The sequence below is a fragment of the Desulfallas sp. Bu1-1 genome (assembly GCF_015594625.1).
In the GTDB taxonomy this organism is placed as follows: domain Bacteria; phylum Bacillota; class Desulfotomaculia; order Desulfotomaculales; family Desulfallaceae; genus JADNRQ01.
The window spans coordinates 57,672-115,342 of sequence record NZ_JADNRQ010000008.1; the positions used below are offsets into that span (position 1 = coordinate 57,672).

Below are 57,671 nucleotides of genomic sequence, written 5' to 3' on the forward strand. Positions count from 1 at the left end.
TTATCATTAATCGCTTTGAAGAAAACTGGGCTGTAGTGGAATACGGCCACTTGACCTTCAATCTTCCCAGAGAACTCCTGCCCCGGGAAGCCAGGGAAGGAGACGTGTTGAACATCGTTATTTCCGTGGATAACCAGACGATGCCGGAATACGATGAAGACATAGACACTTTAATCAACGAAGACTTTAAAAAGGATTGAACGCATACATATAATCAGCTCTTGGGTAAAAAGGCCAGGGGCTTTATATTTAATTTTGATTTCGCTGCAAAAACTGGTACTTGTAGTTGGCGCTCCGGCGGTATCAATCGTTCGTTTCGCAATTTTACCTTTATGGCTGGAGCAACTTTTAGTTAACGCTTGCAACTTACTGCCCAACTACTTCTTCACGCCCTAAGGGGTCATGGCTCTTGGGATATGACGGGCTAGGGACCGCATCCAGTTAGCACTGAACCTCCGGCCATGATCCCAATTTTAGACGATAATGGACATGTTTTTTGTTATTGAATGTACCACTAACAATCAATACAGCCGCTATTACCACCAGATATCCGGAAGAACTGAAAGCTGCTTTGACAAAATTCAATAAAGTCATTGCTAAAGATTACCTGGTTAAATCCGAGGAATAAAATGTATAGCCCAAGACCAGAGATTGAAAAGATAATCATAGCATTCAAAAAAGCCCTTGCAAAGCAAGGTATAAAAATAGAAAAGATTTTCTTATTTGGTTCACAGGCCAAGGGTACAGCCGGGGAACACAGTGATATCGACCTTGTTGTTATCTCCAATAGCTTCAAAGGTTTGGATTTTATGCAGCGTTGTGAGTTACTGGGTCGTGCTATCGCGGAAATTATGGAACCTATTGAGCCTTTAGCCTATACTCCCGAGGAATTCGATGCGCAAAAACAAAAAGCTAGCTTCCTTTATGAAGTGGTTACTGAACCACAAACCATAGAGTATCTGCCGGGCGAACACATAAAGAGCGATCGGAATAAATCCAATCGCTCTTTCCCTTGCCGGTTAATTATTTAGTTTATGATTATTCCACCGGTACCTCAAGATCCAAAAGCGGTGGATATTGCTGGCAACCGAAGATATCCCCCTCACCGGGACTGCCGCTGGGCCGGTCACGGTAGATGGTAAATTTGATCGCGTAGGCCGGATCAAACTCCACGAAATCGGAAATCCTGTCTTCACTGATGCCGTAAATTTTACAGACTGTTTCTTTGGTCAGCGTTCCGCTTTTTTTGACCAGTTCGTAATTTTCCTTCTCCCGGAAGATAATATCAAAGGTAATCTTATCGGTTCCGGCGTTTTTACTTCTAATGGTTTTAGCCAGTTCAGCCAGTTTTTTGGTCTTCATTTCAGTCCCCCCGCTACTTGACCTCAACTAAATGGGTTTCAAACAATTCCATCGGATCATCCACGGGCACGGTGTGGTTCATGGTCCAGGTGTAAGCCGGGCTGGCCGGCAATACTTCATCCAGAACAAAAGCCACCCCGCCGGCGGTTCCCTTCACTTCGGGCAAACGGGCGTAGAACATCTGCCTGGTTCCGGTCATGCACACTTCGTGGGCCATTTCCTTGGTCGGGGCAATACCTTCCACGATCACGCACAGTTCATGGGACCGGATTTCCTTGACCGGTTCCAGATCGCCCATCACGCCGTTTTTGCCAAACACCCGGTAATGCAGTTCATAACCCGTGTCACCAAACCTCTCCACCGCTTGCTGTCGTGCCCAGTCAATAACTTTGTCGATGTGCTGAATGGTATAAGGGTCGCGGATACCGGCAATACCGATGTATCTTTCGCCCACTTTGCCGGCCCCCTCAATCTTGACCCTTAATTCACCCGCCGGCACGAATTTCGGCCCGGTAATGCGGCAGGTTTTTTCGTCATATTGTTCGTACTTGCAGTTGCTCATGTCCAGCATGCCGCCGGCCACATACTCGTAAAAGGGATTCGACCTTTCATACATGGCATGCCCGGCCACGGAGGCCACGGTGCAGCGCTGTTCGGGATGCATGGCGGTTACCTTGACGTCTTCTTCGGTAATAGTTCCGATGATGGTTTCTTTGCCCCCATAAGGTTCACAGCAGAAAGACGCGCACTCCATCACTTTGCCCAGGTAATAACATAAAGCTTCGGGGAAACCTGCCCGCAGCGCGGGGGCGGCAAATATCGCGCAGTCGCTGGAGCGCCCGCCGATAATTACATCGGCGCCCATGTCCAAAAGTTTAATATAAGGATGAACACCGGCCACGGCCACCACCCGGTCGGTTTTTTCGATATCCTCCACCCTCAGATCCGGCCTGCCGTCCAGTCCCTGGATCACTTTTCCACTGTTTATCTTTTGCAGCAGGTAGTCCTTGTTGAGCTCCGAGTAAAAGTAGCCCAGTTTAAACGGTGGGATTTGGTGTTTGGCCGCCAGTTCCCTGACGATTTCCACGTACATGTCCACCCGGCTATTGGTGCCCGTATCGCCGGCGGAACCGATGATCATTGGCACCCCCAGCTTGCGCGCCTCCACCAGCATTAACTCCAGGTCATGCTTTTGCCACTCCCGCGGGCTGGCGCAGATATCGGCGCCCAGGGGAACCGGACCGATGTCATCGCTGCCCGAGTCCGCCAGGATAAAGTCCGGCTTTTGGGCCACGCCACGGTAAAAACTGCCGGTTTTAATCGGTGCAAAGCCCAGGTGCCCGTTTGGACATAGAAAAGTTAGAGATTTAGAGCTCATACATTGTCCCTTCCTTCATGGTAATTATAACATGTTATAACCTCTTTATTGACACTTCGGCATTTATTTTTTTATTCCTGCTTTCTCATTCACTTTGATCACTATTTTTTAAAGTAAGTTCATGATTGCCGCAGGTGTAAAAATTAATCAAACCACAGAGCACACCCACGGCGGCAATTTTAATCCCATATCCCAGGAATTTTTGAGCGTTCAGGGCCAGTTTAGCCCCCGCCGGCTCACCGACAATAAATCCGATGACAAAAATAAACGCCGCCACGGCTCCAATACAGATCGCTATGATCATAAAAATGCCGAACAGGTTGTTTAACAGCTTTTCCAATTGTGTTCTCATCATCAACACCTCACCAAGGGAATTATCTAAATATAGGCAAGATCCCCGTTAACAACAGCAAGGTCACAATGAAATGGCTGAATATCCATACATAGGCAAGTTTTGCGGTCTCCCAGAATTTCGATTTGGCAATGCCCATCGCGGTGTACATGGCCAGGGCCAGCGGCGGCGTCATTCCTTCCATTACACCGGTAAGTGCCGGGAGAACCACCGCAACTAAAAACGGGTCAATGCCAACCGCCGCTCCAGTGGAGATAATGGCACCTCCGAGGATGGCCACCTGGGAGGAACCGGGCAAAATCATCCCCAGGAAGGCGGTAAATGCCACAACCATTAAAGCCCACCCGAATTTGCCCAGGCCGAAGGCGAGAAACCAGCTCTTGATTACCTCATCCATTTGCACTTCCTTGAACACAAGGGCGATGGCATAGGCCAGGTAAATGGTGGCGGATACCGGCACCACACCTTTCAGGCTGTCCCGGAACATGGTAAAAATGCCGGAAAGATTGAAACCGCCGGGAATGAAATTTCTTCCGATAATGATGACATACACGGTGCAAAGTCCCACAGTAAAAAGCAGTACCGAACCTGAAAACGCCTTGGCCCCTTCTTCGCCGAAGCGGGCAATCAACGTATTTTTAAACACTGAGTCAATCACGATCGGTCCAAGGATTAACACCGGAATCAACAGCGCTTTCCAACCCTGCTTGAGGGAATCAAGCAATTTCGGGCGTTCTTCTTTTGGGATGGGTTTAACTTTGTAGTATTTGCAAAAGCCGATCAGGGTCAACCAGCGCTGGACTATGAGCCAGCCGAACACAGCGTAAAGGCCGAGCCAAAAGGTGGATAACGAGTACTGATCGGGGTAAAGGGCGCTTAATATAGCGAAACAAACCAGGTTCAAACCGGGCCCCACCTGGTTGCCCATCATACTGGCCGACATCTCCACCGTCGCAGCCAGGGGGCGGGGGAAACCGCTTTTAATCATGGCCGGAATGGTAAAAACGCCCGTAGCGGCCACGTTTCCCGGGCCGGTTCCGGTCATGGTGGCCAGGGCCGAACTGCCAAACAGGGAAACATATCCGGCACCGCCGGGCAGACCGCCCACGGCGGCTAAAATTACATTGATCAATTTATCAACAACCCTGGTTTGCCCCAAAATATAAGCAAACACCAAAAAACCCACAATGATGTAAAAAAGGCCGCTTGTGGACGGGGCTAACAGTTTGGACCAAAAGAGGTCATAACGACCGGTCATCACAATGGTAAAAGCGAAGGCAATGGCCATAGCCTCGTAAATGGGTCGTTTAAATGCGATAAAGATCACCGCGATTACGAGCAGCAGTTCAATCAACCAGAAAACTTCCAGCGGAAACGGCCCAATCATTTGGACTCCTCCCATATGTATCCCTCCTTAAAATATTTATTTGTTTCCTTATATCTTTTTCCGGCCGCAATCAAACCATCGAACAGTTTACCCCAAACGGGGTCCGGCAGCACTTCCGGGTGGAACTGAACACCAATCACGAAATCGTGCCGGCTACTTGCGATACCCTCAATAATACCGTCGTTGGCACGGGCAATAACCTCGAAACCCGGGGGCGGTTCTTTTACCGCCTGGCGGTGGAAACTGTTGACCCGGGCCTCGCTTTGACCCGTCAGGCCCGCCAGCGCGCCGCCGGGTACAAACTTTACCTCGTGCACGGTTTCCGACGGGGGTTTGTTTCCCTGCTGGTGCTGAACATTGCCCCTACCCGGCATGAGGTGAATGTCATCCAGGTACATGGACCCGCCGCAAACAGTATTCAACACCTGTAAACCGCGGCAGATTCCCAATAGAGGCATGTTCCGTTCCAGCGCGCCCAGGATGTAATCACTTTCATTAGCAAACCGGAGCGGGTTTTGCGCGGATAAATCTTTTGGATTACCGCCTTGCAATACATTACGCCTGACACTGAGTACTTCTCCGCTCACAATCAGCGCGTCCACGCTCGCCAGGGCATCTTCCCGGGTTGCCTTATTTTTCGCCACGGGTAAAAGCAAAGGCACCCCCCCGGCCTTTTCCACCGCTTCCAGGCACCCCCTGATGGTATAAATCAAAGACCACCCGGGTACAAGCATATTTTCCTCCCAACCGGTTGTTATACCAACTTTAATAAGCTTACCGCCGATTTTCCACCCCTCCTTTCCCTCGACTGGCGTTTATTAACCAGCCCAATTTGGTTTTTCACTGTTTTAACAAGCAAAACCACCAACAATTCCTTTCAATACCACCACCTTACATACTACCGTTTAGTTGGATACATGCTTATAACATGTTATAATAAGGTTAATTCGCTAATATATTTTATTCTCCTGCTTATTTTCGAAAAATTTTTTATAAAAAATCACTGAATAATTTAACTTCCTATAAAACAAATAAAAAACAATATATTTTGTTTTCCCCATGTTGTTAAAAAATAATGAACATGTTATATTCTTGATATAAATACCTCAATAAAACTGGTTATAATTGTGTGCAGAAAAAAGGAGAACAAAAATGCTTGTACACGAAAAATCCGTGCCCCTTTATCTACAGCTCAAAGATATGATCAAACAGGAAATTAAAAAAGGGGTTTTAAAGCCAAATGACCGGCTGCCCTCGGAAAAAGAACTGTGCAACATCTATAAAGTCAGCCGTATCACCGTGAGGCAGGCGCTGGCGGAACTGGTCAATGAAGGGCTTATTTACCGGAGTCACGGCAAAGGTACTTTTGTGGCCAGTCCCGGGGTGGACCAGGAACTAATCACCGTCACCCCTTTCGAGGAAACCCTGCGCAGGAAAGGAATCAAGCCTTCAACGAAGTGCCTGTCATGCACCACTATCCCCGCGGACTTCAATCTCGCCACACTGCTGGCAATACCCCTGGAAACGGCTATTGTCCATATCCGCCTGCTGGGTCTTGGCGATGACGAGCCGCTGGTTATTTACAATTCCTATTTTCCAGAATCAATTGGCAAAGAAATGATGGAGCTGGTCCATGAAAAGATCCAAAAAGGTCATTCGTTTTCCACTTATGACTTGTATAAGGATATCCCGACCGTAAATCCTTCCATGCTGACCCAGTCCTTTGAAGCAATCGTGGCAGATAAAAGCATGGCCAAAATGTTGAACATCAAGCCCGGTCATCCTTTGTTACGGGTCACCACCGTTGTTTATACCGCGGACGGGCGCCCCACCGAATACAGAATTGCGGCTTATCGAGGGGAAAAATACCGTTTCCATATTACCCGACCTGCGTACCATTTCAATAATAAATAAACAGGTTACAAGTGATAATCACCGGCAACTACCGCAGCCTATAATCGACATCTATCTTTACGTGAGTCCCTTTTTGAAATAAAAAAGCGCATAGCACATTATAAATGGCGTATCAACTGGCTATGACCCGCGATAGCATCACATATTAAGAATATTTTAGTTAACATATTAACTTTTTTATGCTATAATAGCCGTAACGAATATAAAGAAATAGTGCTCGAAACCTCGGGGTAGCCGGTTTAAGCTCGAGTAAGATAATTTAATCAATTACCGGCACGCGCTTGACAACTGTTTGTGCGGAAAATTTCTAAGAAAGGAAGTGGACCAGTTGGAAAAAGGAGAACAGATGCTGGCGCAAATTGAACAAGGGAAAAAGTTCCTGCAGGGAGCCATGCCTGCGGTGATGGAAAAATTCAATGATCTTCATGACGCGGTATTTCAGGACGGTGCTCTCTCCACCAAGGAAAAGAGGTTCATTGGCCTGGGTATGGCCCTGGCTTTGAAATGCGACTTTTGCATTGCAGTGCACCTGAAAGCGCTGAAAGCCCTGGGCGCCAGCCTGGAGGAAGTGCTTGAAGTGTGCAGTGTGGCTATGATGATGCATGGAGGGCCGGGCATGGCTTACAGCACTCTGGTCGTTAAATTGTGGGACGAAATTTAAGAGGGGGGCGAGCCAAAAATGATCTGCGCCAAATGCGGGGATAAAATTCCAGCGGGTGAAGAGATGCATCTACATGGTCAAACTTTATGTGAAGATTGTTTCATTATCGCCGTGCAGCCGCCAAAAACCTGCGACGTAGCGGCGGTGCACAGCGCCGTCACCCACAGGAAATTGGCCGGCCAAACCGGCACGGAGGGTTTAACGGAGCTGCAGAAAAAAATTTACAATTTTGTGAAAGAAAAGGGCAAAGTTACACGACCGGAAATTGCCAGGCATTTTGATTTGAAAGATTGGGAACTGGAAAGAAATTTTTCTGTGTTGCGACACTGTGAGCTTCTTAAAGGAACTAAAGAGGGTAATACCATTTATATCACCATCATGAATTAAATTAAAACACCGGTCCAAGGTCTGACAAATATATTTCATCAATGGATCAACACCCCAAATATTATTAATCACGCCACTGTTTTACAAATTCCTCGGCCTGGTTCACTGTTTTCACCAAACCCTCCACCTGGGCTTCGGCCAGCGCGTCCAGCACGCGGCGGACCCGCGGTGAAGGTTTGATGCCCAGCAGGCGGCAGACATCGTTTCCGTCCAACAGCCCGGGAGGGTGAAGATAATTACTCCCTTCAGCGGTATATTTGCCCAGGATATCCAGGATAAATTTCCTGTAAGCCGAGGCATCGTCAACAAACCCGGAGGCAAGGCGGGTTGCCGTGATATCCGCCAGAGAGAGCAGCAGCACACCCGGGGTTTCCCGGCCGGCTCTTTTAAAGAAGCGGTGCAGCGCTCTGATGGTAGGCGGCGCCGTCTTGAACAGGAAAAGCGGCGCACGCAGTGACAGGCAGGCGCTCTACCACAACCCCTTCCGTTGCCATACCCGGTTTTTACAAAAAGCTATCTTTATCATTTATATTGTAAGCGAAATTTATAATTACCGAACTAGGCCGGGACAGTATTTATGTAATCTAAAAAAGAGCACAGGGGAGGTTTACTTTTTCCTGATTAACCCTTTCCATTTCAATATCCAAGATTAATACCTGCTACATACCTCCTTTTGTTCAAATAATTATCCATCCCGGTGTATTCCCTTGTTGCGTTATTATTTCTATTTTTCGGATATAATTCCCTTGAATAATCCCATTGCCTCGATCAAAACCAAATCCAGGGGAGTTACGCCCGACTCAATTTGTTGCCGCACCAGCGCAAGAACCTTTTCCTCTTCAGCTTGGATAATGAAGGTTCCTTGAGTTCGCTTTCACAGGATTTACTGAAACGCTCCACCAAAAAAATGCCCCTTACGGGGCGACTATTGTTATATCATCCGGAGCCGGGGCGGTTATTCCGGAGAAGCGGTGGGTGTGTGGTACTTTTCCATTCACGGTTGTCACACCTTGATACCTGTGGACATGAACCCCGGGGAACACGGGTATGGCGGGCCCGGTCACAGTGGCATACTTGTGCGTGTGCCCGTCATAGAAAGTAGTGGTTCCGGCCATCCGGTGAACATGTCCGGGCCCGGAACCGATGGTCGGGCCCGTGACTCCGCCCATTCTATGCAAATGCCGGACATTCACCGAGGTTATGTTTCGGTAAACGTGGACATGTGACGTTCGCCGCGGCGCCAAGGCGGACAATAAACCAAAACCCAAAACAACCCCCTCCTTGCCTCGCATTTTTTTTATAATATGCAAAACCCGTGGCAAATGTTACCAATGAGGAGTCGAACTCTTTTCCAAGGAGCGGCATGATCAATTTTCCGCAAATGTTTTGAGGTTTTGGTTGGAAAATAAAAAGGTTGTCAAAGAGGTAATCTATATATATTCTTTATTACATAGCTTATCTATATGAAAAATATTGGTAAACAGGGATGATCTAAATGCAAGGGACTCGCGAGCCGGGCTACCGTAAAATTTTAGCCAGCGGCATATTAAAGGATAAAGTCGAAAAAGCTCAAAAACATTTGACGAATTGCAACCTTTGCCCGCATAACTGCAGTATTAATCGCAAAGAAAGGGTGGGCTTTTGCCGGGCCGCGGATAAAGTGGTGCTCTCCAGTTATGGGCCGCATATGGGTGAAGAACCCCCCTTGGTGGGTAGAAATGGATCAGGTACGATCTTTTTCGGCTATTGTAATATGCGCTGTGTTTTTTGCCAAAATTGTGAGCTGAGTTTTGGGGGAGAAGGGGAGCTTATTTCCAACGAGGAGCTCGCTGAAATTATGCTTGAGCTGCAAAATTTTTATAAGTGCCATAATATTAATTTTGTCACGCCAACACATTTTGTGCCCAATATTTTGGAAGCGGTGCTGCTGGCAGCGGATAGAGGATTGATGTTGCCGCTGGTATATAACTGCGGCGGCTATGAAAAAATTGAAACCTTATTCTTATTGGAAGATGTAATTGATATTTACATGCCGGATTTTAAATATCACCTGGCTGAACGGGGCCAAAAATACTCCGGGGTAAAAAATTACCCTGAAATGGTGAAAAAAGCGCTTAAAGAAATGGACCGCCAGGTGGGGGGCTTAAAAACAGACGAGCGTGGAATAGCATATAGAGGGTTGATTATCAGGCATCTGATGATGCCGGGGGGATTGGAGGATACAAAACAAATTTTAAAATTTATTAAGGATGAATTATCACCGGATTGCATGGTAAACTTGATGGACCAGTATTACCCGGCCCACCGGGCATATAAATATGAAGAAATAGCAAGAAGACTGAGCGATAACGAATATAAGAAAGCATTGGAATATGCCAAGACGTTGGGATTGAACCTGGCCGGATGATCCGGCCAGGCACATCACCAAACAACAACCCCTTTGCCGGGCAACACCGGAAAGGGGCTTTTTATTTTTAATAAAGCTGTTACATCCTTATGTGTACTTGCGCTATATGACGCGTAATGACCGCTTCCGAAGGACGACGGGGTAAATCACAATTATAATTTATGCCTTAAACGGGAACATTTTAACTGTTTCCGGTTCTCAGCACCGTTTGGGAATTAATCCCAAACCACTATTCAGATCCCAGGTTTCTTCGGGAGGAACTATGATTTTAAATACTGAACAACTCCGGCAAAAAGCTCACGAACTTGCGTTAACACATGACCCTTACGTGAGACGCAGGCCATCAAATCGCCTGTGGCGGGAGTTTTATAAGGACGTCGAGAATTTACGCGCGTTTATACGCTCCCTGCAGGATAGTGACACAAGCTGTTCGCAGCCCGCAGAAGAATGGCTGCTCGATCATGCTGAATTCATCGAAGAACAGGTGTTGATCGTCCGGCACCAGCTTTCCGAAGCATTCTTGCGTGATTTGCCGCGCCTGCGCAAGACAGGCAAGACAAGAATACTGTCTATCTGTGCTGATTATCTCGAGCATGTGGACGGGAATCTGGACGAGGACTCGCTTGTTTCATATATCAATTTTTACCAGGAAATATCCGTTTTAACTATTGCCGAAGCGTGGGCGTTCCCGCTTATCCTGCGCATCGCCTTGATCCGGCGCCTGGCCGAGGTCATGGAACTGGTTCGCCAGCGGCGAGAGGTGTGTACATTAGTCGAACGGTTGCTGTCACGAATAGAGTCATCCAATTTAAACCCGGATACCCTGAATGCGGTGCTTGAAGAAGCGGGCCAAAATATACCGCTCTCCGGCCCGCTGATCGTCCACCTGGTCAGGCACCTGCGCGAGCGGGCGGACAATTCGGCAACCGTGCGCGAATGGCTGGTATGTAAACTGGAAAACGGCCCCGAGAGCATTGATCGGATCGTCTCCTACGAGTACCAGCTTCAGGCTGCCTATCAAGTGACAACAGGCAACCTCATCGAAAGCCTGCGTAAAATATCTCGCTTGGACTGGCGCGATCCTTTCGAGAAGATTTGCATGGTTGAGCACACTCTGCGCCAAGAAAGCGCAGGCGACTACCCGCTTCTTGATTTTTCAAGCCGCGACATCTTGAGAAAGCGCGTTGAGAAATTGGCCCGCCGCTTGCGCGTGCCGGAAAATCTGGTCGCGCAGCAGGCCGTCGAGCTTGCGGCCAAGGAATACGAAAAAGCGCGCGCGGAGCTCGCGGAAGCGGAGGAGGCTGCCGGCAACCCGGCAGATTTAGATGAACTGCCGCGCCAGGCATTTACCGCTTACTACCTGCTCGAACCGGATGGCGTCAAGGAACTGTGGCGCGCGCTGAAAATGTGCGGCACACCCCGGTATTTACCGGAAATAGGAATTTTGCGTCGTGCCACCGGCGCATATTTCACAATCCTCACAGGCTTGTTCGCAATCGCCCTGCTTGGATTCAGCGTGTGGATCAGAGAAGGCGCAAGCTTCACCACTACCCGGTGGGTGATGACTCTGGTTGCGCTGTTGTTGCCCGCGAGCGAGTGGGCCGTCACGGCGGCACACCGGCTTATAGAGTGCGCCAGGCGGCCGCGGCCGCTGTTGAGATACGACTTCTCCCGCGGTATCCCGCCTGAAGCAACCACTATGGTTGTTATTCCGGTAATCTGGTCCACAGTAAAAGAGGTGCATGAATTGGCGGCCCGGCTGGAACTGCATTACCTGGCCAACCGCGATCCGAATATCCACTTCGCCATCCTAGGCGATTTTGCCGACGCAAAAGCGGAAAAACTCCCGGAAGATGCTGCCATCCTTGAAGCCGCGCGCGCAAGCATTGAGGAGTTAAACCGCAAGTATTCTCACCCGGGCGGCAGTACCTTTCACCTCTTTCAGCGCCGCAGGTTGTGGAACCCGTCCGAAGGGGTATGGATGGGTTGGGAGCGCAAGCGGGGCAAATTGGTGGAATTTGTCGAGCTGCTGAAGGGGCGGGCGGATACTACTTACGACTTCATAGCCGGGGACAGGTCCATTTTGCCGCGCATCCGTTACGTCATCACCCTTGACGCGGATACGCAACTGCCGATGGGAAGCGCCCACCGGATGATCGGCACCCTGCACCTGCCCTACAACCGGCCGCGGTTAAACCGCACGGGAACACGGGTCGTCGAGGGATACGGCGTACTACAGCCGCGTATCGCCATTAGCCACGGGGCGTCCTTGCGTTCACGGTTTGCTCATTTATGGTCGGCGGATCCGGGTATCGATCCGTACGCCTTTGCCGCCTCCGATCCATACCAGGACGGGTTGGGGCAGGGCATTTTTACGGGGAAGGGTATATTCGATGTTGATGCCTTTACCCGGGTATTGTGTGAACGTATTCCGGAAAACCGGGTGCTCAGCCACGACTTGTTGGAAGGAGGATTTTTACGGACCGGCCTGCTGTCGGACATCGAATTAATCGATGACCAGCCCGCTACCTTCAGCGCTTATCAGAAGAGAATGCATCGCTGGGTGCGCGGCGATTGGCAATTGCTGCCCTGGTTGTTTCCCCGCGTTGCCAACCGAAGGGGAACCCTTGAGCCGGTTGATTTACCGGCCCTTACTCGCTGGCAGATGATCGATAACCTGCGGCGCAGTCTACTGCCGCCGGTGTTGTTGGCAATACTGCTGCTTGGCCCGATCGTCTTACCCGGCTCCCCCCGGCACTGGCTTGCCCTGGTGACGGCAACAATGTTTTTACCGGTAATCCGCCAATTGGCAGCGCTTCGCCAGGTAATTCGGCGCCCACAAAGCTTTTTGGCTACGGCCGCTCAAGTTCTGGTAACTATCCTGACATTGCCGTTTCAAAGCGCGCTGTTAATTGACGCAATCGCCAGGGCACTATACCGCTTATTCATATCCAAACGTCATTTGCTAGAATGGGTCAGCGCCGCGGAAGTTGAACGCCGCAACCGGGCCGGGCGCCACCCCGCACTGCTGGGTATGTGCGGAGGTTACGCGCTGGTCTTCCTCTTTGCGCTGGCAGCGGCGTCGAGTACCGTTCCGGCGCTTAAGTGGACAGGTTTGGCCCTTTGCGCTGTATGGGCTTTTGCTCCACTTGCCATCCGCTGGTTGGACCGGCCCGTAGAGCGTCCCGAGCGGCCGCTTTCAGCGGCTGAGGAGGAAGAACTGCGAAAGTTATCGGGGCAGATATGGGCGTTTTTCGAGGACTTCGTTACCGCCAAAGATAACTGGTTGCCGCCTGATAATGTGCAAATCGACCCGCCCAAAGGGATCGCGCACCGCACTTCGCCCACCAACATCGGGCTTTATCTCGCCTGCGCGCTGGCGGCGCGGGATTTCGGGTTCATCGATACGCCCGGATTGATTGAGCGTCTGGAACGCACACTCAAGACGGTTGAGCGCCTGGACAAATGGAACGGCCATCTTTACAACTGGTACGACACGGTCACTCTCAAACCACTGCCTCCGCTGTATGTGTCAACGGTGGACTCCGGCAACTTCGCCGGCTGTTTGATAACGGTCAAAGAGGGATTGGCGGAGTGGCTTAAGCCGGACTTGGAAGGGGGCGAGCAGCCGGGTTTTGATCAGGACTGGCCGGCCCGCGGGCAAAATCTGATCGCCCGCATAGAAGCGCTGATTAACGGAACAGACTTTCGACCGCTTTACAACCACAAGGCCAAATTGTTCACCCTGGGCTATCACGCCGCGCTGCATGAACCTGACAAGATCCTGTATGACCTGATGGCATCCGAGGCAAGGCAGGCCAGTTTTATTGCCATCGCTCTCGGTCACGTGCCTGTGGCGCACTGGCATGCGCTGGGACGAACAATGACCAGGGTTGGGCGGCATGTTACACTGCTTTCATGGTCCGGGACGATGTTTGAATATTTGATGCCCCGGCTCTTTATGCGTACCTACAGGAACACCGTCTGGGACAGCACCTACCGTGCGGTGGTCAAGCGGCAAATCGAGTACGCGCATCAACGGGGAGTCCCCTTCGGCATCTCCGAATCCGGCTACTACGCATTTGATTACCAGATGAACTACCAGTACCGGGCCTTTGGTGTTCCCGGTCTCGGATTCAAGCGCGGCCTCGAACAAGATTTGGTTGTGGCGCCCTACGCGACAATCCTTGCTTTACCCTTTGCAAAGCGTCAAGGGCTGGAGGATTTGCGCAAGCTGGAGGAACTCGGCGCCCGTGGAAAATACGGCTACTTTGAAGCCATCGATTTCACGACCGAGCGGCTGCCGCAAGATAGGACTTCCATGGTCATCCGCAGTTTTATGGCCCATCACCAGGGAATGAGCCTGCTCGCCCTTGCCAACTTGCTGTTGCCGAGAAAAATGTACGAGCGCTTTCACCGCGACAAGCGCGTGCAGGCGGCGGAACTGCTGCTGCAGGAACGTATTCCCGCGCGGCCTAAAATCATTAAACATCCTGCAATGACACATGTCCATGCGCCATTTACCAGACCGGCGGTGACCGCCGGCCAGCGCGAATACCTCTCCGCGGACACGCGGACGCCCGAGGTGTGTGTCCTTTCCAACGGGACATTGATGACCATAGTGACGGTAAGCGGCAGCGGGTTCAGCCGATACGCAGGCCTGGCGGTTTCACGCTGGCGGGAGGATCCTGTGCTGGACAATTGGGGGAGCTACATGTATATCCGTGACGTCACCCGCGACATGGTCTGGTCGCCGGCCTTTCAGCCGTGCCGTGTCCCGTCTGATGAACAACGGGTGCAGTTCTCGCTGGACCGGGCCACCTTTATGCGCGTGGACGGAGACATACAAACGAGCCTGGAAATCTGCGTATCCCCGGAATGGAATGCGGAAGTGCGCCGGTTGACGCTCGCCAACGCGGGAAGTGAAGCTCGGATCATCGAAGTCACGACGTTCCTTGAACTGGCCCTGGCACCTCCCATCGCCGACGATGCGCACCCGGCCTTCAGCAAATTGTTCATTGAAACGGAATTTGCGGAGGATGCCGGGTGCCTGCTGGCCCGGCGCAGGCCTCGCCGGGAAGACGAGAAACCGTTGTGGGCGGCACACGCGCTGGTATCCACGGGTCGAACACTGGGACCGGTGGAATACGAGACCGACCGGGCCGGTTTTATCGGCCGGGGCCATACCCTCGCCCGGCCGCAGGGAATCCGTTCCCGCCTGCGTGGATCGGTGGGCTCAGTGGCCGACCCCGTCTTGATCATGCGGAGGCGGTTAAGCATCGAGCCCGGCGAACAGGTGCAGTTGTTTGCTATCACTGCCGTCGCAGATACGAAGGAGGAGGCCGTCGACATTGCCGGCCGTTTCTCCGGTGACCTGGTGGTTGAGCGGACATTCCAACTGGCCTGGAATCGCAGTCAAATCGAACTTCGGCATTTGCATATAACGGCAGCCGAGGCGATGGCTTTTCAAACTTTTGCAGGCCGGGTGTTGTATACTCCACCGCTAAAGCAGGAGCGAAAGCTTTGTATAGCTGCCAACTTAAAAGGGCAATCCGGCCTCTGGGCCTACGGGATTTCCGGAGACCTGCCCATAATACTTGTGCGGATCGAGAACCGGGCCAATCTGCCCTTTGTCGCTAAAATACTGATCGGGTACGACTATTTACGCCGCCTGGGGTTACATTTCGACCTGGTCATTCTGAACGAATCGGCGGGTGGATACCAAGAGGACCTACGGGAAGCGCTGCGGCGGGCGGTGGAACATGGCGTTGACCGGTATGGTGCGGGACCCGGCAGAGTTTCCATCGTCAATGCCAACCATCTGCCGGAGCAGGACAGGATACTGCTCATCGCCGCAGCCCGTGTTGTGCTGCGGGCGGACGGGCCGAGTCTTTTGGCGCAAACCAGACCGCCCAAGCCGGATACCGGCTTCCCGGCACCCCTGACGCCGGTGGCGCCGTTAAACAGGTTCGGTAACCCTCCGCCGGAGGACGCGGGCGAGTTGATGTTCTTCAACGGTTGGGGAGGATTTTCGCCGGATGGCCGGGAGTATCAGATTATGCTCAAAAACGGCAATCACCTGCCGGCGCCCTGGATCAATGTAATCGCCAACCCGCGCTTCGGCTGCCTTGTCTCGGAGCTGGGCACGGGTTACACCTGGTGGCGCAACAGCCGTGAATGCAAACTGACCCAGTGGTCCAACGATCCTGTGCTCGACCCGCCCGGTGAAGTGTGTTACCTGCGGGATGAAGAGAGCGGTGAAGTATGGTCTGCCACGCCGTCCACCGCACGGGCGGACCAGCCTTACACCGTTACCCACGGCCGGGGGTTCACGCGTTTCCGCCATGCAAGACACGGTATCAGGCAGGAAATGACCGTTTTTGTGCCACTTGATGATCCGGTCAAGGTGGTCAAATTACGGTTACAAAACAGGAGTGCCGTGCAGCGGCGCCTTTCCGTCACATACTACGCGGAATGGGTGCTGGGAGTACTGCGCCGGGCAAATGCCTCTTTCATCATCACGGAGTGGGATGAGTCCGCCCAGATCATGCTGGCACGCAACGTGTATCAGGAGGCATTTCGCGATGCAACAGCCTTTTTAGGCGTGTACCCGCAACCGGAAACGCCTGTCGAGCCACCGGCTGCTGCGGAAGTCGAAACGAAACGGAAAACCGCCGGGGTGCATGACCTGTCCTGGACGGCAGACCGCAACGAATTTCTCGGCCGCAACGGCACACTGGAAAATCCCGCCGCGCTGGGCCGGGAACGCCTGTCAGGTAAAACAGGACCTCTTTATGACACCTGCGGTGCAGTGCAGGTCAAGCTCACGCTGGAGCCCGGAGCCGAGCGGACAGTCTTCATCCTGCTTGGATGCGGAAATTCCCGGGACGCTGCCGTGAAACTGGCGCAAAAATACAGCCAGGCCCGTGCCTGCGACCAGGCTTTTGAACTGGTACGGGAGTTCTGGGATGGCGTGTTGGACCAGCTCTCGGTTTCCACGCCCTCCCCGGAGATGAATGTCCTGCTGAACGGCTGGTTGATTTACCAGGCCCTTGGCTGCAGAATGTGGGCGCGTTCCGCTTTTTACCAGGCGGGAGGCGCGTACGGTTTTCGCGATCAACTGCAGGATTCCCTGGCGCTCCTGCACACCCGTCCCGACCTTACGCGGGAGCAAATTTTGCTGCACGCCGCGCATCAATATGAAGAGGGCGACGTGCAGCACTGGTGGCATGAAGAGACACAGCACGGCATCCGCACGCGTTTTTCCGACGATTTGCTGTGGCTGCCGTATGCCGTCGCACGGTATGTCGAGCATACGGCGGACGACAGTATACTTGACGAGGAGGCGCCTTATCTTCATAGTGAACCTTTGCCCGAAGGTGAACATGAACGATACGAGCCCATCCAAATCTCCAACCGGAGCGGAACCGTTTTCGAGCACTGCTTGCGTGCCATCGACAGGGCTTTACAGCGCTTCGGTGAACACGGGCTGCCTTTGATGGGAACCGGCGACTGGAACGACGGCATGAGCCGTGTCGGTGCTGAAGGACGCGGTGAGAGCGTGTGGCTGGGCTGGTTTCTCTGCGAAGTGCTGAACCGGTTTGCGGATTTGTGCCGGAAACGCGGCTATGTCGAGCGAGCCGGCCGCTACCGGGAAGTACGGGAACAACTGGCCTCCGCTCTCGACAAGCACGCCTGGGACGGGCAGTGGTACCGGCGGGCCTTTACCGACGCCGGACAATGGCTGGGCTCTATTTACAATGAGGAATGCCGCATTGACGCCATCGCCCAGTCGTGGTCAGTCATCTCCGGAGCGGCGCCGAAAGAGAAGGCACTGCAGGCGATGCAGTCATTCGACCGTGAACTTGTGGACCGGGATCTTTCCGTCGCGCGACTGTTGACACCGCCTTTTGACCGCACCGATCCAAGTCCCGGCTATATTCAGGGCTATCCGCCCGGAATTCGCGAGAACGGGGCCCAGTATACCCACGGTGTCATCTGGAGCATTATCGCCTGGTGCCGGCTTGGCAATGGAGATAAGGCCTTTGAATTGTTTGACCTGCTAAATCCTCTCAATCACACGCGCACGCCCAATGAAGTGCGGCAGTACGCGGGAGAGCCTTATGTCATGGCGGCAGACGTTTACACGGCGGACCCGCACAAAGGACGTGCCGGCTGGACGTGGTACACCGGCGCTGCGGGATGGATGTACCAGGCGGGAATTGAGTGGATCCTCGGCCTTCGCCGGCGTGGCAAGCGGCTGTACATTCAACCGTGCATTCCTTGCGAGTGGCCGGAGTTTTTCGCCAGCTACCGCTTTGGCCGCGCGCGCTACCTGATAACTGTCAAAAACCCGTCGCGCAAGTCCGGCGGAGCGACCGCTTTACAAATTGACGGGCGGGAAGTTGCTCTTACGGAACAAGACGTGAAAGAAGGTCCTTACATTGAATTGTACGATGACGGGCAGGTCCACCATGTTGTTCTGACATTGTAGGTACAGAATAGATAACTGCACGGTCGCCGGGGCGAACAGCAAACACAGCACGTTCGCACCGGAAGACCGCGCCCATCTTGGAGAAGAGCGGCGCTTGCTCCCATTTTTCATTTTTTGCTCCCAATATGCTCCCAAAATGCTGCCAAAGAGAAAACCGGTTACGCATACAGCCATGCGCCTTTCATGGCTTGCTGCTTCCAAAAGTGGTTGGGAGCGGGTTAACCAGAAAAGCCACTTTCACCCCGCCTTATGTCTGCGTAAAAACCACCTGCAAGGGCATAAAAATGCCGGGCTAACGTTATCCTTGCCCGGCCAGAAAACCCCGCTCCTGGGCCGTTCTACAACCGCGCCAGTGGAACACAGTGCAATAGCTGCCATGCAAGTTTAAGCTGTCACGTAATCGCTTTCCGCCTTAGGTTCCGGCACGGGCAAACCGTCTTCTGCCAGCCCCTCAAGGTGCATCTTCAAGGCTTCGGCTATATTTGCTTTGGCTTCTTCTACCGTTCTGCCAGTAGCCACGCATCCCGGCACATCCGGGATGTATGCCGAATAATTGCCGTTGGCTTTCTCAATGATCACAAGGTAACGATTCACTTTTCACGCCTCCCTTTCAATCCGGCCTGTTTAAGGATACTGTTTAACGTACCCGGCGCCAGGTCATCTCCGGGGTGCCCGGCAATGGTAACTCGCCCGGGTTTTGTGGGGTGCTTGAATTGGCGGTGGCTGCCTTTCTGCGCCACCAGATACCAACCGTCGTCCTGGAGCATTTTAATAACGTCCCTAACCTTCAGCTTTATCCTCTCCCTTCTCCACGCCTCCTTCTATAAACTCCCGCAAAGCGGATTCGGGGATACGCCAAACGTCTCCCACTTTCACTGCCTTTAACTTCCCTTCCCTAATCCATTTATAAAGCGTCCTAACGTTTAGTTTTAGTTTGCCTACCACTTCCTGCGGTATATAGTAATTTTCCATTATTGTGCCCTCCCCTTGTTATATTCACTATGTTACCATGTATTACATTTGGATTCATTAAAATCCTTGACTTGCTTTATTGGGGAGGCGGCAATTCCTTCTACATTCTTAACAATAAATTTCGCGCTTGTCCCCCATAACACCAAAAAAGAGTCCACATTAATTGTGCACTCGAATAATCCTTGCCCCAAGGGCGTTGTATTTATTTTCCAACCGCTCGTAGCCGCGGTCGATATGCTCTACGTGTTCAACCACCGTGCCGTTTTCCGCCGCCATTCCCGCCAGCACCAGTGCCGCGCCCGCTCTCAGGTCGCTGGCCTCCACGCAGGCGCCGGACAGCCTGGGCCCGCCCCTGACCACCGCCGTCTGTCCTTCCAGGCGGATATCCGCGCCCATGCGGCGCAGCTCCATCACGTGTTTATACCTGTTCTCAAATATTGTTTCGGTGATTATACCGGTCCCCTCGGCCATGGTCAAGAGGGCCATGAATTGCGGCTGCATGTCGGTGGGGAAACCCGGATAAGGCATTGTTTTTATGTCTACCGCCTTGAGTTTTTTATCCACCGCCACCCGGACCTGGTTATCTTTCACCTCCACATAAGCTCCAGCTTCCCGCAATTTGTTGATCACCGGCTCCAGGTGTTCGGGGATTACGTCGGCCACCACCACGTCTCCCCCGGTTATGGCGGCCGCCACCATGTGCGTGCCCGCCTCAATCCGGTCTGGTATTACGGTATGCTCCACTCCGTGCAGGGAATCAACACCGGTGATTTTGATGGTGTCCGTCCCCGCTCCGCTGATCTTGGCGCCCATAAGGTTTAAGAAGTTCCGCAGGTCGATGATTTCGGGCTCCCTGGCCGCATTGCGGATCACGGTGGTTCCTTTGGCCAAAACCGCGGCCATCATCAGGTTTTCCGTCGCCCCCACGCTGGGCAAATCCAGGTAAATTTCACTGCCCGCAAGTTTACCGGTCCGGGCGGTAATGTAACCGAATCGCTCCGTAATTCCCACTCCCAGCGCCTGTAACCCTTTCAGGTGCAGGTTCATTGGCCTGCTCCCGATATTGCAGCCACCGGGGTAGGAGATTTTGGCCTGCCTGAACCGGCCGATCAGGGGGCCCAGCACCAGGTTGGACGCCCGCATGCGTCTCATCAGGTCCTCCGAGACCTCCTGGCAACTGACATTGCGGGCATCGATGCGCATAACGTCCTTTTCCCAGACCACGTTGGCCCCCAGGTAAACCAGCACGTCGCGCATCACCGCCACGTCCCGCAGGCGGGGAATGCCCCTGATGGTGCACTGGCCGTCCAGAAGCAGGCTGGCCGCCATAATGGGCAGAGTGGCGTTTTTGGACCCGCTTACCCGCACCGTTCCCACCAGGCGGTTACCGCCCATGATCATGAACTTTTGCAATTCTGTCACCTCCGCTAAAACTCTCCCAGCTTCTGCACCTCCAGTACAAGTTTGCAGCCGTATTTTTCTTCCACCCGCCGCCGTACCTGCTCCACCAGCTTAAGCACGTCCCGGGCGGTGCCGCCGCCCAGGTTGACGAAAAAGTTGGCATGACGCGGTGAAACCTCGATGGCACCCACCCGCATCCCCTTGCAGCCTGCCTGCTCAATCAGCCTGCCGGCCGAATCGCCGGGCGGGTTTTTAAAAACGCTGCCCGCGTTGGGGTGTTCCAGGGGCTGGGTCTGCCGCCGCCGTATCAGGTAACTTTCCATTCTCTGTTTAATTTCCTCCGGTCGGCCGGGGACTCCCTCAAAAACCACTTCCGCTATAATCAATCTTTTTTGGGCCAGGCAGCTGTGGCGGTAGGAAAATCCCAGCTCCCGCCGGTCAAAGTGCAACTCGTTTCCCCCGTAGTCAACGGCGGTAACCCGTTTCACCCGTTCCCCCACGGAACAGCCGTTGGCCCCGGCGTTCATCACCAGCGCCCCGCCCACCGTGCCCGGTATGCCGGCTAGAAACTCGAACCCGGCCAGGCCGGACTCCAGTGCCCGGGCCGCCAGGCGGGGCAGCGGCGCTCCGGCGCCGGCGGTGATTGTATTGTCCCGCACCTCAATACCGGCCAGACCAGGCCCAATTTTAATCACCATGCCCCGAACGCCCAGGTCGGATACCAGCAAGTTGGTTCCGTTGCCGACCACGCTCACGGGTATTGTATACCGGCGGGCATACATTAGAGCCTCGCGCAAGTCGTCGATATCGCGGGGTACCACAAACAGGTCGGCGGGCCCGCCGATACGCCAGCTGGTATGCCTGCTCATCGGCTCACCCACCAGAACCTCGCCCTTGATCACATCTTTCAGTTCATAATATGTTGACGGTTCTGCCAACGTTAACTCTCCTTTAACCGGTCCAGCAGCGCCGGGCCGGTTTTCCATACATCGCCGGCGCCCATGGTCAATACCAGATCGCCCGCCCTTAAATTTTTCACCAGGTAATTGACGGTTTGTTCGGCATCCGGTAAAAACAGTAAATCGTCACCTTTAAATTCACGAACGGCGTCAACGATTAGCTGGGCTGAAACACCTTCAATGGGTTTTTCCCCGGCGCTGTAAATATTGTTGATAATCACCAGGTCGGCGTCCCCGAAACAGGGCCCGAAACGCCGGTGCAAAAGTGATGTCCTGGTATAGCGATGCGGCTGAAAGACGGCGATAACCCGCCCGGAATGCGCCTGCCGGGCCGCCCGCAGCGTGGCGGCGATCTCGGTGGGGTGATGGGCGTAATCATCGACCACGGTAACACCCCTGGCCCGCCCCGTCAGTTGAAACCTCCTGCCCGCACCCTGGAAATCTTTAAGCGCCTCCGCCACCTGCTCAAAAGCCAGCCCCAGGTAGCGGCACGCCGCGATTACCGCCAGGGCGTTGGACAGGTTGTGCCGCCCGGGCACCACCAGTTCCAGCAATCCCAGGTGCTCCCCCCGAAAATAAACCTCGCCCGATGAGCCGGTGGGAGTAAGCCTGATATTTCGCAGAACGTAATCCGCCTGCGGGTAGTCAAGGGCGTAACTGATCACCTCACCCCGGCAGCCCCCGGCCACCTCCCTGACATTGGCGTCATCGAAACAAAGCACGGCCGCACCGCTTTCCGGCACTTTCCGCAGAAATTGCCGGAAAGCGGTGATGATTTCATTCACCGAGCCGTAATGGTCCAGGTGATCGTCTTCAATATTGGTTACGATCGCCAGATAAGGACGCAGCTTTAAAAATGACCGGTCGCTTTCATCGGCCTCCGCCACCAGGTATTTTCCCCGCCCCAACTTGGCATTGCCGCCAATATCAGTCAATTCACCTCCGATCAATATGGTGGGGTCCAGGTGGCATTTTTCCAGGACCAGCGCCAGCATGGAAGTGGTGGTGGTCTTGCCGTGCGCGCCGGCCACCGCCAATCCCTTTTGTCTTTCCATCAACAGGCCCAGCATATCCGCCCGGTGGATCACCGGAATGCCGTTTTCCCTGGCTTCCTGTAGTTCGGGATTGGTGGAATCTATGGCCGTGGAAATAACCACCAATTCAGCGTCTTTAATGTTGGCTTTCGCGTGGCCCTTGTAAACGGTGGCCCCAAGCGATGCCAGCCGCCCGGTAACCTGGCCGCTGTTGAGGTCCGAGCCTCTGACGTCGTAGCCCAGGTCCAGCAACACCCTGGCCAGGCCGCTCATTCCGGCGCCGCCGATGCCGATGAAATGAACCTTGTCCGGAATATCGTACACCTGCTTAATCAGCTCCTTCCTGCACCGGTGGGTGCAAGTGCGACAAGCCGGGAGAAAAGATATCTTATATTATGCATTTTGCAAACAAGGTGTTACTTGACATGTCCAAGATTGCCCCGGGCTTGTCCGATATGGTTGGATACTCTTATCTATTGGGCCTCTCCGGGACCATGACGGGCCAGGGACCGCATCCAATACTTCGCTTAACTCCGGAAAACCGCCGGATCGCCCCGACCCGGAATTACCCTTTACCACGAATTATCTCCTCCAGCAAATCGAGAATATCATCCAGGGCGCGGGGTTTTCCCAGCCGGCGGCTGGCTTCGGCCATCTTCCCCAGCCGGTCCCTGTCGCCCAGCAGTTTGTCCAGCATTTTTACCAGCACCGCACCGGAAAGCTCCGCGTCTTTAATCATCTCCGCGGCGCCCCTGGATACCAGTGCCCTGGCGTTGTGCTCTTGGTGGTTGCCGGTGGCATACGGAAACGGCACCAGGATGGAGGGCAGTCCCCGCACCGTAATTTCGGCCAGGGTGGCGGCCCCCGCCCTGCTGATCACCAGGTCCGCTGCCGCAAGGGCCTCGGGCATTTCGTACATATAGGGCACAACGGTAATATTTCCCGGAAGACCGGTGCTGAAAACCTGACTTTGGATCATCTGCATAAACTCGGCATGCTGCCCGCTGCCGGTTACGTGCAATAGTTTCAGGCCCTGCCGGCCCGCCAGGGATCCGAGGGCCTCCGCCACGGCGCGGTTCAAGCTGCGGGCCCCCTGGCTGCCGCCAAAGGAGAGCACCAGCAGTTCGTTTTCCTGCACGCAGAATTTTTCCCTGGCCCGCTCCCGGCTGGCGGACAGCACTTCCGGGCGCACCGGAAGTCCAGTAAGCCGGACCCCGGCCCGCCGGGGAAAATATTTCAACGAATCTTCGAAAGTGACTGCCACCCGGTCCACCATCCGGGACAAAATCCGGTTGGTGATGCCCGGCAACGCGTTTTGTTCGTGGATCAGGGTGGCGATTTTAAGCCTGGCCGCGGCCAGCATCACCGGGCCGCAAACATAGCCGCCGGTGCCCACCACCGCGCGGGGCACAAAGTGGCGAATCAGTTTACGCGCTTCCCGGTAGCCAGCCAGCGCTTCCCAGGGCACTTTCAGGTTGTGCAACGAGAGGCTGCGCTTGATTCCCACCGCCCGGACGGCGTGGAATTCCAGCCCGGCCTTGGGGACGATGTCCGCCTCCAGGCCCCGGTTGGTGCCGAGATACATGATGGCGCAGCCGGGAAAACGCTGCTGCAGCCCGCGGGCAATGGCCAGCGCCGGGTAAATATGCCCCCCGGTGCCGCCTCCGGTCACAACAAAACGCAAATAATTCACCTCACTGAATGGTCGCCGGGCATCACCACGGCCAGATAAATTTAGTTCTACAAGAGCAACTATCTGGGAGTGCAGTACCTGGATATGTTAAGAAGAATACCCACGCCCGCCAGTGAAAAAATGAGTGAAGTTGAACCGAAGCTGACAAAGGGCAGGGTAATCCCCGTCACGGGCAGTGTGCCCGTAACCACCCCGATATTGACAAATGCCTGCAACGCAATGCCGGAAACCAGCCCGGCGGCCAGCAGGCTGCCGAAAGCATCCGGGCAGGTGATGGCGATGCGAAAACCCCGCCACACCAGTAAAATAAACAGTAAAATAATCAGGCATCCGCCGATGAAGCCCAGCTCCTCGCCGATGGCGGCAAAAATAAAATCGGTATGCCGCTCGGGCAGGAATAAAAACTTGGAGTGCCGCCCCTGGCCCAGCCCGGTGCCCAAAAGCCCGCCCGAGGCCAGCGACATCAAGGCGTTGAGGATGTTCCAGCCCGCCCCGGTGGGGTCGGCCTCCGGATCAAGAAAGGCCATAAACCGTCGCATCCGGTAAGGTTCCAGAAAGATGGCCGCAACTACCCCGGCCACGCCCACGGTGGCCAGTCCCGCCAAGTGCCCGCCACGGGCTCCCGCGGCGAAAAACATGATAAAAATCGTGCCCATAAGCGTGGCCGCGGTGCCCAGGTCGGGCTGGGCCAGAATCAACAGGGCCGCCGCTCCCGCCACCATGAGAAACGGCAGCAGCCCGGTGGTGAAATTTTGCACCCGCTCCTTTTTCCGGGCCAGGCCATAAGCGGTAAAGGTGATAATACATATTTTAACCAGTTCCGAGGGTTGGAAACTGAAAAAGCCCAGGTTGATCCAGCGCCTGGCGCCGAGAAACTCCATCCCGATGCCGGGAATCAACACCAGCACCAGAAGTACAAACGAGGTAATCAGCATCACGCCGACCCAGCGCTTGAGCCGCCAGTAATCATAATTCATCATGAAAAACATGGCGCCAATGCCCAGCATCGCGCCAAACAACTGGCGTTTAAAAAAATGGAAGGGGTCCTTGAAAGGGCCTTCGGGATCGCCGGCAAAATACGCGCTGGCGCTGAACACCATGACCAGGCCGATGCTGAGCAGCGTCAGAACGGTTAAAAACAGCACAAAATCGGTCGCTCTTCTGCGCATACGCATAGCCACAACACCCCTTCTACGCCGGATGACGCGCTTAAAAACAGCTATAACGCAATAATTATTTCAAGCTGTTTACAATTTCCCGGAACAGGTCGCCGCGTTCCTCATAGCTCTTGAACATATCCCAGCTGGCGCAGGCCGGTGACAGCAGCACCACGTCGCCGGAGCGCGCGCACCGGTGCGCCATCAGCACGGCCTCGCGGAAATCCGGCGCCCGCAATATTTCAGTGCAGCCGGCCCGCCGGGCGGCCTGTTCGATTTCCCCGGCGCTTTCGCCCAGCACAACCAAAACCCGTACTTTTTCCCGGACCAGGCGGGCGAATTCGGTAAAATCGCTGCCCTTGTTCCTGCCCCCGGCCAGTAAAATAATGGGCTGGTCAAAGGCTTCCAGCGCCTTCATGCTGGCCTCGGGGTTGGTGCCCTTGGAATCGTTGACGTACTTGACACCGTTGATCTCCGCCACCGTTTCCAGCCGGTGCGCTACCCCGGCAAACGTTTTCAGCGTACGGGCAATTACGGCTGGTTCCACCCCCATCACGCGGGCGGCCGCCGTCGCGGCCAGGGCGTTTTCCAGGTTGTGCGCTCCGGGTATGGCCACTTCGCCCGCCGCCAGGATACCGGTTTCCCCGTCATCCAGGCGTGCCACGATCCGGGAATCCCGGACAAACACCCCTTCTTTTAAAATATGCCTGCGGCTGAAGAATATGACCTTTCCCGGCACCGTTTGGGCAAGAGCCCGGGTCCGGGGATCATCGTAATTGAGCACGGTGAAATCGCCCCGCCCCTGCCGCGCGAAAACCCGCGCCTTGGCCGCCGTGTAGCATTCCATGTCGCCGTGGCGGTCCAGGTGATCGGGTGTGATATTGGTGATCACCGCCACCCGGGGGCGGAACCGGTCCGCCGTTTCCAGCTGGAAGCTGGAAACCTCGGCCACAATCACATCCCCCGGACCGTATTCCTCCACCGCGTCCACCAGCGGCAAACCGATATTGCCCCCAACCAGGGTACGGTAGCCCGCCGCCCGAAAAATTTCGCCCACCAGCGCGGTGGTGGTGGTTTTACCGTTGGTTCCGGTAATGGCCACCACGGGCGCCCGGGCAAAACGGTAGGCCAGCTCGAGCTCGCCGGTCACGGGCACCCCGGCCCGCCGCGCCGCGGCCACCGGCGGCACGCCTGGCGGCACGCCGGGGCTTACCACCACCAGGTCGAAGCTGCCCGGCCCGATCTCGGGGTAGTTTCCCAACTCGCCCCTTACCCCCGCGTGCAGCAGTGCGTCCAGCTCACCGTTAAATTTGTCCCTGGTCCTGCTATCCGTAAGCGTCACCTCCGCGCCCTTGCGCAGGAGAAACCTTGTTACGGATACGCCGCTCTTGCCGGCGCCCACCACCAGAACTCTTTTGCCTTGCAATTCCAACAGAACTTTACCTTCTTTCTAATATACGTTGGTTTATCTTTATAAAGCGTGACTCCCCCAGAGACCAAGCAGCGCAAAAAATATCGATGCCAGCCAGAAAGTGCGCACCACCCGGACCTCGCTCCAGCCGCCCAGTTCAAAGTGGTGGTGCAGCGGGCTCATGCGGAAGATGCGCCGCCCGAATACCTGAAAGGAAAAAACCTGCAGCATCACCGAAAGGGTCTCAAGAACAAATACGCCCCCGATGACCAGCAACAACAGTTCGTTGCCGGTGATTACCGCCGCCGCACCCAGGGCGCCGCCGAGGGCCAGCGACCCTGTGTCGCCCATGAACACCCGGGCGGGGTGCCGGTTATAAAATAGAAAGCCCAGGCAGCCGCCGGCCAGCGCGGTCATGGCCAGGGCAACCCCCGGCTTGCCGGAACCAAGCCCCACCACCGCGAAGGCCGCCGCCACCACCACGGTAATCCCGGCCGCCAGCCCGTCCAGGCCGTCGGTTAAATTGACGGCGTTGGCCATGCCCACCACGAGAAACGTGCTGAACAAAACGTAAAACCAGGGTCCCCAATCAAGTGCCGCCTCGTTTCCCGTAAACAGGGCTCCAAAGGGTATGGTAACGGCGGTGCCCCGCCCCAGCACCGTAATAACCAGCACGCCCAATAGCGCCGCCAGCAAAACCTGGCCCAGCAGTTTTTCCCTGGCCCGCAGGCCGAGGGAACGCTTCAGCGCCACTTTGATAAAGTCATCCAGAAAACCGATCAGCCCGAACCCCAGCAAGGCGCCCAGTACCACCAGCGTGTCCGGGTTGCCCCGGCCGGCAACGAGGCCGGCCGCCAGGGTGGCAAAGACAAAAATCACCCCGCCCATGGTGGGCGTGCCGGCCTTCTTTAAATGCCGCGCCGGGCCGTCGTCCCTGATATTCTGACCGAATTTCAACCGGCGCAGCAGTGGGATAAAAACAGGACCCAGGGCCAGGGCGATTACAAGGGCGATCACAAATGCCTGAATCATTTGGGAATAAATCGATGCGGTCATTTCCCCTACTCCCTGTAAAGCGCTGATAATTTAGTCTTTCAATAGATCTCTGATTATTTCCTCCATGCGCATGCCCCGCGAGCCCTTGACCAGAACCACGTCTCCCGGCCGCAGTTCCCGGCGCAGCACCTGCACGGCCTCGTCCTTATTCCCGCAGGGAATAATCCCGTCCCTTACGCCTCCCGCTTGCCGCGCGCCCTCCGCCGTTTCCCGGGACAGTTCGCCCACGGTGACCAGCAGCGCCGTCCCGTGCCGCACCGCCGCCGCGCCGGCCCGCCTGTGGCCTTCCTCGGCGCCGCCGCCCAGCTCCAGCATGTCGCCCAGCACCGCCACCTTTCTCCGGTCGCCGGCGATTTCCTCCAGGGATTGCAGGGCGGCGCACGTGGAATCCGGGTTGGCGTTATACGCGTCATTGATGATGGTGTAAGCCCCGGCGTCAACCAGCTCCGTCCGCATGCCGGAAAGGGTTACCCGGGCCAGGCCGGCGGCCACCTCGTCCGGCGTCAGCCCCAGGAGCAGGCCGGTTCCCGCGGCCGCCAGGGCGTTCATCACATTGTGCCGTCCCGGCAGGGGCAGGTAAACCTCGCATTGCACGTCGCCCATCACCGCGGTGAACCGGTTGCCGGCGCCTTCCCGGCGCACGTCCCGGGCGAAAATATCCATCCCCGGGTCCAGCCCGAAGAAGAACACCCGGCCGTGGCAACGGCGCGCCTGCTCCCGGGCGTGCGGGCTGTCCCCGGGCAGCAGGGCGAACCCGTCCGCGGAAATGTGGTCCAGGATCTCCCCCTTGGCCCGGGCGATATTCTCCACCGAGCCCAGCCTTTCCAGGTGGGCCACTCCGATATTGTTGATAATGGCGCAGGTGGGCCGGGCCAGCCGGCACAACGCGTCGATTTCCCCCGGGGCGCGCATGCCCATCTCCACCACCGCCGCACCGTGCTCGGCGGAAAAATCCAGCAGGGTCAGCGGCAGGCCGATTTCGTTGTTAAAGTTGCCCTTTGTTTTGAGCACCTTGTACCGGGTTTCCAGCACCGCCGCCACCATGTCCTTGGTGGTGGTTTTGCCGCTGCTGCCGGTAACGCCCACCACGGGCACGGCGAACTGCCGGCGGTTGTAGGCCGCCAGGGCCTGCAGGCCGGCCAGGGTGTCTCCCACCATGATCACCGGCACCCGGGCATCCACCGGCACTTTGCGGCTCACCACCAGCGCCGCCGCCCCGCCGGCCACCGCCCGGTCCACAAAGTCGTGGGCGTCGTACCGCTCCCCCCGCAGGGCAAAAAACAGGTCCCCCGGCTGAATTTGCCGGGTATCGGTGGAAACCCTGGAAACGGTTACCCCCTCATCGCCCTGCAACAGCTTGCCGCCGATGGCCCTGTAAACCTGGCCCACCGTCATGGTTATCATAGATAAAACCTCCTTGGATTAACCCGGAAATCCTATGATTCAACCTTTCAACCTTTCAACACCCGGCACCAGGCTGGAGGGCGGCTTCCGCCTCTTCGCGATCGTCGAAGTGGTATTTTCGGGTACCGATAATCTGGTAATCCTCATGGCCCTTGCCGGCGATCAACACCACGTCGCCGGTTTTGGCGCTTTGAATGGCCCGCCTGATGGCCTCCCGCCGGTCGGGCACAACCAGGTAATTCGCCCCGGCCACTTTCTGCACGCCCCGCAGAATGTCCTCGATAATGCCCATGGGGTCTTCGGTGCGGGGGTTATCCGACGTCACCACCGCCAGGTCGCTCATCCGGGCGGCCAGTTCCCCCATGACGGGCCGCTTGGTACGATCCCGGTCGCCGCCGCAGCCGAATACTGTGATCAGCCTGCCGCTGGTAATCTCCCGGGCGGTAACCAGCACGTTCTCCAGGCCGTCCGGGGTGTGCGCATAATCCACCACCACGGCGAAATCCTGTCCCCGGTCCACCAGCTCGAAGCGGCCGGGCACCCCGGGCACCCCCTCCAGCGCCCGCTTGATCACGGGCAGGGGAATGCCGTCCGCAACCCCGGCGGCGACGGCCGCCAGGGCGTTATACACGTTGAACTTGCCGGTGAGCCTGAGCCGCAAATCAATGCTTTCCCCATCCCTCACCACCGCCGTAAAGGACACACCCCCGGCCGTCACCCGCACGTCCCGGGCAGTCACGCCGGCAGGGCGCTCCACCCCGTAGGTGATCACGGGTACGCGGCAGGCCTCGATGATTGCCTGCGCCGCCCGGTCGTCGATGTTGACCACCACATGCTTGGCGCCGGGCTTGTGCGCGTCCCGGCCCAGCCCGGCAAACAGCAGGCTTTTGGCCCGCAGGTACTCCTCCATGTCGCCGTGAAAGTCCAGGTGGTCCTGGGTGATATTGGTGAATATCGCCGTGTCAAATTCGCATTCGTCCACCCGGTGCAGCACCAAAGCGTGGGAGCTCACCTCCATGGTCACCACCTGCACCTTTTCCCCGGCCATCCCAGCCAGCAGGCGCTGCAGGTCGGTAGACTCGGGCGTGGTGCGCTCCACCGGCAGCACCCGATCGCCGATGCGGTTGTGAATGGTGCCGACCAGGCCTGTTTTGAACCCGTGCTCCCGGTATACCGCCTCCACCAGGTTGGTGGTGGTGGTTTTGCCGTTGGTGCCCGTTACCCCCACCAGTTTCATTTTCCGGGCGGGGTAATCGTAAAATCGGGCGGAGAGCAGCGGCAACAACCTGCGGGTGTCTTCCGCCAGCACCCGGGACACGCCTTCCGGCACCGGCACGTCTTGCTGCAGCGCCACGGCGACGGCGCCCCGTTCCACGGCGTCACGCACGTACAGGTGACCGTCCGTTTTAAACCCCTTGATGGCTACAAATAAAAAACCCGGCTCAACCTGCCGCGAGTCGTAAGCGATCCCAAGCACCTGTTGATCCGAAACCAGCGCCACATCCACCAGCGGCAGTCCAGCCAATAGATTGGATAATAACAACCCGCAATCCTCCTTAATTTTATTAAACATTATTACCAGATTTAGTATATTTAACCTGTTGATCGTGAAAAACGCCGGGCGCCGGAAACGGCTAACCCGCCCCGGCGACCCCGGTTTAATCTCTATATGGATTTTCCAATTTATCCTGTCCCCTAGAGACAGTTCCTCCTTCCGGGGACGTTTTAGCAGGCTCCCGTCTGGGCGGTTCGAATTTGACCCTGATCAACGTTCTTTCCGCCACCTTCCCCCCGGGCTTGACACTTTGTTCAACCGCCACGCCGCTTCCCTCGGGCGACAGGCGCAGCCCGATATTCTCCAGTAAATTGCCGGCTTCCTTAATGGAAAGACCCCGCAGGTCCGGCACGGTCACCGGGTCGCCGCTCTTCCTCTTCCCCACCGGCTGCAGTTCAAGAATGACGGTGGTGCCTCCGTTCACTCTGGCCCCGGCGCCGGGAGTCTGCTCGTAAACAATTTCACCCTCCCCCCGGGTCCGGTACTTCAACCCCGCAGCCTGGATGGCCCGGCAGGCATCTTCCACGGGATAATTCACCACGTTGGGCACCGTAACTTCAACTCTGGGTGTTTCCACCTCCCAGGGTTCCTTGGGTTTTACCAGGCCGGGCGTTTCGGGGATCCCCAGGTAACGCAGAGTGTCCCTGACAACGGCCTGAAATACCGGCGCGGCCACCTGGCCCCCGTAATAAATACCTCCTTTTGGCTCAGCGACGACCACCAGCACGGCGACCTTGGGGTTGTCAACCGGGGCGATGCCGGCAAAGGAAGCGACGTACCGGCCGTCAACGTAGCCCCCTCTTTCGCCCACCACCTGGGCCGTGCCGGTCTTGCCGCCCACGCGGTAGCCTTCAACAAAAGCGTTGCGGCCTGTTCCCTCGGCCACCACGCTTTCCAAGAGCCCACACAGCTGGTGCGCGGTATCCCTGGAAATAACCTGGCGCACCTTTTCCGGTTTGATAGTGCTGACGGTTTTACCGTTATACCTGATTTCCTTCACCAGCTGGGGCTTCATCAACATACCGTCGTTGGCCACCGCCGCCACGGCGGTGACCAGTTGAATCGGCGTGACGGCGATGGATTGCCCGATGGACATGGTGGCCAGGTTCAGGGTGGTGGCGCTCTTTTGCGGAATCACTATCCCGCCGGCCTCGCCCGGCAGCCTGATGCCCGTGCGCTGGCCGAACCCGAAGGCTTCTATGTACTTGTAAAATTTATCTTTCCCCGTATTCAGGCCCACCGCGATAAAGCCGGGGTTGCAGGAATTCTGAATCACCTCGGCAAAGCTCTGGCTCCCGTGACCCCCCGCTTTCCAACAGCGGATGTTGCGGTCGGCCACCTTGATGTAACCGGGATCAAAAAATCTGTCCTCGGGACGCACTGTTCCCTCATCCAGGGCGGCGGCCGCCGTCACGATTTTGAATGTGGAACCCGGTTCGTAGTTGTACCAGATGGCGGGGTTTTTGTCCCATACCTCCCGCGGCTCTTCCTGCCAGTTGTTGGGGTTGAAGGTGGGCCGGTTGCCCATGGCCAGAATACCCCCTGTTTCCGGGTCCATGACAATCACCAGGGCAAACTTGGGATTGTACTGGGCCACCACCTTGTCCAGTTCCCTTTCTACAAAATACTGGATTGTTTCATCGATGGTCAGCACCAGGTCGTAGCCCGGCTTGGGGGGGATGTACTGGTGGATTGCCTCGGGCACGGGCCGCCCCGCGGCGTCGTGCTCAACCACAATCCGCCCCGGCTGGCCGCGCAGCTCCTCGTCATAGCTTTTTTCGATGCCGATCAGACCCTGGTTGTCAATGCCGGTGAACCCCAACACGTGCGGCGCCAGGGTGGGTTTAAGGTAGTAGCGCTTGCTTTCCTCCACAAACTCGATGCCCGTCAGGTTCAGCTCCCTGACCCGCTGGGCCGTGTCGTTGTCGACCTTGCGCTTGATCCACTCAAAGGACGATTTTCTAGTCAACCGCTTGTACAGTGTATCAACGTCCATATCCAGGATGGGCGCCAGTTTTTCCGCGGCTTCCCGCGGGTTTTTCACGTGCCCGGGTGTTGCGTAAATGGAATCGACGCTGATGCTGGTAACCAGCTCTTTACCGTTGCGGTCAAGGATGGAGCCCCGCTTGGCCTCCACCGGAACATCCCTCAACCGTACTTCCAGGGCCTTATTATGTAGTTCTTCGCCCTGGACAAACTGAATCCAGGCCAACCTGCCGATCAAAATGAAAAAAAACAGGCTGGCCAGCAGGAATATCCAGGTCAAACGCTTGCGCACGGTCATATTGGTTCCGTACATTCCCCGACCCTCCGTCAACTGCGCGCGTTATTATGTAAAATCATTAACGGTACTAAATATTACGCAGCAATACACAATAATTACCCCGTACGGATACTGCTTTCCAGCCTGCCCACCATGTCGGCGAAGGCCCTGATCACCCAGTTTTGTTCACGCCGTGCCCCGGCCGCCGTTTTCCGGTCGTCTTTTTTAGCCGGTTCCCCGGCCGCCACAGTACCGGCCGCCGGCTTTTGTCCGGCGGGTTCCACGGCTTCCACCACCACAACCCGGTCGTTTTGGGGTCTCACCATACCCAGCCGGTGCACCGCCACGGCCTCGATGTATTCCAGGTTGGAAAGCTGGTTTACCCTGGCGTACAGGTCATCACTTTCGGTACGCAGCAGGGCCAATTCCTGCTCGGCTTTGTTCAAGCGGTAACCGGTGATCAGCACCTGGGCGTAATAAAAAGCGATCACCACGCAGGAACAAAAAAGGAGCAATACCATGCCCGTCAGGGCCAGCCGCTCTTTCCTTACCAGCCTCAGGCCCTGCTTACCGGGGGTTTGCCTTTTCTCTTCCGGTAGTTGAGGCAAACCGTAATATTCAGCCTTCTCCCTGGCTACTATCAAAACTATTCACCCTCCCGGCTTTTTAGAACAGAGTCTATTTTTTCCACCACCCGCAGCTTGGCGCTTCGGGCGCGCGGGTTTTCGGCCAGTTCCTGTTCCGTGGGAGTGACCGGCCGGCTGTTCACCAGCCTGATCACCGGTTTTTGCCCGCAGGTGCACACGGGAAATTTGGGCGGGCACTTGCAGGGGTTGGCCAGTTCCCGGAATGTTTCCTTGGCGATGCGGTCCTCCAGCGAATGAAAGGTGATCACGCAAATCCTGCCACCCGGCTTGAGCAGTGCCACGGCGTCACGAAAGGAATCCGCCAGAATACCCAGTTCGTTGTTCACCGCAATGCGCAGGGCCTGGAAGGTCCGCTTGGCGGGGTGCGGCCCCTCCCGGCGGGCCGAAGCGGGAACGGCTTGTTTAATGATTTCCACCAGTTCCGCGGTGGTGTTTATTTTACGGTTTTTCCTGGCCCGGGCGATAAATGAAGCGATTCTCGACGCCCAGCGCTCCTCGCCATAACGACGGATGATGTCCGCCAGTTCCCGCTCCGGGAGGTTGTTCACCAGGTCCCGCGCCGTCACCAGCCCGCCGGAGTCCATGCGCATGTCCAGGGGCGCGTCGTGCATGTAACTGAATCCCCGGGCGGGGTTGTCCAGCTGGTAGGAACTGACCCCCAGGTCAAATAAAAACCCGTCCACGGCGTCCAGGTCAAGTTCCGCCAGCACCCGGGCCAAGCGCGCGAAATTGGAGCGCACCAGGGTATACCGGCCCTGGAAAGGCGCCAGTTTCTCCGCAGCGGCTCGCAGGGCGTCGGGGTCCTGGTCCAGGCCAACCACCCTCACCCCGGGTCCGGTACTGCTCAAAAGGGCATGGGCATGCCCACCCCCGCCCACCGTGCAGTCAACAAAAACCCCTGCCACGCCGGGGTTCAATCCTGAAAGCACTTCCTCGACCATAATAGGCCGGTGGCTAAAAGAGATGAAATTGTCAGACATTTTATCGCTGCAAAAAAAATTCTCTACCATATAATTCAATAATTCACCATTAGTATTATATGCCGAGATCGAAATCCACAATCTTTTCGGCGATTTCCTCCACCGATGAGGCCGATTCTGCGTTATAGCGCTCCCAGCGCTCCAAAGACCAGATCTCCACCCGGCTGGACACGCCAATGACCACCACTTCCTTCTCCAGCCCGGCGTACTCCCTCAGATTGGCAGGAATCAACACCCGCCCCTGCTTGTCTATTTCACACTCGGTGGCGCCGGCAAAGAAAAAACGCACAAAGGCCCGGGCATCAGCTCTGGTAAAGGGCAGTGAACGCATTTTCTGTTCGAGCGCAGACCATTCTTGAGGGGGGTAGGCAAACAAACAGCCGTCCAAACCCTTGGTTACGATGAATTTATCGCCCAGACCTTCGCGGAGACGGGCTGGAATGATTAGTCTTCCCTTGCTGTCAATTGTATGCTGGTATTCACCCAAAAACATGCCGGCACCCCACCGGGTTACATTGGCAAACCACTTTCCACCACTTTCCACCACTTATTTTATATTTTTTTTATCCCCATTGCAATAGTTCTTAAGTCCCAGGCAAAAAAATAAACCAGAGCTGTAAGCTTCTGGTTTAAAGAGGTCGCTGGCTTTAATACAAAGGAGGATTTTTTCTTTTTAAAAACTCTCCCCTTCTATTATATATTCCCATCTCCGCTGCCTGGGACATGCGGTAAACAATAATGCCCACCGGCACGTCGTCCTTCAAGTCGCATATATTAATCACACCGAGCGGCTGCGGGCCCGGATCCTTCTTTTTTAAATATCGCGACTGCGGCTTGCCGGCATTTGCCAAGGGCTGTTTTACTCCATCCGTCCTCCTGTCGCCGGTCAAAGTCATAACAATAGACGCGCAAAACAGCACCAGGGAAAAGATCAGAATCACATATTCCATAACACCACCGCTTTCCGCTACCCGATTGGATACGCGACCGGCAGCCGGCGCAAGATGCCGCGCGGCCTTGCCGCCAAATCAGGTCTTTTTATTCATTTCTTCACAGATTGATATTACTTTCCGCTCCGGCGATTTTTTTCCCCCGTCCCCGGTCTTGAATGAAGCCCAACCGGACGGCTCCGGAAAGATTTTAGTCAGGTCGGAGTTGCAATACGGGCAGATCCACCTGCCCAGGGCGGCGGAGTATGAATCTCCTTTACAAAAAGGGCAAATTTTTCTATACATTAGAATCTCATCTCCCCCAATACTTATATTTCAGATTTAACAATATTTTACTATAATAACAGTATTAGATAAAATCATTCTTTAGAACTATTTTTTAAATATATTTTTTCCAGGAGGTCATGGTAATCCCATCACCGTTTGTGTCCACTCGGAATAACCTGATTGTTAAAACCAATACCGGCTGGCCTTTACCAAAGAAAAAAACCAACCATAACGGTTGGCATATCTGTCTTATGAATCCGTTTGCTCACCATCATTTTTGGTAACCCTTGGAGGTTCGGTCGCCGGTACTGCAGCTTCGGGCGAAGCGGCCTTGTCTTTACTGGAAGACGGGCCGGCGTTGGCATTCGTATTACCCTGTTCGGCGCAATCCGAACCCGTATTTACGCTATTCCGGCCGCCTGTTCCAAAATCGCCGGGAATCGAGCCGCCCGTTCCCGAGCTATCCGTCCCCGCTCCCCCCGCCCCGGTGTTAACCAAATCTGTCCCACCGGATCCCGGGTTGCCTGTTCCAGTGCCTCCCAAGCCCTCATCACCAAAATCTTCCTGAACGGAGTTGGAGTTTCCGGTTCCAGCGTTACCTGAACCGTTTTCACCAGCCTGGTTCCCTGATCCGGCTTCACCCGAAACAGAGTTGCCTGGATTTGGATCCTCCGTTCCATTATTGCCCGGTGCTGGGTTTACCGGGTCCGCACTATCTGTTCCGGTTCCGCCGGTGCCCGCGCCTGCCGGTTCCTGGTAACCTGCTTCGTTACCGCCGGTGCCGGTACTGCCGGAGCCCTGGTTTCCTGTTCCGGGAGCTTCTGACCCGCTATTGCCGGGTTCCGGCTGACCCGGGTTATCGACCGGTTCCGGCTGCCGGCTCAACTGGTCAATTAAGTCCCCGGCATTCCCGAGGCTTTCGCTTAAACTATCAATGTGCTCTTCCAGCGTCGCTATCCTGTCTTCCAATCTGGCTTTATCCCTGGTAAGTTCGTCATTTAATTCTATAAGTCGCTCTTTTTCCTGCTTTAATTGATCCCGTTCTTCAATCAAGGCCATCTTTTCGGCAATCAGCCGGAGTAAATCTTTCACGGACTTGATCTCTCTAACCTGGCCTTCGGGATCGTCCCGATCTTCCACCATTCGGGCATACAACTCTTCGCCATCAATGGTGACGGTGCCCACTTCATAGGAAGAATAGTTGTTCAATACCCTGACCACTATTTTACCGGTAAAGGTTTGCTTGTTGTTCCTCCAGTCAAGCAACCCCAACTCATCCAAACGTGCCGGGCGAACTGGTATTTTGAAGCTTTCCCCGGCTTTCAGGCACACGGGATTGATGTGCTGCACTGCTTCGCCCAGGCTTCCTTCAATACTGAAGTAGACCCAAAGCTTACCGGGCGACACATTGGTTACAACAAAGCCGCTGTCACCGGTATCCAGCCAGTTTTCAACGTCAAATTCTCCGGTCACCTTCAATATATCCTGCTCATCCGCGGCTATGGCCTCTCCGGGCGGCGTCCTGGCCAGCGTATTGAAAATGGCGTATGTGCCGTTAAAGCCCAACCCCACCATTGTGAGGATAAAAATGTATACCGTGGCCAGCATAACCTTGAGCAGTTTTTTCCTCTTGTTTTTTCGTCGCTTATGCAGGCGCACTACTCTGGACTCATACAGGATTCAACACCTCCCACAACAATGCCCTTAAAGTGCGTGTTCCTTAGGGTCAAGGTCTACTCCCAGGTTATAGCGGGCTTCCACTTGCCCCCCGGAGCTGCTGCAGGTGAAAGGACCACCAGCGCCTTGATCCGGTTCGGTTTTACTGCTACAACCGGTAAAGTCGTTTCTTGTCAACAAAGCTTTACCGGAACCGTTAACTATTACAGGATTGCCTGCAGCGTTAAAAATATTATCTAAAATTTTGCATTCGCGGCCCGGTTTAACCTTAACTCCGGTTCCGTTGATGGCAAAGCCCTGAATTAAGGTTGCATTACCTTGCAAATTACCGCCCTGCCCACCGGTAGCAGGCCCCTTGCCGCTTCCGCCCGCACGAACCGTAAATCCTCCCACAACGGTGTCAAACACCACGTCTTTCGCTTTCACCGCCACTCCGGGTTTTATTTCCAGGTTTCCATAAGAACCGGCAGGGATTAATATGACATCACCAGGTTCGGCTCCATCGAGAACGGCCTGCACGTTGCCGCCTTCAGCCAGGTGGACCCGCTCCCCCACTGCCTGGCCCGGTTTTTGTCCCGCATATACAGTTATTGAAAATTCCACGCCCTTGCCTTTGTACCAGTTGCCGGCCCTTTCATCCAGCTGGATGAAAAATTCAAGCTCGGTGGCCTGGTCGGGCTCCAGAACAATTTCCCGCTCCAATGGTATAACATTTCCGTCAAGGGCCAGGAGCGATCCCCGGTACAACACGTTTCCGCCGCTGTTTACACATTTGGTTCGAAGCGCATTCGCTAAAAATTTACCGTTACTTTCCGTAATATTTACGGAAAGGCCGTTGATATATGCCGTCATCGTGCCCAGGTTCTTGACTTTGATCTTCAGCTTTTGAGGCTCGGCACCGGGCAACATATCATTCAGACTGACAAATTCACCCAGCACCCCTTTACAGCCGTCATCTTTGCCAATGAACAGTGTACCGGCGTTAATTGTATTGCCCTGGCTGACGGCCTCACCACTGAACAGAGCCAGAGATCCGGCCGAGAGAGTAAATATTATGAGCGCTATTAATCCGGTTAACAGAATCAATTTGGTTTTGATCATGAATTAATCCTCCGTTGTCATTTGATCCGCCCGTTGGCTGCATTTTTTATGAAGGTTATTCAAACTATCACCCGTCTATGTTGGAGAACCTATTGTTATGTTACTAAAATGTGAAAACTTATTATATCACCCGCCGGTATGAAAAATTTCAATCATACTTTGGTTGTATTTTCGCGTTACATTTCAACGCTCACGCCATCATGCCCGCCGGCCACGACGCCATGCCAGTCTTCCGGACAGCCCGGCCTTAACAAAATAACTCAACCGTTCATAAAATGGTAAATGGCTGATCTTCCCCCCAAAGTACATCCGGGTTAAAGTATCAATTACCATTGGTAAATTCCGTCCATAACCCGGTACCGCAAACCCAAGCAAGCGAAACAGCTTTGCGATGGAAATTGCGGAAGAAGATTTTAAGTTGCCGGAAAGGGGGCTTCGGAAAACGAGTTGGATTCGGAATAAAAAGCGGCTCCTACACCTGGTCCATCCCCGTAGCCCAGGTTGCCGGAAACGACTACCGGATCAGGATCACCAGCACCTCCAACAGCGCTTGTACGGACACCAGCGAAAACAATTTCATTATCAGCGCAGCCGGTGAATTGGTAGCACTATTCATCCACAACGGTTCGGAAGAAAGCAACAAAGTAAGCAACACTTCCGATTACGGCTACTCAACATTAAAGACCATGCTCGAGGAGGGACTGGGATTTTCATAACAAGTTCCTGGCCATGTACGACAACCGCACCCTGGTCAAAAACATATTCACCTGGCTGGCCGGGGGCACAGAACCCGCCGGCGCGACAATCACCGTGACCTCACCCAACGGCGGAGAGGACTGGGCCGCCGGTTCAACGCACAACGTTACCTGGAACTACACGGGTGACCCCGGCGCACAAGTTAAAATCGAGCTGCTTAAAGGCGACGCCGTGGATACCGTCATCTCCTCCGGCGCACCGGTTGGAACTGAAGGTGCCGGCTCCTACAGCTGGACCATTCCGAAAAACCAGGCACCCGGCGGCGACTACACGGTAAGGGTAACCAGCACGTCCGACAGTTCCTGCACCGACACCAGCGACGGCAGCTTCTCCATCACGGCCCCTTCGAACACCGTTGTCGGCTTCGACCCGTCGGAAACAACCGTCTATAAAAACCCTATCGAAGATTACAGCCCTGAATTCGTCATCAGCGTAACTATTAACGGCCTTGCCGGCGGTCAGAAAATACTCAGCTTCCATGACATGATCAAATTCGATCCCGCGCTGCTGGAAGCAGTTAAAGTGGAAATACCAACCGGCTCGCTCCTGGAACCGGTCCTTTTCTGGGACCACCAAATCGACAACCAGCACGGGGTTATCGAATTCGCCCTGGCCAGGGAGAACGTCAACTACCCGGGAAGCGGCGGTTTAGTTTACAATATAACCCTGCGTGCCAGGGGTGAAGGTACCACGGCGTTGAACCACCTGTCACCTGAACTGCGCAATGACCGGAACCTGCCTGTTCAGGTGGGTACCAGTAGCTGCACGGTGAATGTCACCAGCCTGGTGGGCGACTTTAACGCAGATGGCAACATCGACTCCGCCGACAAAGAAGTATTTAGCCTGTCCTGGAAGCATAAAGCCGGAGACACGGGCTGGGACGAAAAGGTCCCGGGCGTTCCCGGCACCCCTTACCGGCAGGCCGATATAGGCCCGGCTGCGGGCGCTCCTCCCGGTCTGGTTGTTCAGCCGGATGGTATGGTGGACTTTGAAGACCTTTCGGTTTTCGCGCTGATGTGGAACTGGAACAAGGGGCATATCAACCTGGATAAAAACCAATTAAAGCTGTTTGAAGCGGCAGGCCTCGATCACAAACGGTTTTTAATTCCCGGCAAATAAAATGAGTGGTTAATCCCTCCCCGCCACCCGGGGAGGATTTTAAAGTTCACAAGTTTGTTCAACACCCCCGTTTTCTCGCATTGCGACAAAATAGCGATAAGCACATTAATTTATCCAAAGGGGGTACTCCTTTGAGTACCCCCTTTTTTGTTTGGGTCATCATTTGCTGTTGGCTTGCATAACGCCCTGACGCGTTAAACTGTACTCATTGTTTGAATTTTTAGGGATTGTTTTTCTTCTGAACGGCATTGACCGCAAATGTAACTACCAGTTCCTCGCCTTGCAAATCATTACCTGCTGACCTGTCAAATGTAACCTTGAAGTGCAGTTGGCAATTGCCACCAAGCATACAGGGCAGATTTTTATTAAAGGCTACCGGACCGGCCAAAAACGTTGATAGCCACCCTTCAGCTATTTTTACGTCCGTCATGCTACTACCCACCATTTCCGGGTGGAATACTTCAACCCATAATTTATCGGCCATGGCTGCATTCCCGGACTGTAAATCAGCCTGCGTGCTTACCAGCCAAGCGTCCAATGTTGACGGAGCACGATTATACACGGTCAGAGTTCCCATGTAGAAATCGCCGGGCGCCCAAACACCAGTCGGGTATATGCCGGGTTGCCCGCTCGGTGTTGCACCCTGGGCTGCAGTAACATAAAACATTGGGCCCGGGACGGTGTCACCGGCATCGCGCTCGCTTGTAATAACAAGCTGCCCGGCTGTAAAACTGGTATCAGCCGGTGAAGTACTATCGGTGAACAGAGCGAACGTACCTCCCGTTACCAACGCTATTGTGCAGAGAACAACTGCTAAGGCAAGAAAAAACTTTTTCTTAATCATTTAGGGGCCTCCCCTATGAGTCCTGCAGCAGGTATGTTATGCCTGTGGCAGGATTAAATTTTATTACCAGGAGCTAGGACCAGTGCCAGCAGCATTGATATTATTCTTGGCTTGGACGGCTTTAACCGACAGGGACAGCTGGGCTGAAGCGCCCTGATAATCGTTATCGGCTTCAAGAGGCAGGCTCCAGTCGATATCCAGTGACACTGTGTCATCCTGGCTAAACCGGCCAAGAACTTGATCACTGGCATTGCTGCTATAGTTATTTGTCCCGTCGGAAATAGTAACATCCAAAGGAGTTGCGCCACTCGCAAGATCCCCATTCAGAACGGTATCCAAACCAAGCCAGGCTTCCAGGTTACCGGTATAAGCAACTTCATAAGTAAATGAACCACTATCCCCGGGAGCAATATTGTTAATATCGATAAGTGTTGTAGCGGGTTCATCAAGAGTAACGGTGCCGGCAGTAAAGGTATTATCCACATTACTGGTATCCGCGGTGAACAGCGCGAAGGTGGCGCCGCTTGCCAGGAGCGCAACCAGAGCCACAGTCATCAGACTGAGCATCAACCGTTTTTTCATTTTCATTTCCTCCTTAATAATGGGTTAAGTAAATTTTTAATTAAGTACATTCGACGTCAGGGCGTCACGAAAAACAACCTACCAATAAACTATATTCCGCAAAAAAACTGAAATCAGAATCCTTACGCCTTACTGTGCTCCCCGCTCTCACCCCCCACTTTTTTGGCCCTTTCTTCCTCTTCCAGGACCTTGTATATTTTAATTAGCTCCGACCCGGTGATCAGCAGGGCCGGAATTATGACGCACACGATGATCCCCGTGGGCTTGTGTAGGAAGTTGTTCAGGTACCCGAAGTATGGAAGTCGCCATTTGTAAATTCCTACAATTTGATCTCTCGCCACGGTGGACAGGTCCTCGGAATCGTTGGCGTCACCCTTCGTCACGTACGCCGCGGGCTTATCGTTTACTTTGACCACGCCCATGACCCGGTGGGTGATCAGCATATATTCCTTTTCCTTGGTGCGGAAGGTGATCACGTCGCCCTCACCGATTTCGTCATTCCCGGCCAGGGGCCGGACAATTATGGCGTCGCCGGTATGGATCACCGGCTCCATGGAACCGCTGAGCACGTTTAGAAGTTTATAACCGTAAATTGTCGGTATCCGGTCGTTGGAAAAACGGGCGGAAACCGTGATGCCGACCGCAGCGACAATCACCAGTACCAGAATCGCCGTAATCGTAAAATTTAAAATCTTCAAAACCAGCTTCATGCGTCAATCCTCCTTTGTAGCACTAATTGATGCACTATCCCTACAGTTAAGCAACATACAAAAAGGCAAGCCACTTATTTCGTCCTGCTGCCGCGCACGGTTAAAATGTTACCACAGGCAAAAAGGCATACCATCCATCCCGGGTATGAACTTGAGGTTTAAATAGAGTTCCTCCTTTAATCTAAATCTGTTAAAGGTATTAGTTCTCCCCCGAAAAGTTTTCCGGGATCGCGAGTTGTAGCTCGGCCTTTGATTCCGGCTTGATATCCTTGGAAAAACCGAGGAAGAAAAAGTAACCCGAGTAGCAGGCCAGTTCCACGGCCTTGAGCAAAAATCCGGGTAGTATGGGCCCCTGCAGGTAACCGTCGCACAAGACCAGGAATTTTCTCAGGCAGTTGGCATCCAGTGAACTGGCCGAGTAAAGGATAATTTTAGTCCAGCCGCACAGTTTCTTAACTTTCCCCAACGTTTCATAATCACCGGCAAAGGGTTGAGAAAGCTCGTAGACAAGCAGGTCGGGTTGCAGTACAAAAGCTTCTTCAAGTACAGCGTTCCCTTCATGCCCCACTATTTCCAGGTTTTCAGCGGAGTTTAAAATCATCGCCACCCCGCCGCAAACCACTTGACCGTTTTTTGCTACAATAACCCTGACCTTTTGCATGCGATTTCCCCCCGGCCGGAAATAAAAAAAATAGAAAACTTGATGTCTTCAATAAATAATCAAAAGATAAAAGCTGAAATAAAAAATATCTCTTTTTGATCTGTCTAACAATTGAACGATGGTATGAAAAATTTTATCCCCGGTATAAAAATGAAATAAAATAAAAAAGACCTTCACGGGCGAAGGCCTTCCAATGCAAGTGTCTTGAACCGCTTTTTTCGGATAAAACTTTTTAGTACTAGTACTTAACTGTGCACCGCCAGGTGTTCGTTCACCAGGCCAATCTTGTAGGAATATATTATAGCCTGGGCCCGGTTGTTCTGGCCCAGCTTGCGCAGGATGCTGCTGACGTGGGTCTTCACTGTGGGCTCGCTGATAAACAGCTTGGAGGCAATCTCGCGGTTGGAGTAGTTCCTGGCCATCAGCTGCAGTATTTCCATCTCCCGCCTGGTGAGGGACTCCCCGCCTCCTAGCAGCCCGTTTTTGAACTGGGCGGCAGGAATTGCCTTTTCCGTTCCGGCGCTGGACATCAACTTTTTAAAGGAACCGGGCAGGCAGAAAATCCCTGCCCGGCAGGCCAGTTCAACGGTTTTCAGCAAACACCCCCGCATAATCCCTCTTGGCACGCAGCTGTCCACGCCGTGGGCCAGCATTTCGGTAATCCCTTCGCAATGTTCATTTTCCAACAAAGCAATAATCAGGCTGCAGGGGCATTCATGTTTTAACTGGCTGATCGGCTCAAAGTATTTGGGTGTTTCCCCGGTAATATCAACCAACACCGCGTCGGGTTGAAACATAATTGATTTCTCCCTGGCTTCGCTTAACGAAAAGCTACCCAGCACTTCAAACACGCTTTCCGAAGCGAAAATAGCCGCCAAACCCCGCCTGGCGGAAGAATCCTCACTGGCAATGACTACGCAAATTTTATTCATCCCAACCGGCCTCCTCCAAAATTTTACACACTAAGCTTGTAAAATTTAAAGATAGTTTACATATCCTATCTTCGGCAACCGGTCCATCAACCCGTTCAACCGGGCGATCCTGGCTTTGCGCTCTCCTGCCCTCCGGGTGGAAAAGGATTCCACAAGCACTGCCTGCGGGTTCTAAATAATTCAGAATAATAATCCAAAGTTGCCCCCCGAAAATTTTAGTCAAACAGGTTATTACTGGTGGTAGGAGATTGCCCTTTCGGTATAGGATCGTGAAAGCGTTTGGTATTAATACTTTGAACATCTATTCACGGTTACTTTTGGAAACTCCTGCCGCGAAACTACTGTTAAAATGGGGGTTTTTGTTAATTCATGTTTATGCTTTCACAAACCCTTATACTTTCTGAACTACCGCTCAAATATTTTTAAAAAATTACTTTAAGCTTGAAAAAATAATACTTTGGTATAGCCGGTGCCGGTCAATAAAGATAGAGCCCTGTCGAATCGATACCCCACCTGATCCGGGACATGGGCGTCGGAGCCCGTGGTTACCGGCACGCCGCGTTTTCGACATTCCTGCAACAGGATTAGCCCGGGGTAGATTTCCTCCACCGGGGCTCTTAGCCCGGCGGTATTAATTTCGATGCACACACCGGATTCCGCGAATACCCAGGCGGTCTCCGCATATAGCTCGCGCAGGTCCCCCTTGGGCCGGTAGCCGAATTTTTTGATCAGGTCCGGGTGGGCCATTACGTTGAACAGCCCGCTGCGGGCGGCCTGCTGCACCAGCTTGAAATACTTGCGGTACAGTTCATCGATGTCATGGTTCTTGTATTCTTCAATATAGGCGGGGTTATCAAAGCCCCACCCGTCGATGTAATGCACGGAACCAAGCACGTAATCAAACGGGTACGCGTCCAGAACCCGCCTGGCCTCGTCCTCATACCCGGGGATAAAGTCCACTTCAATGCCCAGTTTAATGGTAATACCCCGGTAATAGGAGCGCAGCCTTTCCACTTCCGCCACGTATTCCGGCAGCCGCTCAGGCGACATGGCCAGCGAGGGATCACGCTCGTTTTCTTCCAACCAGTACATAGGAATATGGTCCGCGAAGCCGATTTCCCGCAGGCCCAGTTCCAGGGCCTTTTCCACGTACTCGTGCATCTCTCCCCCGGCGTGCCCGCAGCGGGCGGTGTGGATGTGGTAGTCGGGCAGTTGCATATAGAGTCCCTCGCTTTAACTTTCAACCTTTCAACACCTGGCACCGTTTTGAGACTTCCCGGGTCAGCCGGTAGATCCGCTCCGCCAGTTCCGGCTCCAACAGGCCCGTACCGCAGGCGGGGGTGATCATGCTCTGCCGGAGCAGCGTTTCCCGGTCCACGCCCCTCTGGGCCAGTTCGGCCCAGAGCTGTTCCAGGCGGGCCAATAGCGATCCGGCGTCCTCTTCGAAGGCCCTGTCCAGGGTGGGCACAATACCCCAGGCCATTACCCCGCCCCGTTCCAGGTAGCTTTTTAATTCGTTGACGTAGGGAATCAACGAATCCCCGAACTGGTACGCATCCAGGTTGACGATCTCCAGGTTTGATTCAAACAGCACCGACCAGTCAATGGCGTCGCAGGAATGCACCCCGGCCAGCCCGCCCGCCGAATGAATGGCCTCGAAAATGACATTCAGGTCGCCGGTGACCATTTCCCTGGTCACGGTGATGTAACTGCTGCTGCCATAGACCCTGATGCCGGGCTCGTCCACGAAGATAATTACCGGCAAACCGAATTGACCCAGTTCCGCAGCCTGCCAGCGGGCGTGCATAGCCAGAGTTTTTACCAGCATATCCCGCAGCTGGTCCTCGTAATAGGCCAGCCGCCCCCGCTCGTCCTTGAGCTGGAAGCCGATGGTCAAAGGCCCCGCCAGGTGCCCCTTCAGATAACGGGCCGCACCCGTGCCTTTTTGCCGCAGGTCCTCCATAAAAGCGTAAAAGCCCGAGGCCGATGCCGGGGGAAAAGCAAACACCTTCAGGGCTTCCGGGTCCCCCGCCTCGGCCGCCAGGTAGGTGGAGTAAAACTCGGTCAGCCGGTCGGGCCAGGCCGGGTTGTCCACCGGAAATACCACTTTGTCCCCTCTTTTTTCCAAAAGTCCCAGCCGCACCAGCGGGTCCAGGAACTGGTGCACGAAACCCTCGTCCCCGCCCCGCCGGGGCAGCTGGGGCCAGTGGGGAATCTCGGGCAGGTTTTCCCCGATCAATTCAAGGGCCGGGCCGGCTTCTGTAAACGGCATGCTGCCAATGCCGGTGGCCAGTCCACGTGGTAAAAATTTCACTTGGCACCCCTCCCAACAAGGTAATTATACCTGTGGCGGAAAAGGGTGTCAAAGTGGTGGTTGGTCGTTGGTGGTTGGTCGTTGGTCGTCAGTGGTCGGAAAGACGATTATTACCCTTGGAATGAACAAGGGCGACGGAAGCACCCTTGATCAGCGATCCGGGTGTGATTTTTCAATATCTGTTTACCGGATACCCAATTTTTGCTTAATTTCTTCCACCGCCCCGGCTGCCGCCAGTTCGCCCCGGCGGATGCAGTATTCGATTTTTTCAAAATCCCAGGGGCTCATCTTGATCACTGGCCTGATCACCACGTCGGCATAGCGTTCCAGCTTGAGGTTGATACCCTCGGAGATTACCAGCTCAAAGCTCTGGGTCAACATGTCGATGATATTGTCGATCCGGTGCCGCTGGACGCCGTCATAGCCGGCATCCACCGCAATGACAAAATCGGCCCCCATCCTCCGCAGCACGTAGCACGGAACATTATCGCGAACCCCGCCGTCCACCAGGATGCGGTCATCCAGCCGCACCGGCTCGAAAATGCCGGGCACGGCAATGCTGGCCCTAACCGCTTTCGCCACCGGCACATTTGTAACAAAGCTATCCTCCGGCGGCAGCACCGTGCGCGTGGATGGGACGTCTCCTGAAAAGATAACCAGCGTGCCATCCCGGGCATCCACCGCGGTTATGCCCAGCGGCACTTTAGTTTCACTGAAAAGCCGGTCTTGCCCCACCAGCTTTTCCAGCAGCGCCTCCAGTTTTTTACCCTTCATCAGGCCCAACCGGCGGCGCGGGATACTGGGCAGGGGTAACATGCTTGCAACAATTTCCTTAATAATCAAACCAACAAGCGAAGACCCGTAATCAAATATGTCCCGGGGGCGCAGCCCGGCGGCTATTTCCTCCATCCGCTCCGGGCTGTAACCCGAAGCGTAAAGCGCCGCCACGATGCTGCCGGAGCTGGTGCCCGCCACCATATGCACCGGAATGCCCGACTTCAAAAATACCTTTAACACCCCGATATGAGCCATGCCCCGCATGACCCCGCCGCCCAGGGCCAGCCCCACCAGCGGCTTGGCAGTCATAAAAAAACCACCGCCTGTGTTTCATGGTACTACCATAGTATGAAACCCGGGCGGTGGATGTGATACTACTCTTTTTTCTTCAACCGTTCCAGTTCCTCCTCCAGTTCCTCCAGCCGGTTGATCATTGCGGGTTTAACCGAATGAGCCGGCAGCCTTCTCTTCAGGTCCGCGATTATTTCCTCCAATTCCCTGATTCTTTTTTCCCGCTCGTCCACGTCCCCAGCTCCCTTTCCAGGCAAAAAGCAAATTCTACTTCTTTTCTTTCCCGGCCGCGCATTCCCGGCACCGGCCGAAAACTTTCAACTCGTGGTCGACAACTTCAAAATCATAGGCGCGAGTCACCCGCTCTTCCAGGTCCTCCAACAGGTCCTCGTTCATTTCGATGATCTTCCCGCATTTTTCGCAAATCAGGTGGTGGTGCCTGTGCCCGTCCGCGCTCTCGGATCCGAATTCGTAACGTTTTCTGCCGTCTCCGAAATCCATGCTATGAATAATATCAAAGCTGGTAAACAGCTCCAGCGTTCGATACACAGTGGCCAAGCCCACGTCGGGCGCCTTTTGTTTCACCAGGTTGTATACTTCTTCGGCGCTGAGGTGCTTATCCTTGTTTTCCAGCAGCACCCGTAATACTTGTTCCCGCTTGGGGGTCATCTTGTACTCGTTGGAGCGCAGTTTTTCCTCAACTTCCCCGATTACCCTGCGCATTTTAAAACCACCACCAAAAGATTCTTATTAAAACCAGTATATATAATAGTCATTTGTTCTGTCAATATGAACGTATGTCAATAACGTGTTATGCCCATTTTACTACATATTTTAACATTATATGGTAACAATCGCCTGGTACGAAGAATAGTCTATAGTGAATATTTAATTGGGGAGGTATAAAAACCATGTCACACCATTACTGGCTGGAAAGTGTTAAAAAAGCCATGGACATGGAACTGCGCGAAATTGCTCTTATGACCCAATTGGCCCAACAGCTTCCATCACACGGAATGCGTATGCGGGTAATTGAAAAAATTGCGGAAGAAGCCTTTGAAGCCAACTTTTGGAACTGCATTCACGCCTGTTTTGACGGATATTATGCCCCCGGTTATTGCGGCGTCGATACTAAAGATGCTGAAAAATAACAAAGTGATCTGGAATATAATATAAACACGTTTCCTTGAATAATATAAGGAGGTTGTCTTATGAGCTGGCATTATTTAGTTAACCAAATTATCCAGCATGAAAAACAGGAAATTGCTTTATACCAGCAAATCGCCGCGGGTGCCCCCACCCAATCTCTGCGGAATATGATCATGGAGATGGTCGAGCACGAACGGCGGGAACTTCACTTCTGGCATGAATTACTGCAAAGCGGCGGTTACATGCCCGGCGGAGGTTATATGCCCGGTGGTGACATGCCCGGCGGTGGTTACTCTGACGAAGGTTATATGCCCGGCGGCGGTTTCATGCCCTACGACAAAAAAGACGATAAAAAAGAACCGGAGAAAAAGTAACAAACTCCACAGCTACAGGCGATCCGGTGGTTTTCTGGAGCGAACTGAGCATTGGGTGCGGTGCTTAGCCCGTCATAGCCCCAGAGCTTGACCCTGAAAGGGCGTAAAGTATTGCTCTGACAGGGCTTTGTAAGCGTTAACAAACAGTAACTTTAACCACTACGAAGATAATTGCGAAGAGAGCGATTGATACCACCTGATCGCCAGATACAAGTACCGGTTTTTGCAGCGAAATCAAATGATAAGCAATAATACCCGGCTGAGCCGGGTTAATTTTTTGTTCTATTTACCCTCTTTTTTCCCGAGCCCGCCCGCCCCAAAAATAAAAATTTTCTGTACCTTTTAACACCCGTAACCCGTCCCGTTCTACGATTACCCCGCGGCCCCGTTCCCAAACCCGTTTTTCCGGCCCGTCCTGGTAATAATCCCCCATGCTCCATCCGGTACGGTTTTAATTAGACCGGGCTTGACCCCGGAAGCGCCGGGCATATCCCCGGGGTTTCAACATACAAACATTATATAGGGAAAATAAGGAGGGACAGTTGATTGGCAATTATCCTTGGGGCGCTGGCCGGCCTTTACATGCTGCTGCGGGGCATGCAGGTGATGAAAGGGGGCCTGGAAAACCTTTCCCGGGCAAAAATGCGCCGGGTCCTGGCCACCATGACGGCAACACCGGTAACGGCGGCCCTTTCGGGCATGCTGCTGACCATGCTGGCCCAGAGCAGCACCGCCATTTCAGTACTGGCCATCGGTTTTGTTAACGCCGGGTTGCTTAACCTGGTGCAGGCCATCGGCATCCTGCTGGGAGCCAACGTCGGCACCTGCGTTACGGTACAGTTAATCTCCTTCAACCTGTACAGGCTGGCCCTGCCCGCGGCCACGGCCGGCGCCGCCCTGTGGCTGCTTGGGCGGAACAGCCCGTACGGCCAGGCCGGGCGGGCGCTATTCGGTTTCGGGGTGGTTTTCGCAGGCCTCTGGTTGATGGCTTCAGCACTGGTCCCGCTTCAGCAGGCGCCGTGGTTAACCGAAACGCTGGTTTCATTGGGGCAAAGCCCGGTGTTGGCGGTGCTGGCCGGCGCGCTGGCATCCGCCCTGCTGCACAGCAGTGCCGCCGCCACGGGCATAGTGATGCTGCTTACAAACCAGCAGCTGATTTCCCTGCCCACCGCCGTGGCCCTGGTGCTGGGCAATAATATCGGCACCTGCTTCACAGCCGTGCTGGCCAGTTTAAGCGGTTCCAGGGCGGGAAAACAGGTAGCCGCAGCCCACGTGCTGTTGAACTTGCTGGGCGCGCTGCTGTTCCTGCCGCTGCTGGAACCGTTCTCGGCGCTGGTGGAGTACACCGCCGGTAGTATACCCCGCCAGGTTGCCAATGCCCACACGCTGTTCAATATTATCAGCAGCCTGGTGGTACTGCCCGTAATATATCCCTTTACCGCACTGGTCAGGCTGATCGTGCCGGACGATAGGAGGTAAATTTTTCCAGGTGACAGGCACCTTGCACCCCGGTTGAGGGTTGGAGTATAATTATCCAATAGAGGAATTAATTGATAGAAAACATTTGTATACTAAACTATTTCTACCACCCGCCGGACCCGCATTAGTGACATGCGTAAGCGGCATGATTGAAAGTTGTAAATGAAAGGGGAATCGCTTTGAGCGAAGAAATCTTAAAAGAAATCCTTAGTCAAATAAGCTCTCTGAACCAGCAATTCAATATACTAAACCAAAAATTTACCGGTCTTGATGAAAAAGTTTCTAGCCTTGATCAAAAAGTCTCTGACCTTGACCGAAAAGTCTCTGACCTTGACCGAAAAGTCTCTGATCTTGACCGAAAAGTCTCTGATCTTGACCGAAAAGTCTCTGATCTTGACCGAAAAGTCTCTGATCTTGACCGAAAAGTCTCTGACCTTGACATGAGGGTTCAAAGCCTGGAGGCGGGCCAAAAGGAGCTGTATGACCTGGTTAAGGCGCTTGAACACCGCACGGAAGAAAACTCCGCAAGGCTGATCTCCATGGAAGAAAAAATCGTGTATTTGGAAGGTCATGCGGCCAAAAGCGACCAGCGGCATGCCGAAGTGATCCAAAGAATCGCGGCATTGGAAGATGCCGCGGCTAAAAATGATCAGTGGCACGCCGAGGTTATGGAAAAGCTGGCCGACATGGATGAAAAGCTAGACTACCTCATGTTGAAAGTAGCAAAACATGATGCCAAATTTCTCGCCTTAAAGAAAATAACAAGTTAAAGACTACCACCCAATGCAAGCTTTTATTATCACCATGGCCATTTAATAAAAAAGGGAATGCTGTTAGTACCAGCGTTCCCTTCTTCTCATATATACAACCCGGTTTGCAGCCTTGCGCCGGCGCCGCGCCGTCAACAAGCGCGCCGCGCCCAGCGCGGCAAACACCACTCCAAGCCGGAACCACCAGTAGGTGGTAACTTTGCGGGGCACGGGGCGAACCGTTACAAGGGGCACCCGGCCCAGCACCTCGCCGTTGGCTTCCAGCACCAGGTCGCCCAGCCGTTCCCCGGCCTCCAGCGGGGCGACTGCTTCCTGTTTTAATTCCACCCGGCGCTCCACTTGCGGCTCTTCCCCGGCGGGGAAGTTATAATAAAGGTAGCCGGCCGTCTCCAGCACGGCCCGTTCCGTCCCGTACCGGACCCCGGCGTCGGTAATGATCTCCCCGGGGCGGATGAGTTCCAACCGGGTGAATTGATTAAACCCGTAATCCAGCAGCATAGCGGCGTCGGTCCACAAGTTGGCGCCCTGGCTCTTCAGCACCACGGCAATCAATTCCCGGCCCTGTCGCTCCGCCGAGGCCACCAGGCACTGCCCGGCCTCCGAGGTGTAGCCCGTTTTAACGCCGTTGGCTCCTTTATAGCCGTAGTAATTGTGCCACAACAGCCTGTTTTGGTTAAAAAAATCCTCCTGTACCGGCCCGTATACCCGCTCCAGTTCTTCAACCCGCTGTAGTACATCCGGATCCATGTTTTTTTTGCGTTCCACCTTGTAACTCCCGGTTTGCACAATCCGCCGGAACTTGGCGTTTTGCATGGCCTCCCGGGCGATCAGCGCCAAGTCGCGGGCGGTGGTATAATGGTTTTCGTCGGGCATGCCGTGCGGGTTTACGAAATGGGTGTTCCGCGCCCCGATTTGCCTGGCCCGGGCGTTCATTAATTTGGCGAATCCCTCCACCGAACCGCCCACGTGCTCGGCAATGGCCACCGCGGCGTCGTTGGCGGAGTTAAGCATCATGATATACAGCAGGTCTTCCATCTTGATTTGTTCGCCCGGCTGCAGGCCGACGCGCGTGCCTCCCACCTCCGCCGCCCGCTTGCTTACCTTGACCATTTCGCCCGGCGACGATTTTTCCAGTGCCACCAGGGCGGTAATAATCTTGGTGGTGCTGGCCGGGTACATTCTTTTACCGGCATTTTTGGCAAACAGCACTTGGCCGGTTTGCGCATCCATAAGCAGCGCCGCTTCCCCCACCGGGTCCGGGGCGGCGGGCGCGGCGATCGCCGGAGTTATGTTCAGAGCCAGTACAAACATGATAATTGTAAATAAAGCAACCTTTCTAATCAAAACTTTCCTCCAGCCTGGTCAATTTCAAACCCCCGTAATTTTACCACATTTTTTGTCCTTAACCAACCCCCCGGCGCCACCGGGATAGGGCGACGACGGTGGAAAGGGCGGCAGCCACCGCCAGGGCGGTAAGCGGCAGCGCCAATGCCGCGTTGAAATCCTGGATCAAGTAAACCAGGTGGGCCAGAAGCCCCCCGCCCAAGAAGGCCAGGGCCAGGATCAACAGCCACATAGCCGCCCCCTCGCGCCAGCCCCTTTCCTTGAAAATCACCAGCGTTGTGGCAATGCAAGGTACAAACATGGTCAGGGTCACCAGGGCCACGAACTTTTGCAGGGGCTCCATGGGAACGGCCATAACCCCGGCGGTACCGAAGTCCCGGCGGATAAAGCCCATGATGAAGGCACTGGCGGTTTCACCGGGCAAGAGCAGCCACCCTGTGGTCAGGGGCTGCATCAGCCGCTGAATTGCGTCCATCGCCCCGGTGACCCGCAGCAGGCTGAGCAAAAACGCCCCGCCCAGGAAAATGGGAAACGCTTCCTTGATAAAACCAAAGGTCCTGGTCCAGGTCTTGAGCAGCACATTGTCCGGCCTGGGCACCCGCATGGTGGGCAGGTCCAGCCAGAGGGGGACGGTGTAGCCGGGCAGCACCCGGTCAAGCACGGTGCCCGCTCCCACCATGATGCTTAAAATAATCAAACCGTATAAAAACATGTACCCCGGACCCAGCGACCCCAGGATGGCCGCCACGAAAGCCAGCTGGGCCGAACAGGGCACCGAAAGGGCCAGCAGGAAAATAGCAATGCGGCGCTCCCGGTCGGTGGCCAGGACCCTGGTGGTGATGGCGGCCATGGTCACGCAGCCGAACCCAAGCACCAGCGGTATGATCGCCTGGCCGTTCAGCCCCAGGTAACCCATCACCCGGTCCATCAAGATGGCGATCCGGGGCAGGTACCCCGAATCCTCCAGTAATGAAAGCACCAGGTAAAATCCCGCCACCAGGGGCATCAAAAGCCCAAACAGGTAAGTTACGGCCATGGTCAAGAGGCCGAACTGCCCGGCCAGGATCACCCCCAACGGGGAATGCAGGTCAATGATGCGGCCAAGCCCGGCGCGTACCAGGGGCTCGTAATATTCCCGCATGATCATGCCCTCGGTGATACCCACAACGGTTTGGGCAAAAAAGACGCCAACCAGTTCATAAATCAACCATAAAGTCATCAACAACACCGGTATCCCCGTTGCAGGGTGAATGAGCAAGCGCCCCAGCCGGACGGCGAATCCCGCATCCGTGCCCAGCTCCCGCAGCACGCCCGCGGCTATTTCATTGGCCCGGCGGCGCCGGGCCGCGTAAATTTTTTCCCGGTCCTGCCCGGGCGCCAGGCCATTTCCGGCGGCCACATCCGGGTCCCCTTCCAGCAACAGTAGCGCTTCCCTGCGGGGTAGGCCGGGGTATCGCCCCAGTAATTCCTTAACCGGGGGATCGCTGCGTCCCGGGCGGGCTTCCGCCATTCTTTCCTTTAGCCGGTCAATGCCGTTTCCGGTAACCGCCACCACGGGCACAACGGGAACACCGAGCCGGCGCTCCAGCTCACCCGCGTCCGCCTCAAGCCCGCGGGACCGCAGTTCGTCCACCATATTCAGAGCCACCACCATGGGCACTCCGGCATCAGCCAGCTGGCAGGTGAGGAACAGGTCGCGTTCCAGATGCACCGCGTCCACCACGTTGATCACAAGGTCCGCGGTCAACACCTCGTCCCGGACGTGCGCCTCCTCGTCATTCAGCGAAGATAAACCGTACACCCCGGGGGTGTCCACCAGAAAATCGCGCCCCCACCTGGCGCAGTAAAACTCCACGGTGGTACCGGGGAAATTGGAGACATCCACATAGTGGCCGGTGAGCCGGTGAAAGACAACTGATTTTCCCACGTTCGGGTTGCCCACCAGTACAATTTTCTTTTGCCCGTCTCCAGTCATTTTTTCTATTTCCATAAATTTTCACCATGCACTTAACCACCACCTGCTAAAGCAGGTGGGATTGGTATCGAATGAAAGTTCTTCCGCTCTCTTCGCAATTATCCTCGTAATGATGCCGCTTGCGGCATGCGTGTCCAAATAAAAAAACCCGGTCTGTCCGGGACATTGCTTATTCACGTAAAGAAGCGCCGGCGGCTGAGATAACGCCTGCTGTTCAACACGGTTCACTTTTCAGCGGGGCGGATACCGCCCTCACCTCTCCCGCCCGGGTTAACACCTCTACGCAGATATTGCGGGCCAAAGCCCTGCCGATTGCCAGTTCCTGCCTGTGCTTGCCCAGCACCACCGGGCCGGCCGGAATCACCTCGGAACAGGTTAATACCGATCCCTCGTCAATACCCATGCGCAGGGCTTGTTCTTTTATCCGGGGGTCGGAGATGGATAATATTTTAACTAAATCGCCTCTTTTTACCTGATCCAGCTTCATGGCGGCGTCTCCCATTAAATGATAAAGAAAACCGTTCTCATTTATATTATATTTTTCATGGACATCCCGGTCAACAATTATCCGCCGAACTGATAAAAAAAAATAACCGTGAAAAAATATAAGCAAAAGGAGGGTTGATCAAATGGCCAATATCGATACCAAGGGTATGGAAGTGGCTCAATTGAGCGATGAACAGTTAAAGCGCCTTATCAGCGCGGAGAAGGAAATCAACAACACGGGAGCCGGCCAGGAAGTGTACCTGCTGGCTGTTTCCCGCCACCCGGGCAAGTAAACCGGCCCGGTTTCAAACGTACCGGTACGGGGCCGCCGATAACGGCCCCGTAACCAATATTGTTTTCTAAAACCAGGAGATTCATGACAGACAATTACCCCGTTTTCTCCCCGGCTTTCCCAAGGTACTTGCCTTCAATAATCTGAATAAAAATTTCCGTTAGCCCGGGATCAAACTGTTTGCCCTTGTTTGCACGCAGCTCATTCAGCGCTTCGTTGATTGTAAGGCTTTTTTTGTAAGGCCTTTGCGAAATCATCGCATCAAAGCTGTCGGCGATGGCGATTATACGCGCTCCCAGCGGAATATCCTCACCGGCCAGGCCGTCCGGATACCCGCTGCCGTCATATCTTTCATGGTGGTGTAAAATCCATGGTATAATTTTTTGGAACCGGGGAAAAGAGACGAGCATGTTGCTTCCCCACCTGGGGTGCTGTTTGATTATATTCCATTCCCGCTGGTCCAGCTTCCCGTTTTTTAACAGAATTTCGCCCGGAATTTCCAGCTTTCCCAAATCATGCAGAAAAGCGGCTATTTTAATGTTCTTTATCTCCTCGACCGGCAGGTGCAACTGTTGGGCGATCAATTCCGCATATTCCGAAACCTTTTCCGAGTGGGCATAGGTATACCGGTCTTTGTTATTAATAACTGTTAAAAGCGTGTTCAGCACCTGAAGCAAGTCTTCATCGGAATTTCGCAATTGCCTTTGAAACTCTTCAATGGCGGAAAAGTAAAGCTGAACCTGGTTCTTTGAATTGCGCTTGGCATGATACATGGCCTCATCGGCCAGCCTGACCAGTTCATGGGCGCTGTTAGCATGGTCGGGGAACAAGGCGATGCCGATGCTCACCGTCAAGCGCCCCCCGGGCAGCAAGTCCCTGTTGGGGAAAGCATGTTCCGTTATTTGCCGGCGCAGCCTTTCGGCCACCTGTACGGCCATTTTATAACCGGTATCCGGCAAAATAATGCCGAATTCGTCTCCCCCGTACCTCCCCACTATATCGCTGGAGCGGGTATTATCAAGCAGCACCCGGGCAAATTCCTTCAACAGCTCATCGCCGGCGGGATGACCGAAATTATCGTTGTAATACTTGAAGTTATCTATATCGAGCAGAATAAAAGCCAGCGGCTTGTTTTGTTCCCCGCATTTTTTCAGTTCGCTGCTCAACCTTTTTTGCAGGTAGCAGTGATTATACAGCCCGGTCAGGCCGTCCCGCAGTGTCATTTCGTAGAGTTTTTCTTCAATGACCTTGCGCTGGCTGATATCCCTGGCGATCAGCAGCACACCGGTGGGCTTTTTGTCCGTCAGGGGTAAACAATCTATGTTCAACACCATTTCCCACCCGTCCGGGGCGGTGTAAAACATTTCCTGGTTGCATTTACCTTTTCCGCTGCTCATCACGTCCTGTACCGGGGGGATGAACCTGACGGTTGACCCGGTGCTTTCACCCGTAAATACATCCTTGTAATTCTTTCCCAGCACCAGGGACCGGTCGATTTCAAACAGTTCCTCCGCCACCCTGTTGAAGGAGGTGATTTTACCGTTGCTTTCAATGGTGATCACGGCGTTCCTGGTGGTGTTCAGGATAGCCCGGCGATTGGTATGCTCCCTGAAAAATCTGCGCCAGGTCAGTAAACTGGCGGTAATGCCCGTGATGATGCCCACCCCTGTAAACAATATGCCCATCCCGGCGGCAAAACGGCTTTTGGCGATGGCCGCGGCAATTATCGCCCTGGTATCGGCCACGCGCATATCTTGAATCTCCTTTGCCGATCGCGCCATGCTTTCTTCCAGCCTTACGAGTTCTTGCCGCAGTTCCAACGGTAATTCCGCTCCCCGGCGCACCAGGGGGACGACCTTTTCCTCGCACAGCCGGTTGTACCTGTCATGCAGCGACTTGATATTCCCGGCCAGCGGCTTTCTGGAATCCCTGATCACTTCAATCAAT

General features: G+C 54.5%; 55 protein-coding genes (1 of these 55 only partly in view). 14 read left to right on the forward strand and 41 right to left on the reverse strand.

Annotation, left to right across the window (positions count from 1 at the left end; all coding sequences use genetic code 11):
• Nucleotides 1-35: 35 nt before the first annotated feature.
• On the forward strand, nt 36-200 hold the full coding sequence (locus IT084_RS09580) for a DUF3006 domain-containing protein (RefSeq protein ID WP_395879658.1): 165 nt from the start codon (nt 36-38) through the stop codon (nt 198-200).
• Nucleotides 201-629: 429 nt separating this feature from the next.
• Nucleotides 630-1,031 (forward strand): nucleotidyltransferase domain-containing protein, encoded by a 402-nt coding sequence (locus IT084_RS09585; protein WP_195712637.1) that lies wholly within the window; start codon nt 630-632, stop codon nt 1,029-1,031.
• 7 nt (nt 1,032-1,038) lie between these two features.
• Here the strand turns inward: IT084_RS09585 and IT084_RS09590 are convergent, their stop codons facing one another.
• From IT084_RS09590 to IT084_RS09610, 5 genes are all read right to left on the reverse strand, one after another.
• Nucleotides 1,039-1,362, reverse strand: a complete 324-nt coding sequence (locus IT084_RS09590) for a DUF4387 domain-containing protein (RefSeq protein WP_195712638.1) — start codon at nt 1,360-1,362, stop codon at nt 1,039-1,041.
• Between the two features lie 13 nt (nt 1,363-1,375).
• The gene (locus IT084_RS09595) at nt 1,376-2,740 is read right to left on the reverse strand and encodes an acyclic terpene utilization AtuA family protein (protein WP_195712639.1); all 1,365 of its coding nucleotides are present in this window, start codon (nt 2,738-2,740) and stop codon (nt 1,376-1,378) included.
• Between the two features lie 85 nt (nt 2,741-2,825).
• Nucleotides 2,826-3,095: a hypothetical protein gene (locus tag IT084_RS09600; RefSeq protein WP_195712640.1), complete on the reverse strand. Its 270-nt coding sequence runs from the start codon at nt 3,093-3,095 to the stop codon at nt 2,826-2,828.
• 19 nt (nt 3,096-3,114) lie between these two features.
• Complete coding sequence (locus tag IT084_RS09605) at nt 3,115-4,479, reverse strand: TRAP transporter large permease subunit (protein ID WP_195712641.1); 1,365 nt, start codon at nt 4,477-4,479, stop codon at nt 3,115-3,117.
• Entirely contained in the window at nt 4,476-5,213 is a 738-nt protein-coding gene (locus IT084_RS09610; protein ID WP_195712642.1) for a gamma-glutamyl-gamma-aminobutyrate hydrolase family protein, read from the reverse strand. Before IT084_RS09610 ends, IT084_RS09605 begins: the two co-directional genes overlap by 4 nt.
• A gap of 418 nt (nt 5,214-5,631) precedes the next feature.
• On the opposite strand from IT084_RS09610, the gene IT084_RS09615 reads away from it, so the two are divergent.
• The 3 genes from IT084_RS09615 to IT084_RS09625 all read left to right on the forward strand — a co-directional run bounded on the left by IT084_RS09615 (nt 5,632) and on the right by IT084_RS09625 (nt 7,441).
• Nucleotides 5,632-6,393, forward strand: a complete 762-nt coding sequence (locus tag IT084_RS09615) for a GntR family transcriptional regulator (protein WP_195712643.1) — start codon at nt 5,632-5,634, stop codon at nt 6,391-6,393.
• Between the two features lie 328 nt (nt 6,394-6,721).
• Entirely contained in the window at nt 6,722-7,054 is a 333-nt protein-coding gene (locus tag IT084_RS09620; RefSeq protein WP_243276885.1) for a carboxymuconolactone decarboxylase family protein, read from the forward strand.
• Nucleotides 7,055-7,072: 18 nt separating this feature from the next.
• Complete coding sequence (locus IT084_RS09625; RefSeq protein WP_195712644.1) at nt 7,073-7,441, forward strand: hypothetical protein; 369 nt, start codon at nt 7,073-7,075, stop codon at nt 7,439-7,441.
• A gap of 64 nt (nt 7,442-7,505) precedes the next feature.
• Here the strand turns inward: IT084_RS09625 and IT084_RS09630 are convergent, their stop codons facing one another.
• Together IT084_RS09630 and IT084_RS09635 are read right to left on the reverse strand one after the other, a co-directional pair.
• Nucleotides 7,506-7,802 carry a hypothetical protein gene (locus IT084_RS09630; protein ID WP_195712645.1) on the reverse strand — a complete coding sequence of 99 codons (297 nt, stop codon included), beginning with the start codon at nt 7,800-7,802 and terminating at the stop codon, nt 7,506-7,508.
• A gap of 553 nt (nt 7,803-8,355) precedes the next feature.
• A complete protein-coding gene (locus IT084_RS09635; protein ID WP_195712646.1) occupies nt 8,356-8,709 on the reverse strand; it encodes a YmaF family protein in 354 nt (117 codons plus the stop codon).
• A gap of 227 nt (nt 8,710-8,936) precedes the next feature.
• On the opposite strand from IT084_RS09635, the gene IT084_RS09640 reads away from it, so the two are divergent.
• Nucleotides 8,937-9,848, forward strand: coding sequence for a radical SAM protein (locus tag IT084_RS09640; RefSeq protein ID WP_195712647.1), 912 nt, complete (start codon nt 8,937-8,939; stop codon nt 9,846-9,848).
• 262 nt (nt 9,849-10,110) lie between these two features.
• Complete coding sequence (locus IT084_RS09645) at nt 10,111-18,342, forward strand: GH36-type glycosyl hydrolase domain-containing protein (protein WP_195712648.1); 8,232 nt, start codon at nt 10,111-10,113, stop codon at nt 18,340-18,342.
• Between the two features lie 384 nt (nt 18,343-18,726).
• On the opposite strand, the gene IT084_RS09650 is transcribed toward IT084_RS09645, so the two are convergent.
• The 20 genes from IT084_RS09650 to IT084_RS09745 all read right to left on the reverse strand — a co-directional run bounded on the left by IT084_RS09650 (nt 18,727) and on the right by IT084_RS09745 (nt 38,869).
• Nucleotides 18,727-18,936, reverse strand: a complete 210-nt coding sequence (locus IT084_RS09650; RefSeq protein WP_195712649.1) for a type II toxin-antitoxin system HicB family antitoxin — start codon at nt 18,934-18,936, stop codon at nt 18,727-18,729.
• Nucleotides 18,933-19,133 (reverse strand): type II toxin-antitoxin system HicA family toxin, encoded by a 201-nt coding sequence (locus IT084_RS09655; RefSeq protein ID WP_195712700.1) that lies wholly within the window; start codon nt 19,131-19,133, stop codon nt 18,933-18,935. The genes IT084_RS09650 and IT084_RS09655 overlap by 4 nt, the downstream gene beginning before the upstream one ends.
• The gene (locus IT084_RS09660; protein ID WP_195712650.1) at nt 19,123-19,314 is read right to left on the reverse strand and encodes a helix-turn-helix domain-containing protein; all 192 of its coding nucleotides are present in this window, start codon (nt 19,312-19,314) and stop codon (nt 19,123-19,125) included. The genes IT084_RS09655 and IT084_RS09660 overlap by 11 nt, the downstream gene beginning before the upstream one ends.
• Before the next feature lie 159 nt (nt 19,315-19,473).
• Nucleotides 19,474-20,727 (reverse strand): UDP-N-acetylglucosamine 1-carboxyvinyltransferase, encoded by a 1,254-nt coding sequence (gene murA / locus IT084_RS09665; protein ID WP_195712651.1) that lies wholly within the window; start codon nt 20,725-20,727, stop codon nt 19,474-19,476.
• A gap of 14 nt (nt 20,728-20,741) precedes the next feature.
• Nucleotides 20,742-21,653 (reverse strand): UDP-N-acetylmuramate dehydrogenase, encoded by a 912-nt coding sequence (gene murB, locus IT084_RS09670; RefSeq protein ID WP_243276886.1) that lies wholly within the window; start codon nt 21,651-21,653, stop codon nt 20,742-20,744.
• Nucleotides 21,654-21,655: 2 nt separating this feature from the next.
• Entirely contained in the window at nt 21,656-23,032 is a 1,377-nt protein-coding gene (gene murC, locus IT084_RS09675; protein ID WP_195712653.1) for a UDP-N-acetylmuramate--L-alanine ligase, read from the reverse strand.
• A 241-nt stretch (nt 23,033-23,273) separates the two neighbouring features.
• A complete protein-coding gene (gene murG / locus IT084_RS09680) occupies nt 23,274-24,392 on the reverse strand; it encodes an undecaprenyldiphospho-muramoylpentapeptide beta-N-acetylglucosaminyltransferase (protein ID WP_195712654.1) in 1,119 nt (372 codons plus the stop codon).
• Between the two features lie 68 nt (nt 24,393-24,460).
• Entirely contained in the window at nt 24,461-25,576 is a 1,116-nt protein-coding gene (ftsW, locus tag IT084_RS09685; RefSeq protein ID WP_195712655.1) for a putative lipid II flippase FtsW, read from the reverse strand.
• A gap of 58 nt (nt 25,577-25,634) precedes the next feature.
• Nucleotides 25,635-26,990, reverse strand: a complete 1,356-nt coding sequence (murD, locus tag IT084_RS09690) for a UDP-N-acetylmuramoyl-L-alanine--D-glutamate ligase (RefSeq protein ID WP_195712656.1) — start codon at nt 26,988-26,990, stop codon at nt 25,635-25,637.
• Between the two features lie 39 nt (nt 26,991-27,029).
• Nucleotides 27,030-28,025, reverse strand: coding sequence for a phospho-N-acetylmuramoyl-pentapeptide-transferase (gene mraY, locus IT084_RS09695; protein ID WP_195712657.1), 996 nt, complete (start codon nt 28,023-28,025; stop codon nt 27,030-27,032).
• A gap of 30 nt (nt 28,026-28,055) precedes the next feature.
• Entirely contained in the window at nt 28,056-29,429 is a 1,374-nt protein-coding gene (gene murF / locus IT084_RS09700) for a UDP-N-acetylmuramoyl-tripeptide--D-alanyl-D-alanine ligase (protein ID WP_195712658.1), read from the reverse strand.
• A gap of 55 nt (nt 29,430-29,484) precedes the next feature.
• Nucleotides 29,485-30,972, reverse strand: a complete 1,488-nt coding sequence (locus IT084_RS09705) for a UDP-N-acetylmuramoyl-L-alanyl-D-glutamate--2,6-diaminopimelate ligase (RefSeq protein WP_243276887.1) — start codon at nt 30,970-30,972, stop codon at nt 29,485-29,487.
• 115 nt (nt 30,973-31,087) lie between these two features.
• The gene (locus IT084_RS09710) at nt 31,088-33,283 is read right to left on the reverse strand and encodes a stage V sporulation protein D (protein WP_195712660.1); all 2,196 of its coding nucleotides are present in this window, start codon (nt 33,281-33,283) and stop codon (nt 31,088-31,090) included.
• An 80-nt stretch (nt 33,284-33,363) separates the two neighbouring features.
• The gene (locus tag IT084_RS09715; RefSeq protein ID WP_195712661.1) at nt 33,364-33,891 is read right to left on the reverse strand and encodes a septum formation initiator family protein; all 528 of its coding nucleotides are present in this window, start codon (nt 33,889-33,891) and stop codon (nt 33,364-33,366) included.
• A gap of 2 nt (nt 33,892-33,893) precedes the next feature.
• On the reverse strand, nt 33,894-34,874 hold the full coding sequence (gene rsmH / locus IT084_RS09720; RefSeq protein ID WP_195712662.1) for a 16S rRNA (cytosine(1402)-N(4))-methyltransferase RsmH: 981 nt from the start codon (nt 34,872-34,874) through the stop codon (nt 33,894-33,896).
• Nucleotides 34,875-34,929: 55 nt separating this feature from the next.
• Entirely contained in the window at nt 34,930-35,367 is a 438-nt protein-coding gene (gene mraZ / locus IT084_RS09725) for a division/cell wall cluster transcriptional repressor MraZ (protein WP_195712663.1), read from the reverse strand.
• Between the two features lie 154 nt (nt 35,368-35,521).
• A complete protein-coding gene (locus tag IT084_RS09730) occupies nt 35,522-35,824 on the reverse strand; it encodes a hypothetical protein (RefSeq protein ID WP_195712664.1) in 303 nt (100 codons plus the stop codon).
• A gap of 78 nt (nt 35,825-35,902) precedes the next feature.
• Nucleotides 35,903-36,109: a hypothetical protein gene (locus IT084_RS09735; RefSeq protein WP_195712665.1), complete on the reverse strand. Its 207-nt coding sequence runs from the start codon at nt 36,107-36,109 to the stop codon at nt 35,903-35,905.
• Nucleotides 36,110-36,340: 231 nt separating this feature from the next.
• A complete protein-coding gene (locus tag IT084_RS09740; RefSeq protein WP_195712666.1) occupies nt 36,341-37,750 on the reverse strand; it encodes a hypothetical protein in 1,410 nt (469 codons plus the stop codon).
• A 45-nt stretch (nt 37,751-37,795) separates the two neighbouring features.
• Nucleotides 37,796-38,869: a hypothetical protein gene (locus IT084_RS09745; RefSeq protein WP_195712667.1), complete on the reverse strand. Its 1,074-nt coding sequence runs from the start codon at nt 38,867-38,869 to the stop codon at nt 37,796-37,798.
• Between the two features lie 386 nt (nt 38,870-39,255).
• Between IT084_RS09745 and IT084_RS09750 the strand changes: the two genes are divergently transcribed.
• Both IT084_RS09750 and IT084_RS09755 read left to right on the forward strand, forming a co-directional pair.
• A complete protein-coding gene (locus tag IT084_RS09750) occupies nt 39,256-39,585 on the forward strand; it encodes a hypothetical protein (RefSeq protein WP_195712668.1) in 330 nt (109 codons plus the stop codon).
• Nucleotides 39,586-39,598: 13 nt separating this feature from the next.
• Nucleotides 39,599-40,744, forward strand: a complete 1,146-nt coding sequence (locus tag IT084_RS09755; protein WP_195712669.1) for a GPI anchored serine-threonine rich family protein — start codon at nt 39,599-39,601, stop codon at nt 40,742-40,744.
• A gap of 220 nt (nt 40,745-40,964) precedes the next feature.
• On the opposite strand, the gene IT084_RS09760 is transcribed toward IT084_RS09755, so the two are convergent.
• The 10 genes from IT084_RS09760 to IT084_RS09805 all read right to left on the reverse strand — a co-directional run bounded on the left by IT084_RS09760 (nt 40,965) and on the right by IT084_RS09805 (nt 48,578).
• Nucleotides 40,965-41,588, reverse strand: coding sequence for a TasA family protein (locus IT084_RS09760; protein ID WP_195712670.1), 624 nt, complete (start codon nt 41,586-41,588; stop codon nt 40,965-40,967).
• A 63-nt stretch (nt 41,589-41,651) separates the two neighbouring features.
• Nucleotides 41,652-42,170, reverse strand: a complete 519-nt coding sequence (locus IT084_RS09765; protein ID WP_195712671.1) for a TasA family protein — start codon at nt 42,168-42,170, stop codon at nt 41,652-41,654.
• 122 nt (nt 42,171-42,292) lie between these two features.
• A complete protein-coding gene (locus IT084_RS09770; protein WP_195712672.1) occupies nt 42,293-42,880 on the reverse strand; it encodes a signal peptidase I in 588 nt (195 codons plus the stop codon).
• Between the two features lie 199 nt (nt 42,881-43,079).
• Entirely contained in the window at nt 43,080-43,541 is a 462-nt protein-coding gene (locus tag IT084_RS09775) for a response regulator transcription factor (protein WP_195712673.1), read from the reverse strand.
• A gap of 245 nt (nt 43,542-43,786) precedes the next feature.
• On the reverse strand, nt 43,787-44,473 hold the full coding sequence (locus IT084_RS09780; protein WP_243276888.1) for a response regulator transcription factor: 687 nt from the start codon (nt 44,471-44,473) through the stop codon (nt 43,787-43,789).
• 435 nt (nt 44,474-44,908) lie between these two features.
• A complete protein-coding gene (locus IT084_RS09785; RefSeq protein ID WP_195712674.1) occupies nt 44,909-45,691 on the reverse strand; it encodes a histidinol-phosphatase HisJ family protein in 783 nt (260 codons plus the stop codon).
• A gap of 22 nt (nt 45,692-45,713) precedes the next feature.
• Nucleotides 45,714-46,787, reverse strand: a complete 1,074-nt coding sequence (locus tag IT084_RS09790) for a methionine synthase (protein ID WP_195712675.1) — start codon at nt 46,785-46,787, stop codon at nt 45,714-45,716.
• A 183-nt stretch (nt 46,788-46,970) separates the two neighbouring features.
• Entirely contained in the window at nt 46,971-47,873 is a 903-nt protein-coding gene (locus tag IT084_RS09795) for a patatin-like phospholipase family protein (protein ID WP_195712676.1), read from the reverse strand.
• A 65-nt stretch (nt 47,874-47,938) separates the two neighbouring features.
• A complete protein-coding gene (locus IT084_RS09800; protein ID WP_207744512.1) occupies nt 47,939-48,112 on the reverse strand; it encodes a histidine kinase in 174 nt (57 codons plus the stop codon).
• A 10-nt stretch (nt 48,113-48,122) separates the two neighbouring features.
• The gene (locus IT084_RS09805) at nt 48,123-48,578 is read right to left on the reverse strand and encodes a Fur family transcriptional regulator (RefSeq protein WP_195712677.1); all 456 of its coding nucleotides are present in this window, start codon (nt 48,576-48,578) and stop codon (nt 48,123-48,125) included.
• A 188-nt stretch (nt 48,579-48,766) separates the two neighbouring features.
• Between IT084_RS09805 and IT084_RS09810 the strand changes: the two genes are divergently transcribed.
• From IT084_RS09810 to IT084_RS09825, 4 genes are all read left to right on the forward strand, one after another.
• The gene (locus IT084_RS09810) at nt 48,767-49,006 is read left to right on the forward strand and encodes a hypothetical protein (protein ID WP_195712678.1); all 240 of its coding nucleotides are present in this window, start codon (nt 48,767-48,769) and stop codon (nt 49,004-49,006) included.
• 60 nt (nt 49,007-49,066) lie between these two features.
• Nucleotides 49,067-49,378 carry a hypothetical protein gene (locus IT084_RS09815; RefSeq protein ID WP_195712705.1) on the forward strand — a complete coding sequence of 104 codons (312 nt, stop codon included), beginning with the start codon at nt 49,067-49,069 and terminating at the stop codon, nt 49,376-49,378.
• Between the two features lie 546 nt (nt 49,379-49,924).
• Nucleotides 49,925-50,857 (forward strand): Na/Pi cotransporter family protein, encoded by a 933-nt coding sequence (locus tag IT084_RS09820; protein ID WP_195712679.1) that lies wholly within the window; start codon nt 49,925-49,927, stop codon nt 50,855-50,857.
• 179 nt (nt 50,858-51,036) lie between these two features.
• Entirely contained in the window at nt 51,037-51,627 is a 591-nt protein-coding gene (locus tag IT084_RS09825; RefSeq protein ID WP_195712680.1) for a hypothetical protein, read from the forward strand.
• A 63-nt stretch (nt 51,628-51,690) separates the two neighbouring features.
• Here IT084_RS09825 and IT084_RS09830 read toward each other — a convergent pair whose 3' ends face one another.
• The 3 genes from IT084_RS09830 to IT084_RS09840 form a co-directional block, all read right to left on the reverse strand.
• Nucleotides 51,691-52,971 (reverse strand): D-alanyl-D-alanine carboxypeptidase family protein, encoded by a 1,281-nt coding sequence (locus IT084_RS09830; RefSeq protein ID WP_195712681.1) that lies wholly within the window; start codon nt 52,969-52,971, stop codon nt 51,691-51,693.
• Nucleotides 52,972-53,029: 58 nt separating this feature from the next.
• Nucleotides 53,030-54,961 (reverse strand): ferrous iron transport protein B, encoded by a 1,932-nt coding sequence (feoB, locus tag IT084_RS09835; RefSeq protein WP_243276889.1) that lies wholly within the window; start codon nt 54,959-54,961, stop codon nt 53,030-53,032.
• A gap of 199 nt (nt 54,962-55,160) precedes the next feature.
• A complete protein-coding gene (locus tag IT084_RS09840; RefSeq protein ID WP_195712682.1) occupies nt 55,161-55,433 on the reverse strand; it encodes a ferrous iron transport protein A in 273 nt (90 codons plus the stop codon).
• 142 nt (nt 55,434-55,575) lie between these two features.
• Between IT084_RS09840 and IT084_RS09845 the strand changes: the two genes are divergently transcribed.
• The gene (locus IT084_RS09845; protein WP_195712683.1) at nt 55,576-55,725 is read left to right on the forward strand and encodes a hypothetical protein; all 150 of its coding nucleotides are present in this window, start codon (nt 55,576-55,578) and stop codon (nt 55,723-55,725) included.
• Between the two features lie 94 nt (nt 55,726-55,819).
• Here IT084_RS09845 and IT084_RS09850 read toward each other — a convergent pair whose 3' ends face one another.
• Nucleotides 55,820-57,671, reverse strand: partial view of a diguanylate cyclase gene (locus IT084_RS09850; protein WP_195712684.1) — the 3' portion only. The gene runs 278 nt beyond the window's last position; only the last 1,852 of its 2,130 coding nucleotides appear in the window; its start codon lies beyond the right edge, outside the window; the stop codon is at nt 55,820-55,822.

Excerpts from the sequence above, each read along its gene's own strand:
- rsmH (WP_195712662.1), bottom strand. The coding sequence starts at position 34,874 with ATGTCTGACAATTTCATCTCTTTTAGCCACCGGCCTATTATGGTCGAG.
- IT084_RS09815 (WP_195712705.1), top strand. The coding sequence starts at position 49,067 with ATGAGCTGGCATTATTTAGTTAACCAAATTATCCAGCATGAAAAACAG.
- IT084_RS09845 (WP_195712683.1), top strand. The coding sequence starts at position 55,576 with ATGGCCAATATCGATACCAAGGGTATGGAAGTGGCTCAATTGAGCGAT.
- IT084_RS09615 (WP_195712643.1), top strand. The coding sequence starts at position 5,632 with ATGCTTGTACACGAAAAATCCGTGCCCCTTTATCTACAGCTCAAAGAT.
- ftsW (WP_195712655.1), bottom strand. The coding sequence starts at position 25,576 with ATGCGTATGCGCAGAAGAGCGACCGATTTTGTGCTGTTTTTAACCGTT.
- IT084_RS09640 (WP_195712647.1), top strand. The coding sequence starts at position 8,937 with ATGCAAGGGACTCGCGAGCCGGGCTACCGTAAAATTTTAGCCAGCGGC.
- IT084_RS09600 (WP_195712640.1), bottom strand. The coding sequence starts at position 3,095 with ATGATGAGAACACAATTGGAAAAGCTGTTAAACAACCTGTTCGGCATT.
- IT084_RS09595 (WP_195712639.1), bottom strand. The coding sequence starts at position 2,740 with ATGAGCTCTAAATCTCTAACTTTTCTATGTCCAAACGGGCACCTGGGC.
- IT084_RS09775 (WP_195712673.1), bottom strand. The coding sequence starts at position 43,541 with ATGCAAAAGGTCAGGGTTATTGTAGCAAAAAACGGTCAAGTGGTTTGC.
- IT084_RS09805 (WP_195712677.1), bottom strand. The coding sequence starts at position 48,578 with ATGCGCAGGGTAATCGGGGAAGTTGAGGAAAAACTGCGCTCCAACGAG.
- IT084_RS09610 (WP_195712642.1), bottom strand. The coding sequence starts at position 5,213 with ATGCTTGTACCCGGGTGGTCTTTGATTTATACCATCAGGGGGTGCCTG.
- IT084_RS09730 (WP_195712664.1), bottom strand. The coding sequence starts at position 35,824 with ATGGAATATGTGATTCTGATCTTTTCCCTGGTGCTGTTTTGCGCGTCT.
- IT084_RS09710 (WP_195712660.1), bottom strand. The coding sequence starts at position 33,283 with ATGTACGGAACCAATATGACCGTGCGCAAGCGTTTGACCTGGATATTC.
- mraZ (WP_195712663.1), bottom strand. The coding sequence starts at position 35,367 with ATGTTTTTGGGTGAATACCAGCATACAATTGACAGCAAGGGAAGACTA.
- mraY (WP_195712657.1), bottom strand. The coding sequence starts at position 28,025 with ATGACCGCATCGATTTATTCCCAAATGATTCAGGCATTTGTGATCGCC.
- IT084_RS09660 (WP_195712650.1), bottom strand. The coding sequence starts at position 19,314 with ATGGAAAATTACTATATACCGCAGGAAGTGGTAGGCAAACTAAAACTA.
- IT084_RS09585 (WP_195712637.1), top strand. The coding sequence starts at position 630 with ATGTATAGCCCAAGACCAGAGATTGAAAAGATAATCATAGCATTCAAA.
- IT084_RS09645 (WP_195712648.1), top strand. The coding sequence starts at position 10,111 with ATGATTTTAAATACTGAACAACTCCGGCAAAAAGCTCACGAACTTGCG.
- IT084_RS09755 (WP_195712669.1), top strand. The coding sequence starts at position 39,599 with ATGTACGACAACCGCACCCTGGTCAAAAACATATTCACCTGGCTGGCC.
- IT084_RS09735 (WP_195712665.1), bottom strand. The coding sequence starts at position 36,109 with ATGTATAGAAAAATTTGCCCTTTTTGTAAAGGAGATTCATACTCCGCC.
- feoB (WP_243276889.1), bottom strand. The coding sequence starts at position 54,961 with ATGGAAATAGAAAAAATGACTGGAGACGGGCAAAAGAAAATTGTACTG.
- IT084_RS09765 (WP_195712671.1), bottom strand. The coding sequence starts at position 42,170 with ATGAAAAAACGGTTGATGCTCAGTCTGATGACTGTGGCTCTGGTTGCG.
- IT084_RS09590 (WP_195712638.1), bottom strand. The coding sequence starts at position 1,362 with ATGAAGACCAAAAAACTGGCTGAACTGGCTAAAACCATTAGAAGTAAA.
- IT084_RS09795 (WP_195712676.1), bottom strand. The coding sequence starts at position 47,873 with ATGACTGCCAAGCCGCTGGTGGGGCTGGCCCTGGGCGGCGGGGTCATG.
- IT084_RS09780 (WP_243276888.1), bottom strand. The coding sequence starts at position 44,473 with ATGAATAAAATTTGCGTAGTCATTGCCAGTGAGGATTCTTCCGCCAGG.
- IT084_RS09840 (WP_195712682.1), bottom strand. The coding sequence starts at position 55,433 with ATGAAGCTGGATCAGGTAAAAAGAGGCGATTTAGTTAAAATATTATCC.
- IT084_RS09770 (WP_195712672.1), bottom strand. The coding sequence starts at position 42,880 with ATGAAGCTGGTTTTGAAGATTTTAAATTTTACGATTACGGCGATTCTG.
- murF (WP_195712658.1), bottom strand. The coding sequence starts at position 29,429 with ATGATAACCATGACGGTGGGCCAGGTTTACAGGGCCATCGGCGGCAAG.
- IT084_RS09625 (WP_195712644.1), top strand. The coding sequence starts at position 7,073 with ATGATCTGCGCCAAATGCGGGGATAAAATTCCAGCGGGTGAAGAGATG.
- IT084_RS09760 (WP_195712670.1), bottom strand. The coding sequence starts at position 41,588 with ATGATTAAGAAAAAGTTTTTTCTTGCCTTAGCAGTTGTTCTCTGCACA.
- IT084_RS09810 (WP_195712678.1), top strand. The coding sequence starts at position 48,767 with ATGTCACACCATTACTGGCTGGAAAGTGTTAAAAAAGCCATGGACATG.
- IT084_RS09745 (WP_195712667.1), bottom strand. The coding sequence starts at position 38,869 with ATGATCAAAACCAAATTGATTCTGTTAACCGGATTAATAGCGCTCATA.
- IT084_RS09785 (WP_195712674.1), bottom strand. The coding sequence starts at position 45,691 with ATGCAACTGCCCGACTACCACATCCACACCGCCCGCTGCGGGCACGCC.
- IT084_RS09605 (WP_195712641.1), bottom strand. The coding sequence starts at position 4,479 with ATGATTGGGCCGTTTCCGCTGGAAGTTTTCTGGTTGATTGAACTGCTG.